The following is a 56,908-nucleotide window of genomic DNA, read 5'->3' as shown; positions in this document are numbered from 1 at the left end:
ATCGTGTCGCCGGCGAACCCCGGGTTCCACATCGGCGCCATGTCGCTGTCCGGGACGTACGGCCCGGAGAAGTGATCGAAGAACTCCGCGCGGCTGCCGGGGTAGTACAGCGAGCCGTCAGTGTGGAACGAGCGGTCCTGGATGATCAGCGGCAGCTCGTAGTGGTCCGTGCCGTCCTTGTCGCCGGGTTCGGGCGCCGGTCCCGGCAGGACGCCTGCGGGCAGGTCGGTGTCGCCGCCGCGCAGCAGGTAGAAGCCGACGGGGCCGGCGTACACGTTGAGGCGGGTCATGCCGAGGCTGTGGTCGTGGTACCACAGCGTGCCCGGCTCCTGGTCGTTGGTGTAGCGGCAGACCGTGGTGCCCGCCTCCCAGGTGCTGCCCTGCTGCTTGGCCCGATCGCGGTACACGTCGTGCAGCGTGCCCGTGGCGGCGTACCCCTTGGGCAGGTTCTTCGCGGCGGGCAGCGTCCACGCCGACGGGTGGCCGTCGGACTCCTCGCCGGTGTGCGCCCCGTGCACGTGCGTCACGATCGGCACCGGCCCCTTGTACGGCCCCGGCGTCTTGGTGAACGTGGCGCCCATGTCGCGGCCGTCCTTGCCCCCGGCCGGGTTGGCCCAGTGCAGCGTCGGGTCCACCGCGAACAGGTGCGGGCGGAAGTGGCCGTCCTTGTCGTACAGCTCGTTGGCCCAGGTCACCTGGACTGGGCGGTCGACCGTCGCCTCGATGGTGCAGGCCGGGTAGCCGAACGAGGCCGAGTGGCCGATCGCGCCGTACCCCCAGACCGTGGTCTTGGGCATGCCGGGCGGCAGCACCTGTCGGCGCAGCTGGCGCACGGCGATGCGGTACACGTCGGTGTCGCCCTTGCGGCTGACCGCGGGCATCGCCCCCGGGATCGGCAGCCGCACCTTGTACTTGGCGATCTTCGCTGCGTCCAGGCGCACCTTCGCGGCGGCCCAGGCGGTGCGGCCCGGTAGCAGCAGCGCCGCTGCCGTGCCGAGAGTTGCGGTGGTCAGCAGCTGCCGTCGATACATCGATCGTTCCCCTGTTCGGCCGGGTGCCTGGAGGTCCGGGCGTCAGGTTTCGACCAAATGTCGTTATTGCCCGGAACCGTCGGTCACCCTAGCCGCCCCCGCTGACCAGCACAAACAGCCACACCGCCCGACCCCCGACCACCTCTCCCCACCGCCGTGTCGTCGCGCTCCTCGGCGCACGCGAAGTTGCCGGGCAATCGGGCGTATCAGAGGTCAAGATACGCACGATTGCCCGGCAACTTGGCTGATCTTGGGGTGTTCCCCCGACGGGTGGGACGGGTGGGGTGGGGCGTGGGTGGGTCAGCGGGTGAGGACGAGGGCGGCGTTGAAGCCGTGGGTGCCCCGGGCCAGGACCAGGGCGCAGTGTGGGTCGGTCTCGCGGGGAGTGCCGACGACCAGGTCCAGGTCGGGATAGGCCGGTGAGGTGATGTTCGGGGTGGGCGGGATGACGCCGTCGCGCAGGCTCAGCAGCGCGGTGGCGACGTCGAGGCTGCCCGCGCCCGCCGCCAGCCGCCCGGTGGCCGCCTTCGGCGCGGTCACCGGCACCCCGTGCGGGCCGAACACCTCGGCCAGCGCCGCGACCTCGGCCCGGTCCCGCTCGGGCACCCCGGCGGCGTCGGCGAAGACCACGTCCACGTCGGCGGGGGCGCGGCCCGCGTCGGCCAGCGCGAGCCGGATCGTCCGGGCCAGCCCCGGGCGGCGGCCGCTGCCCGGCGGCGGGTCGAACGTCGCGGCGTACCCGCTGACCTCGCCGTAGATCTGGTGTGCCCCTCTGGCGGCCGCCGCGCGGGCGTCCTCGACGATGAGGATGGCGCCGCCCTCGCCGGGCACCCAGCCCGCGGCGTCGCGGTCGAACGGCAGGTACGCCCGCGCCGGGTCGTCGCGGTCGCTGAGGTGCCCCTCGGCGAGCTGGCCGATCCAGCCCCACGGGCACAGCGAGCCGTCGACGCCGCCGGTGACCGCGAGCGCGGTGCCGCCGCGCAGGTGGCGCCGGGCCTGCCCGACCGCGTCGAGACCGCCCGCCGAGTCGGTGACCAGCACGCCGCTGGGCCCGCGCCCGCCGTGCCGGATGGAGATCTGGCCGGTGTTGACGGCGTAGAACCAGGCGAACGACTGGTACGCCGAGACGTGGTCGCTGCCCTTGGCCCACAGCTTCTCCAGCTCGTTCTGGCCGAACGCGAACCCTCCGGCGGAGCTGGCGGTGACCACGCTCATGCCGAACTCGGGCAGCGCGGCCGGGTCGACGCCCGCGTCGGCGAGCGCCTGCTCGGCGGCGGCCAGCGACAGGCGGGTGACGTGGTCGGTCTGCGGCAGCAGCCGTTCGGGCAGGTGGGAGGCGGGGTCGAAGTCGCGGATCTCGCCGGCCAGGCGCGCGGCGTAGCGGCTCGGGTCGAAGCGCTCGATCCGGCCGATGCCGTTGCGCCCGGCGAGGGCCGCCTGCCAGAAGTCGTGCGTGTTGAGGCCGGTCGGGGCCATCACGCCGATGCCGGTGACGACCGCGCGGGCCGAGCCGGTTTCGCGGTGCTGGGGGTGGACGGAGGTCTGGGTGCTCATCGGGTCGCCTCCGGGCGGGCCAGGACCATCGCGCTCTGGAAGCCGCCGAAGCCGCTGCCCACCGACAGCACCGCGTCCAGGTGGCGGTCGCGGGCCTCGTTCGGCACGTAGTCCAGGTCGCATTCGGGGTCGGGTTCGTGCAGGTTGGCGGTGGGCGGGACGACGTTGGAGGAGATGGCCAGCGCGCAGGCGGCGACCTCGATCGCGCCGATCGCACCGAGCGAGTGCCCGATCATCGACTTGATCGAGCTCATCGGGGTGGCGTACGCGTGGTCGCGCAGGGCCAGCTTCACCGCGGCGGTCTCGTGGCGGTCGTTCTGCTTGGTGCCCGAGCCGTGCGCGTTGACGTACCCGATGCGGGTGGGGTCGAGTCTGGCCAGGCCGAGCGCGTGCGTGATGGCCTCGGCCATCTCGCGGCCGTCGGGGCGCAGGCCGGTCATGTGGAACGCGTTGCAGCGCGAGGCGAACCCGACGATCTCGGCGTAGACCTCGGCGCCGCGGCGGCGGGCGTGCTCGAACTCCTCCAGCACGAACATGGCCGCGCCCTCGCCGAGCACGAACCCGTTGCGGCTGTTGTCGAACGGGCGCGAGGCGTGCGCCGGGTCGTCGTTGCGCGGGGTCGTCGCCTTGATGGCGTCGAAGCAGGCCACGGTGATGGGGGAGATGGGCGCGTCGGTGGCGCCGCCGACCACGATGTCGGCGCTGCCCTCGCGGATCAGCTCGACCGCGTGCGCGACCGCGTCCAGCCCGGAGGTGCAGCCGGTGGAGACCACCGCGGCCGGGCCCTCGGCCCCGACCGACCAGGCCACCTCGGCGGCGAACGAGCCGGGGACGTAGTAGTCGTACAGGTGGGGCGAGGTGTGCGTGTTGTCGACCAGCCAGTGCCTGCCGTGGTCGGAGGCGATGACGTACTCGCGCTCCAGGCTGGTGGTGGCGCCGACGGCGCTGCCCACGACGGTGCCCAGCCGGGTCGGGTCGAGCTCGGCCGGTTCGATCCCGGCGTCGGCGACCGCCTCGGCCGCGGCGACCACGGCGAACTGGGCCGCGCGGTCCATCCGCAGCACCTGCGCCGCGGTCAGGCCGTGCGCGGCCGGGTCGAAGTCGCACTCGGCCGCGACCTGCGAGCGGAACGGCGACGGGTCGAAGAAGGAGATGGTGCGGGTGGCGGTCCGGCCGCTGGTCAGCAGCTCCCAGAACGCCTTGGTGCCGATCCCGCCGGGGGCGACCACGCCCATCCCGGTGATCACGACTCGTCGGTGCATACGGGCCTCCTGTGTCGGCTTTGATCGAGTGGCGTCCAGCCCCGGCTGGCGACCGCTGGAGAACGGCTTCAGCGCGCGCCCGCGCCGGCCAGGACCCCGGCCTCGGCGTACGCGGGCGAGGTGTCCAGGGCGGGGTCGGCGGTGAGGATGGCGTGCTGGATGGACTGCATCCGGCGCGACGGCTCCAGGCCGAGGTCGTCGAGCAGCACCCCGCGCAGCTGATGGAACGCGGCCAGGGCGTCGGTGCGCCGCCCGGCCCGGTACAGCGCGATCATGTACTGGGCCTGGAGGTCCTCGTGCAGCGGATGCCGGGCGGCGAGGCTGCTCAGCTCGCCCAGGATCTCGTGGTGGCGGTCCAGGGCCAGGTCGGCGTCGATGCGCTGTTTCCAGATCGAGAGCCGGTGCTCCTCCAGCCGCCGCACCTCGACCCGCAGCACCGCGCCCACCCGGACGTCGACCAGTGCGGCACCGCGCCACACGTCGAGGGCCTGGCCGAACAGGTGCGCGGCGCGGGCGTGGTCGCCGCACGCGGTGGCGAGCCGGCCGTCGGCGGCCAGGCGCTCGTACGCGTGCAGGTCCAGCTCGTCGCCGCAGGCGCCGGGCCGGTCGCGCACGCACAGCCGGTAGCCGTCGGACGCGGTGACCAGCAGGTCCCGGGCCACGGCGGCCGAGTCCAGCGCGAACGCGCGGGCCAGCATCCGCCGGATCTGCAGGATGTAGGTCTGGAGCGTGGTCTGCGCGCTGGCGGGCGGTTCGTCGTCCCACAGCTCGGTGGCGAGCACGTCGGTGGGCACGACCCGGTCGGCGTGCATCAGCAGCAGGGCCAGCGCCTTGCGGGGCTTGGGTGCGGTGAGCTCGCCGGTGGCGACGGCCGACCGTACGGTCAGCGGTCCGAGTACCCGAAACAGCATGTGTAACCCCCGGAGGACACTGGCGAGCCGGTCGGTGCGGTGGGAAGACCCACCTCCCCCACTATTGGCGTTTCATGAGCTCTTGGTCGGATTTCCACATAATTGGCCGTTTGGGTTTTTCTGCGACCCATGTGGCCTGACCTGGGCATTCAAGTCGGACTCGACCGGGCCTCAAGCCGCGGACTGCGACGGTTTCTCACAGACCGGTCCGCCGCGCCACCGTGCGGCCCACCAGATCCGAAGGAGCACCCATGTCCAAGAGCACCAACCGCACCGAGACCCGCACCGCGACGCTGAAGGCACCCGCCGCGGTGGCCTTCGAGATCGTCACCGACCTGCGGCACTGGCCGCAGTTCTTCCCCGACGGCGTCTACGCCGAGGAGGACGGCGACATCGTGCGCTGGTGGGCGCTGGAGGGCGACGGGGTGCGCCACTGGTCCAGCCGCCGCACCCTGGACCGCAGCGGCCTGACCGTGACCTACGACCAGGTCGACTGCGCCGCCCCGCTGACCGCGTCGAGCATCCAGTGGCGCTTCCGCCCGGCGGCCGACGGCACCTGCGAGGCGGAGCTGACCCTGCGCGCCGACAGCCAGAACAGCAACGCCGGCCGCGAGGCCGTGGCCGCGCACCTGGCCGCCGCCGACGAGCTGATCGCCCGGGTCGGCCAGATCGCCGAGAACTGGGACCAGCTCAAGGAGCTGGTGGTCCACTTCGAGGACCCGCTGTTCATCGCGGGCAGCACCGACGCGGTGTACGGCTTCCTGTACGACGCCGACAAGTGGCCCGAGCGGGTGCCGCACGTGACCGCGCTGACCATGACCGAGGACCAGCCCGGCGTGCAGTTCTTCGACATGGACACGGTGACCCCGGAGGGCCGCGCGCACACCACCCGCTCGGTGCGGATCTGCCTGCCGCACAAGATCATCTACAAGCAGATCGGGCTGCCCAAGCTGCTCGACGCGCACACCGGGCACTGGCACTTCCAGACCACGCCCGAAGGCGTCACCGTCACCGCCCGGCACACCGCCACCATCAGGCCGGACGCGCTGAACCTGCTCGGCGCGGACACCACCGTCGCCGACGCGCGCCGCTACCTGCGCCGCGTGCTCAGCACCAACTCGCTCCAGACGCTGCGCCACGCCCAGGCGTTCGCCGAGGAGCCGGCGCATGCCTGAGTCCACGGTGGCCGGTGCGCCGCCCGACCCGGCCCTGTTGCGCGGGGTCCTGCCCGGGGCGGTGCTGACCGATCCGGACGACGATCCGGCGCGGCGGCTCGCGGCGGTGCTGGAGCGCGGCGGGGGAACCCTGGACGGGATGCTGCGCCACGCCGCCCGGACCGCGCCGGGCCGGGCGGCGATCAAGTCGGGCCTGCGCACGGTGTCGTTCGCCGCGCTCGACGCGGCCGCGGACAACTTCGCCGCGGCGCTGCTGGAGCTGCTGCCGCAGCGGCCGCACGGCGCCACCGCGCTCGGCGGGGCGTCCATGGTCGGGGTGGCCGCCGCGCTGGACCCGGCGTTCGCGGTCGCCTACTACGGCACCGTCCGGGCCGGACACGTCTGCGCGGTGGTCAACCCGCTCCAGGGCGCCGACGAGCTGCACTGGGTGCTGGAGTCGGCCGACGTACGGGTCCTGGTCGCGGTCGCGGACATGGCCGACCGGCTGCGCGCCATCCGGCTCGACCTGCCCAACCTGCGCCACGTGGTCTACCTGGACCGGCCCGGCGAGGGCGGCCTGTTCACGCTGGCGGGCATGGCCCGGCGGCACCGGCCGGCACCCGCGCCCGAGCACCGGTCTGATCCGGACGCGGTGGCGGTCGCGCAGTTCACCAGCGGCACCACCGGGCGGCCCAAGGCGGTGCTGCTCAGCCACCGCAACGCCGTCTACAACGCGGCGCAGGTAGCGCTCGCGCACGGGCTCGGGGCGACCACGGTCGGCCTGAACCACCTGCCCACGTACCACCCGATGCACCTGAACTCGGCCGTGTGCGCCGGGTCGACCCAGGTGCTGTGCCCGGCCGGGGACCCGGCCGAGGCGGTGGCGCTGGCCCGCACCACCGGGGCCACCCACTTCTACAGCCTGCCGGTGCGGCTGGCCCGGATGGCCGGCGACCCGCGCCTGCCGGGCTGGCAGCTGCCGACGACGCGGGCCGTGCTGTCGGGCGGATCGGCACTGTCGCCGTCCGCGGCGGCGCGGCTGTCGACCGCGCTGGGCGTGCCCGTGATCCAGGGGTACGGCCTGGCCGAGACCTCGCCGCTGACCCACTGCGACCGCATCGACGCGCCGCAGCCGGGCTCGGTGGGCCGACCGGTCCCGGGCACGGAATGCCGGGTGGTCGACCTGGACACCCGGCAGCCGCTGCCGCCCGGCCAGCCGGGCGAGGTGCAGGTGTCGGGGCCGCAGGTGATGGCCGGCTACCTGGCCGCCGACGGCTCGGTGCACCGGCCCGTCGACGCCGGCGGCTGGTTCGACACCGGCGACGTGGGCTACGTCGACACCGAGGGGACGCTGTTCCTGGTCGACCGGCTCAAGGACGTCTTCAAGTGCGACAACTGGCTGGTGTCGCCGGTCGAGGTCGAGCGCACCGTCGCCCGGCATCCGGCCGTCGTGGACTGCATGGTCGTCGACCTGCCCCACGCCGAGCGCGGCGCGGTCGCGTACGCGCTGGTCGTCACCGACGACGAGGACGTCACCGGCGACGAGGTCATGGCCTTCGTCAACGGGCAGCTGCCCGACTACCAGCACCTGCACGGCATCGAACTGGTCCGGGAGATCCCGCGCTCGGCCACCGGCAAGGTGCGCCGCCGCGACATCCGCACCCAGCTGCATGGGCGGCTGCTCGCCGCCCCCACCCACCAGAACACCGTCTGAAGAGGAGAAACACCATGGTCACCTTCATCAACCGGCTCACCGTCCGCGGCGACGTCGCACAGTTCGAGCACGTCATGCGCAACCTGAACAACTACATGTCGGCGCAGCCGGGGTTCCTGGGCCGCCAGTGCTACCGCTCGCGGCGCGAACCCAACGTGTTCGTCGAGACGGTCCAGTGGGCCGACGCCGCCGACCACGCCAAAGCCGTGGCCACCGACGGGTTCCGGGGGCACGTGCGCGAGCTGGCCGCCGTGGCCGTCCCGGAACACGACCTGTACGACGCCGTCGTGGAGCCCGTCAACGCCTGATCTCGCCGAAGGAGGTTCTGCCATGTCCACCATGTCCGAGTTCACCATCGAGGACGTCCGGCGCGTCCTGCGCGACGTCGCCGGGGCGTCCAGCGTCGACCTCGACGGCGACATCAGCCAGACCAGCTTCGCCGACCTGGGCTACGACTCGCTGGCCCTGCTGGAGACCACCGCCCGGCTACAGCGCGACCTGAGTATCAAGCTGCCCGACGACGCGGTGCTCGCCATCCGTACGCCCGCGCAGCTGATCGATCTGGTCGGCACGGCCCGGTCGGTCCGGTCGTGACCGGGGCGCAGCCCGCGGACCCGCCGGTCCCGTGGGTGTCGTGCGGCCGGTGCCAGGGCGTGAGTTACGCCAAGCGCCTGTCGCGCAGCCACGGCGTGTGCCCGCGGTGCGGGCACTGCCAGCCGCTGAGCGCCCCGGACCGGCTGGCCATGCTGGCCGATCCCGGCTCGGTGGACCCGCTGGACCCCGTCACCGTCGCCGAGGATCCGCTGGGTTTCGTCGACCACAAGCCGTATCCGCAGCGTATCGCCGACGCCCGGCACGCCACCGGGCTGCCCGAGGCGGTCGTCTGCTGCCGGATGCGGATCACCGGGGTGCCGGTGGTGGCCGCGGTGATGGACTTCCGGTTCCTCGGCGGCAGCCTGTCCGCCGCGGTCGGCGAGCACATCACCCTGGCCGCCGAGACGGCGCTGGCCGAGCGCCTGCCGCTGCTGCTGGTCACCGCCTCCGGCGGGGTACGCATGCAGGAGGGCGTCATCGGCCTGATGCAGATGGCCAAGACGGCGCAGGCGCTGCACCAGCTCGACGAGGCGGGACTGCCGACGCTGTGCCTGGTCACGGACCCGACCTACGGGGGCGTCGCGGCGTCGTACGCGATGCTCGGCGACGTCCTGGTCGCCGAGCCCGGCGCCCGGCTCGGCTTCGCCGGGCCGCGGGTCATCGCGCAGACCATCGGCCAGCAACTGCCGCCGGGCTTCCAGACTGCCGAGAAGCTGCTCGAACACGGCTTCCTGGATCTGATCTGCCCGCGGCCGGCGCTGCGGCACCGGCTCGGGCGGCTGCTCTCCATCGCCGCCCGGCGCCCGGCCGACTCCCCGCCCGACCCGGTCGCGCCCGTCGTCGTGCGCGAACCGGAACTGCTGCCCGAGCGCCGGGCGTGGGAGGTGGTGCGCCGGGCGCGCGACATCCGGCGGCCGACCACGTCGGACTACCTGTCGCTGATGCTCGACGACTTCGAGGAGCTGCACGGCGACCGGGTCGGCGGCGACTGCCCCGCCATCATCGGCGGCGTCGGGCGGCTCAACGGCAGCCCGGTGCTGGTCATCGGGCACGAGAAGGGGCACACCACCCGGGACCTGGCCGCCCGCAACTACGGCATGGCCCACCCGGCGGGCTACCGCAAGGCCGCCCGGCTGCTGCGGCTGGCCGCCAAGTGGGGGCTGCCGGTGGTGACGCTGGTGGACACGCCCGGGGCGTACCCGGGGGTCGACGCCGAGGAGCGCGGGCAGGCCACCGCGATCGCGGAGAACCTGCGCCTGATGGGTTCGCTGCCGGTGCCGGTGGTCACCGTGATCACCGGCGAGGGGTGCAGCGGCGGTGCGCTGGGCATCGCGGTGGCCGACCGGGTCCTGATGCTCGAAAACGCCGTCTACACCGTGATCAGTCCCGAGGGGTGCGCCGCGATCCTGTGGCGCGACCCGGCCGCCGCGCCCGCGGCCGCCCAGGCGCTGCGCATCGACGCGCGGTCGCTGCTGGAGCTCGGGATCGTCGAGGGCGTCATCTTGGAGCCGCCCGGCGGCGCCGAGGCCGACCACGCCGCCGCGGCGCTCCTGCTGCGCGACGCGGTCCATGCCGAACTGAGCGAGCTGGCCGGATGCCACGGGACCGCACTGGTCGCCGCGCGCCGCGCCCGGTTCCGCCGGTTCGGCCGCCGGCACCAGCACGCCGAAGAGCTGCTGGTCAGCACCGAAGGAGGGGTACGGTGACCGGTCTTCTCGATCCGTCCATGCCCGCGATGACCTGCCCCGGCGACCAGATCGCCGGACTGCCCGAGGTGACCCGTACGGTCGCCGACGACCTCGACGACGTCCGCCGCAGCGCCCAGCAGCTGCTGGCGCAGGTGGACGTGCAGCCCAGCGCGCTGCGCATCCGGGCGGGGGAGGTGGTGGTCGAGATGGAGTGGGCCACCGCCGCACCCGCGGCGGCGCCCGCACCGTTCGTGGTGCCCGCGCCCGCCGTGCATCCCGCGGCGCTGTCCGCGGCGCCGCCCGCCCCGGCGCAGGCCGCACCGTACGAAGCGGTGGAGGCGCCGGCAGCGCCGCCGGCCGGCCAGCGCGACCTGTGCGCCACCACGGTCGGCACGTTCTACCGGTCACCGGAGCCCGGGACGGCGCCGTTCGTGATGGAGGGCGACGTGGTCCTGCGGGGCCAGCAGGTCGCGATCATCGAGGTGATGAAGCTGATGATCCCGGTCGAGGCGGAGTCCGACGGCCGGATCGTGGCGATCCACGCCGCCGACGGCACCTCCGTCGAGTACGGCGACCGGCTGTTCAGCCTCGCCGCCGGACACCAGCGGTAGCGGGGGAGCGCCGTGTTCACCACCGTGCTCATCGCCAACCGGGGCGAGATCGCCCTGCGGATCGCGCGCACCTGCCGGGAGCTGGGGCTGCGGGTCGTGGCCGTCTACTCCACCGAGGACCGGGACTCGGCCGTGGTGCAGGCCGCCGACGACGCGGTCTGCATCGGGCCGGGACCGGCCCGCAGCAGCTATCTCGACATCGCCGCGATCCTGGAGGCGGCCCGGCGCACCGGCGCCGACGCGGTGCACCCGGGCTACGGCTTCCTGTCCGAGGTCGGCGACTTCGCCGAGGCGTGCGAGGCGTACGGCATCACCTTCGTGGGGCCGCCCGGACCTGTCATCGACCGCCTGGGCGACAAGGCCGTCGCCCGCTCGACCATGGCCGCGGCCGGGCTGCCGGTGCTGCCCGGCAGCAGCGGGCCGGTGACCTGCCCGGACGGTGCGGCCCGGCTGGCCGCCGAGATCGGCTACCCGGTGATGGTCAAGGCCGTCGCCGGGGGCGGCGGGCGCGGCATGGTCGCGATCACCGATCCGGAGAAGTTCATCGCGCAGTTGCGCGAGGCCCGGTGCACGGCGCAGAGCCTGTTCGGCGACGACCGGCTCTACCTGGAGCGGTTCCTGCCCGCGGCCCGCCACGTCGAGGTCCAGGTGCTGTGCGACCAGTACGGCAACGCCGTGCACCTGGGGCAGCGCGACTGCTCGGCCCAGCGGCGCCGCCAGAAGATCATCGAGGAGACCCCGGCGCCGCTGCTGCCGGAGGCGACCAGGCAGGCCATGGGCGAGGCGGCGCTGCGCGGCGCACTGGCCGCGGGCTACGTCGGGGCGGGCACGTTCGAGTTCCTGGTCGACCCCGACGGCGGCTACCACTTCATGGAGATCAACTGCCGGATCCAGGTGGAGCACCCGGTCACCGAGCTCACCCACGGTGTGGACATCGTCCGCCAGCAGCTGCTGGTCGCCGCGGGCGAGCGGCTGGAGCTCACCCAGGACACGCTGGTCCCGCGCGGGGCGGCGATCGAGTGCCGGATCAACGCCGAGGACCCGGCCCGGGGCTTCGTGCCCGCGCCGGGGCGCATCGAGAAGCTGCGGCTGCCCGGCGGCCCGTTCGTCCGCGTCGACACCGACGCGTACGCCGGGGGCCGGATCTCGCCCGCCTACGACCCGCTGCTGGCCAAGCTGTGCGTCTGGGCACCCGACCGGCCGCAGGCCCTGGCCCGGATGCGCCGGGCCCTGGCCGAGTTCCAGGCCGAGGGGCCGGGGCTGGCGACCAACCGCGACTTCCTGCTGACCGTGCTGGACCATCCGCGGTTCATCGCGGGCACGCACGACACGTCGCTGGTCGGCGAGCTCACCGCCGAGCCCGTCGCGGTCTGACCCGAGTTCCGAGGAGAGGAGGCGGCGCCATGGCGACCCTGTCGACCGACGTCTGCGTGGTCGGGGCCGGACCGGCCGGGCTGGCCATGGCGCTGCTGCTCGCCCGTTCCGGGGTCGACGTGGTGCTGGCCGAGAAATCGGTCTCGTTCGACCGGTCGTTTCGCGGCGAGCTGCTGCAACCGGGCGGCCAGGCGGTGCTCGACCAGCTCGGGGTGCTGGAGCCGGCCAGCGCCCGGGGCTGCCACGCCCACGACCGGCTGCGGCTGCACCGGCACGGCGCACCGGTGCTGGACGTCGACTACCGGGCGCTGCCGGGCCCGTACGCCCGGCTGCTCGGCATCCCGCAGCCGCACCTGCTGCGGGAGCTGCTGGCCGCCTGCCGGCGGCAGCCGCTGTTCCGCTACCTCGACGGGCACCGGGTCACCGACCTGCTGCGGACCCCGCAGGGGGTGCGCGGCGCGGTGTTCACTGGGCCCGGCGGCCTGGTCACGGTCAACTCCCGCTGCGTGGTCGGCGCCGACGGGCGCTACTCCAAGACCCGGCAGCTCGCGGGCATCCGCTACGACCGCCGCGAGGCGGCCGACTTCGACCTGCTGTGGTTCCGGCTGCCCGCGCCCGGCGGCGCCCCGACGGCGCTGACCGTACGCGGCGGGGGCGGGCGGATGCTGCTCAGCCATGGCGCCCACCCGGACGCGGTGCAGCTGGGCTGGGCGCTGCCGCACGGCGGCTACCCCGCGTTCGCGGAGCGGCCGTTCGAGCGGTTCCGCGAGGAGCTGTACCGGGCGGCACCGGAGTACGCCGACGGGGTCCGTACCCACATCCGGGGCCTGGCCGACCTCAGCCTGCTCGACGTCTTCACCGGCACCGCGCGGCGCTGGGCCCGCGACGGCCTGCTGCTGCTCGGCGACGCCGCGCACACGCACGGCCCGCTGGCGGCGCAGGGCATCAACCTGGCGCTGCAGGACGCGGCGCTGGCCCACCCGGTGCTGGTCGAGCAGTTGCGCGAGCCCGGCACCGACGTGGTCCGCGCCGAGGCGCTGCGGTCCTACACCGAGCCGCGGCTGGCCGACGCCCGCCGGGTGATCCGGCTCCAGCAGCAGCACGCGCGCGGCGTGCTGGGCCGGGGCGTCGCCCCGTCGGCCCGGCTGGCCGCGACCGCCCTGATCGGGCGCACACCGCTGCGCCACCGCCTGGCGCGCCTGGTCTGCTTCGGCAACCCGCGCGCCCAGGTACGCACCGACCTGTTCACCACCACCTGAGGAGCACACATGCACATGATCGACCTGTCCTCACCCGTGGACGCCGCGGCCTGGGAACCCGAGCCGGTGATCCACGAGATCATCACCCCGGCCCAGGGCGCGGTGCACATGGCCGAGGAGATGAAGCTGCACTTCGGCGTCGACTTCGACCCGTCGGCGCTGCCCGGCGGCGAGCTGCTGTCCATCGACACGCTGCGGCTGACCACGCACACCGGCACCCACATCGACGCCCCGTCGCACTACGGCAGCACGGCGGCCTACGGCCCGCCGCGCCACATCGACCAGATGCCGCTGGACTGGTTCCACCGCCCGGGGGTACGCCTGGACCTGACCGCCGCCGACGGCGACACCGTCGACGCCGACTACCTGGACAAGGAGCTGGCGCGCATCGGCTACCGCCCCGAGCCGCTGGACATCGTGCTGCTGCACACCGGAGCGTCGGCCTGGGCCGGGACCCCGCGCTACTTCACCGACTTCAAGGGCCTGGACGCCTCGGCCACCAACTTCCTGCTCGACCTGGGCATCCGGGTCATCGGGACGGACGCGTTCAGCCTGGACGCGCCGTTCGGCAAGATGCTCGCCAAGTTCAAGGAGACCGGCGACCGGGGCGTGCTGTGGCCGGCCCACTTCACCGGCCGCGACCGCGAGTACTGCCAGATCGAGCGGCTGGCCAACCTGGACGCCCTGCCCGAGCCGTACGGCTTCACGGTCTCCTGCTTCCCCATCAAGATCAAAGGCGCCGGGGCCGGCTGGGCCCGCGCCGTCGCCCTGCTCTGAGCCGCCCAGCTCACTGTCGCCCAGCTCACTGTCGCCCTGCTCCCTGTCGCCCTGCTCTGAAAGGACCGCACATGGCACTGACCGCCTTCAACCAGACCCTCGACACCGCCCCGCTGTACGTCGCCGTCCAGCAGTTCTACGCCCGCCACATGCAGCTGCTCGACGAGGGCGACCCGGACCAGTGGGCCGCCACGTTCACCGAGGACGGCAGCTTCCACGCACCCGGCCTGCCCGAACCCGTACGCGGCCGGGCCGTGCTGGCCCAGGCGGTGCGCGACACCCGGGCCAAGCTCGCCGAGCAGGGCGAACTCCGGCGCCACTGGCACGGCATGGTCAAGGTCGCGCCCGCCGCCGACGGCTCCCTGGACGTACGCTGCTACGCCATCGTGATCCAGGTCGCCGCCGACGGCACCCCGCGCCTGCACCGCCACTGCGTCTGCCAGGACAACCTGGTCCCGTCGGTCGACAGCCCCGACGGCTGGCAGGTCCGCTCCCGCCAGGTCACCCTCGACCCCCTCGCCACCGCCTGACCCGCTTCTGCCTTGAGGCCAAGTTGCCGGGCAATCGGGCGTATCGGGACCGCTCATACGCCCGACTGCCCGGCAACTTGCGAGGAGGGGTGTTGTCCCGGGGGCGCGGGCGGGTGGAGTTAGGTAGATTGAATCTACGTAGATTCAATCTACCTAAGGTGGCGGTGATGGCGGAGGCGTTCGTCGGGCGTACGGCGGAGCTCGGCTACCTGGGCAAGCGGCTCGACCGGATCCGGTCGAACGGGGCCGGGGTGGCGGTGGCGCTGCGCGGGCGGCGGCAGGTGGGCAAGTCCCGGCTGGTCCAGGAGTTCTGCGACCGGGCCGGGGTGCCGTACCTGTTCCACACCGCGGTGAAGGGGTCGTCCCAGATCGAGGCGCTGGCGGCGTTCAGCGCCGAGCTGCGCGAATCGGGGCTGCCCCGCGACCGCGAGCTGATCCCTGCCGCCGGGGCCGCCAACTGGCCCGACGCGTTCCGCCTGCTGGCGGGCGCGCTGCCCGGCACGCCCTCGGTCGTGGTCCTCGACGAGGTGCCGTGGCTGGCCGAGCAGGACGACCAGTTCGACGGCGCGCTCCAGGCCGCGTGGGACCGGCTGCTGCGCGACCGGCCGGTGCTGCTCCTGCTGCTCGGCAGCGACCTGCACATGATGGAGCGGCTCACCGCGTACGACCGGCCGTTCTACGGGCGGGCCGACAACATGGTGCTCGGGCCGCTGAACCCGGGCGACGTCGCGGGCGCGCTCGGCCTGAGCGGCGGCGACGCCATCGACGCCCACCTCGTCTGCGGCGGCCTGCCCGGCATCCTGCGGGCCTGGCCGCACGGCACCCCGCCGCAGGCCTTCGTGGAGGCCGAGTGCGAGGACCCGGCCTCGCCGCTGTTCAGCATCCCGGAGTCGGCGCTGATGGCCGAGTTCCCCGCCCCCGACCAGGCCAAGCGGGTGCTGGAGGCGGTCGGCAGCGGCGACCGCACCCAGGCGAACATCGCGGCCAGCGCGGGCGGCCGCCAGGGCCCGCTGCCCTCAGGCGTGGTGTCGCCGCTGCTGCGCCGGCTCGCGGAGGAGAAGCGGGTGCTGGCGGTCGACGAGCCGCTGTCCACCCAGCCCGGCAAGCCGAACCTGTACCGGATCGCCGACAGCAACCTGCGCCTCTACCTGGCCGCGCTGCGGGCGGCGCAGGAGCAGGCCCGGCGCGGGCGGCCCCAGGCCGCGTACACGGTGGTCAAGCGCCGGTGGGCGTCGTGGCGCGGCCGGGCCGTGGAACCGCTGGTCCGCCAGGCGCTGGAGCTGGCGGCGCTCGGCGGCGAGCTGCCCTGGCCGGGTGCCGAGGCGGTGGGCGGCTGGTGGAACCGGCAGTTCGATCCCGAGGTGGACCTCGTCGGCGCCGACCGGGCGCCGGTCGCCCAGCGGATCTGGTTCGCGGGCTCGGTCAAGTGGCTGAACACGCCGTTCGACGGCCACGACCTGGCGGAACTGGTGCGCGGCGCGGCGCGGATCCCCGGGTTCGAACCCGGCGTGTCCGGGCTGGCGGCGGTGTCGCTGTCGGGGGTCGCGCCCGACGCCGCGAGCCGGCTCGGGCTGGTGTGGGGCCCGGAGCAGGTGCTGGCGGCGTGGCGCTGACGCGCCATATCCGAGCGATCCGGCCGGGGGCGCCTGGCAGGATGGCCCGGTGACGTTTGAGGTACGGGCGCTGACGGCGCAGGACCAGAAGCAGGCGTGGGACCTGGGCAGTCTCGCCTTCGGATACCACGATCAGCCGATGCGGGAGGGCTGGGTCTCCGACAGCCCGGGGCGGTTCACGCTCGCCGCGTTCGACGAGTCCGGGCGGATGGTCGCCAAGGCCGTCGACCGGACCCAGGAGCAGTGGTTCGCCGGGCGGCTGGTGCCGACCTGCGGTGTCGCCGGGGTGGTGACCGCGCCGGAGCTGCGCGGGCGCGGCCTCGGGCGGCTGGTGCTGACCCGGCTGCTGGAGCACGCCCGGCAGCGCGGCGCCGTGATCAGCACCCTGTTCGACACCACGCCGCTGCCGTACCGGGCGCTGGGCTGGGAGGAGGTCGGCTCGCTGGACTACCACGCGTTCCCGACCCGGGTCCTGGCCGCGGTCCGCCCCGATCCGGCGATCACGCTGCGCCCGGCCGTCGAAGCCGACGTGCCCGCGATCCACGAGGTCTACCGGCGGGTCGCCCGGACCGGCACCGGCATGCTGGAGCGCTCCGGGCCGCTGTTCGCGGGCACCCCGGCCGACTTCCTGGGCGACTACAACGGCGTGACCGTCGCGGTGGGCGCCTCCGGCGCCGTCGAGGGGTACGCCAGCTGGGACCGCGGCGCCGGGTACGACGCGGGCGGCAAGATCACCGTCGACGACCTGATCGGACTGACCCCGGGCGCGACCGCCACGCTGGTGGCGATGCTCGGCGGCTGGGCCAGCGTCGCCCCGACCACGGTCATCCGGCTCGGCGCCGCCGACCCCGTCCGCAGCCTGCTGGCCAGGGTGGACGGCAAGGTGGAGTCGTCGCAGCCGTGGATGCTGCGCGTCGTCGACGCGCCCGGGGCGGTCGCGGCCCGGGGCTGGTCCCGCCACGTCGGCGGGCAGGTCGACCTGGACCTCGCCGACGCCGAGTGCCCGTGGCACGCGGGCGCGCACCGGCTGGTGCTGGACGGCGGGCAGGCCCGGCTGGAACCGGGCGGCGCGGGCACGGTCCGGCTGACCCCGCGCGGCCTGGCCGCCTGGTACGCCGGCGCCGCCACCCCCGACCAGCTACGCCGCAGCGGCCACCTCACCGGCGGCACCCCCGACACCGACGCCTTCCTCCAGTCGGCCACCGCCGGCCCCACCCCCACCCTCCACGACTACTTCTGACCCCGGAGGTTCGTGCAGTTTTGGGGAAAGTGCGCGAATGGCGGCCAAGATTCCAGCGTTTCCCCCGAAACTGCACGAACGGGCCTGCATCAAAGGCGAAGGGCGCCACCCCGCACGGGGTGGCGCCCTTCGTTCGGTGCGGTGTTACAGGGTCAGCGACCAGGTGTCGATCCGGCCGGTGTCCGCCGTGGCCGCGTCCTGCACGCGCAGGGTCCAGGTGCCGTTGGCGGCCTCCGAGGACAGGTTCACGGTGAACGTCTGGATGATGTTGTCGGCGCTGCCGCCCGCCCGGTTGGACAGGGTGTAGACAGAGCCGTCCGGCGCGACGAGGGAGACGACCAGGTCACCCTTGTACGTGTGGTAGATCGTCACCGGGACCGAGCTGGTGGCCGACGCGTTGCGGTTGCAGCCCGAGATGACGATGGTGCTGGTCACCGTGGTGTTGTCCGGGATGGCGACATCGTTGCCGTTGGTGCCGGTGCAGCCCGGGGCCCCGTTGACGGTGAGCGAGTACGTGGTGGTCCGGGTCGAGCTGGCGCCCGTGCCTGTGACCGTCACCGCGTACGTGCCCGCCGGGGTGGCGGCGGTGGTGGAGATGGTCAGCGTGGAGGTGCCGCCGGCCGAGGTGATCGACGCCGGGCTGAAGCCGGCGGTGGCACCGCTGGGCAGGCCGGACGCGGACAGCGTCACGGTCTGGGCCGAGCCGTTGGTCAGCGTCGCGGTGATGGTGCTGGTGACCGCGCTGCCCGGGTTGACCGAGCCCGACGCCGGGGAGGCGGCGAGCGAGAAGTCGTTGCCGACCGGGCAGGCCGTGTCGGTGCTGGCCACGTTCACCGCGGTCCACGCCGCCTGGACGGCCTTGTACTCGGCCGAGCAGGAGCCGTAGAGGAAGGTGGCCGCCGCCAGGGTGTGCAGGCGGGCGTTGTTGGCCGGGGTGCTGGTGTTGACGTACGCGGTGCTGGAGGTGAAGTTCACGTCCAGCGCGCGGTACCAGATCTTCTCCGCCTTGGCGCGGCCGATGCCGACCACGGCCGGGGCCGAGCCGCAGACCGGGCTGGTGCCGTACGACGTGGCGCCGGTGCCCTCGGCCAGGTTGAAGAAGAAGTGGTTGGCCACACCCGAGCTGTAGTGCACGTCGACGTTCTTGGTGCTGGTGGACCAGCAGCTGTGCGACGAGCCGTCCAGCGACGGGTTGTACATGTAGCGCAGCGGCGTGCCGTTGCCGTTGATGTCGATCTTCTCGCCGACCTGGTAGTCACCCGGGTCCGACGGCGCGTTGGCGTAGAACTCGACCATGTTGCCGAAGATGTCCGAGGTGGCCTCGTTCAGACCGCCGGACTCCGCCGAGTAGGTCAGGCCCGCCAGGGCCTCGGTGACGCCGTGGCTCATCTCGTGGCCCGCGACGTCCAGCGACACCAGGGGCTTGGCGTTGCCCGAGCCGTCGCCGTAGGTCATCTGCGCGCCGTCCCAGAACGCGTTGACGTACGCGCTGCCGTAGTGCACCCGGCTGGGCACGCCCGTGCCGTTGCCGAAGATGCCGTTACGGCCGTGCACGTTCAGGTAGTAGTCGAACGTCTTGGCGGCGCCGAAGTGCGCGTCCACACCCGCCGACTGGCGGTTGGAGTTGCTGCCGGTGCCCCAGGCGTTGTCGGCGTCGGTGAAGGTGGTGCAGGTCGACGTCCCGTTGTTCATGTCACAGGTACGGCCGCTGCCGCGCACCGGGTCGATCATCGAGTACGTCGAGCCCGACAGCGTGGTGTCGATCGACACCGCGCCGGTGTAGATGCCGTTGCCGGTGCCCGCGACCGTCTCGATCTCGTCGAACTTGCCGATGTGCGCGCCGGTGACCGCGTCCGTGACGACGTGCAGCTTCGACGGGGTCTGGCCGTCGGCGGCCCAGCCGTTGACGACGCTCTCCCAGGCCAGGCGACCGCTGCCGGACGTCGCGTCCACGAACAGCTCCGTGGAGCCGGTGGTGGTGATGGTGCCGGCGAAGTAGGTCGTGGCCGTGGCCATGGCCGTGCCCGCGCTGATCTTCGGGGTGATGCTCAGCGTGAGCGGCGAGGCCAGGCCGTTGGAGGCGCCGGTGAAGGCGCCGCCGGGGGCCGAGTGGACGACGAAGTCGCCACCGGAGACCCGAAGGCCCTGGTAGGTGCGGTTGTACCTGGTGTGCGCGGCGCCGTTGGCGTCCTTGACGACGCGCTTGACGGTGTAGCCGTCAGCCGCCGAAGCGCTGATCGACGCGGCGGTCGCACCGACGGAGCTGGCTTTGCCGGCAGCTCCGCTCGGTGCGGCAGCGCCGCTGGACGCTGCTGTTGCCACGAACGCGGCCGCGGTGACGGCCACGCTCGCGACGGCGAGGAATTTCCTCACGAGTCCTCCCCGACTCTCCAAAGGGTCATGCGGCGGTAGCCACAAGTTCTCTCTGGATACACGAAAGTCGGAGTCAAGGAAAGACTTACATATTGAGATACGTGTGTGACAGACTGAGTGACTCCGCTGGTGAAACGGGTCTCAGTGTGCCTTATACAGCGGATTCAGGGGTCCACCCGTGCAATCGCGCAGCCAGATCGGCGGGCACCGTCCACAGTGCTCGCGGCAGCACCGCGTTGCTGCCGGAGAACACCAGCCGCAGCCGGGGCTCGTCCCCGGCGAGCTCCAGCGCCACCTTGGGCTTGCGCTGCTGGCCCAGGCCACCGAGTCCGAACAGGATCACCGGCTCCTTCACGGGCAGGCCGAGCGCGGCCCGGCCGTCGCGCCACACCCGGTAGGCGTGGCCCAGCCGCCACGGCGCCGACTCGCCCAGACCCTGGTAGAGCCCGTGCACCCAGGTGTCGGTGAGCTCGGCCCGGAAGGCGCGGCTGGGGCGGCCCGCGAGCAGGCTCGCCAGCTGGTCGTCGACCCGCACCCCGGACAGGGCCAGCGCCTGCGGCACCTCGCCCCGGCGCAGCGCCTCGAATGCGGGCGCGGCCAGCCCGGCCTCGGCCACCTGCCAGCGGTCGGTCGCGGGCGTGCCCGCGTGGCGGGCGTGCCACAGCCACGGGGTGGCGTCCCAGCGGTACCGCTGGTTGGCGCCGATCAGGTCGGCCACGGACAGGATCAGGCAGTCGTCGGCGGTGCGCACCGTCAGCCAGCTGCCGCGCAGGTGCGGACGCACGTTGCCGTACGGCGCGAGCGCGACCACCGCGTTGCGCTGGAAGCGCCCCGACTGCTCGCGCGGGAAGTGCCAGCACAGCGCCGCCGGGTCCAGCACGGCCACGTCCGCGGCGGCGTGCGCGGGCAGGACGCCGTCGACGGTCACCCGGGGCGCGGCCGCGGCCGCCTCGCGGTGCTCGAAGCAGCGGCGCTGGCGCCGCAGTTCCCGGGCGGCGTCGGGCACCGGCGTCCGGGTGGTGAACAGGCCGGTGCGCCGGGCCCACAGGATCAGCTCGTCGGCGGCCGCCTGCGCGGTCCCGTGCAGCCGGTACAGCACCAGCGGGCGGGTGCTGTGGCCGCCGGAGCCGTCGTCGTCCTCGTGCACCTGCACCTCGTAGACCAGCTCGCCCGCCGAGTCCAGGTCGTATCCGGACTCGGGGCTGCGGGTCCAGCTGTGCCCGCCCCACTGGTGCTCGGCCGGGATGCGGTGCGCCCGCACCACGGTGACCACCGCCGACCAGCAGCCCTCATCGGCCTGCGAGAGCAGCGCGCGCACCGTCGCGCCGCGCTGTCCGGTGAACTCGCCGACAGACACGGAGACGCCCGCCTCGGCACACAGCCGCGCCACCGGCGCGAGCAGTTCCGAGCGGCGGGCCGCGTGGACGTCTTCAAGGTTGGGCATGGCCGGGATTCTCCCTCAGTGCTGCGACACCGGCGGGCTTCTTCCGGTTCTCGATCGGGTGGGTGAACGCCCAGGGCGCCGGCGTTCCCGTCACGACTCCGCGCGCGGCGACAGGTCGGCTCCGCGTCCAGAAAGAGCCCTCTGACAAGGTACTTCCTGTCGTCGGCGCGCGCCATCGCATCGAGGTATAGGTGGCGGTCTACGGACGGCCGCCGCGGCGCCGTCCGGATCGGCGCGACCTGCGCAATCAGGTATCCGTCGCGCCGGGCCACCACTCTGCGTCATCCTGCCGACACAGAATTGGCATATCCGGTCGGCGGTAACTCGGATGACCTTGGGCCGGGCGCGGGCCTATCCTCGGCGAGCCGAGAGGACATGCCGGAAAGGTCGCCCGCGATGGACGAAGTCATCCTCACCGCGGCGCAGGCGCGCGCTCTGGACCACGTACGCGTGCGCGCCCGTGCCGGCCGCGGGGACGCCCTGGCCGCACTCGACCGGCTGCTCACCGGGACCGGGCACGGCCCGGCCGAGGTGATCGCCGCCGCGCTCGGCCGCGCCCGGATCACGCTGAACTTCCACCCCGACCGCCTCGCCGCCGACGGCCGCAGCGTCGCCCGTGCCCTGGCCGAGGACGGGATCTACCGCAGCCAGTTCGAGACCGGCATCTCCAACGGCGCCCGCACCGCGTACCCGGGCGGCGGCCGCGACGTGTGGGAGGAGTCGCTGTTCGGCGGGGCGTACCACAGCCCCGAGGTCACCGGCGCCGACCGGCCCCGCTACGGCGGCCTGGACCTGCTGGCCCACCCCGACGGCGCCTGCCCCCGCTTCGGCTCCTGCTACCTGCGGCTGCGCCCGCACACGCTGGCCCGCGCCACGTTCTGCGTGGGGGACAGCCATCTCGGGCCCGAGCACCTGGGCACCGCCGACGCCGCCGAGGCGGTCCTCGCCGCGCTGCTGCGCACCGCCGCCGACACCGGGACCGCGCTCGGGGTGGCCGGGCTGACCGTCGCCGACCTGGTGGCGCGCCTGCACGAGCCGCGCCCGGCCGCACCGCACGGCGCGGCGGCCCGCTCACTGGACGACTACCTGGAGGTCCAGGTGCACGGGCCGGTGCTGCTGGCCCGCGACGTCGAGGCGGTCGTGGCCGATCCGTCCTTCCGGGACACCCCCAGCGGCAAGCACCTGGCCGAGCTCGCCGACCGGCACGGCGTGGAACTGCACTGGCACGGCGGCTTCCGGCTGCCGGTCGACGGCGTCGACGCCGACTTCCGCGGCCCGGCGATCCCGGTGCTGGCGCGCCGGGTGCACCGGGAGTTCGCCGGGCCCGGGGCGCCGGTCGACGCCGCGCTGGTCGGGCTGGCCGCCGCCTCGGCGACGACCGAGCCGGGCCGCTGGGCCGACCACGGCACCCAGGACGAGACGCTCCAGCACCTCAAGCAGCTGTGGCACGTCCTGGTCCGCTTCGGCACCCCGGCGGCCGCCTGAGCGGCCCGCTCAGCCCTCGGCCTCCTCGGCGGCGCGGGCCAGCCAGAACGGCACGTCGTCGGCGTGGTACGGGTGCTCGGCCGGCTCGATCGCGGTCACGAATCCGGCGTACACGGCGGCGTTGCGCAGCGCGACGACCGGCCGCAGCAGTGCCACCGCCCGCGCCGGGTCGCTGCCCGGCACCGCCGCGCGCCACCGGCGCACCCACGCCTCGACCAGCGGCGCGGCCTCGTCCGCCGGGAGCCGCTCGGTCAGCCGCAGGATGTCGAAGGCCGGGTGGCCCAGCACGCAGTCGCCCCAGTCCAGGATCACCCGGTGCGTCGCGTCGCCGCGCGCGTTGCCCGGGTGCAGGTCGCCGTGGACCAGCGTGTCCGGCAGCCCGCACGCGGCCACCTCGGCCAGCCGGGCGTCCAGCCCGCGGGCCAGCGCGCGCACCCGGTCGTCGGCGTGCTCGGGGTGCGCGGCGACGACCCCGGCGCACAGGCGGGCCAGCGCCGCGCCGCGCCGGTCCGGGACCCCGAGCGCGCGCAGGGTGTCCAGTTCGGTCGCGGCGGTGAGCTGGATGCCGTGCAGGTCGGCGGCGATCGCGTCGCGCACGTCGGCGCCCGCGCCGTAGAGGTCGTCGCCGGGCAGGTGTGCCAGCAGCATCCGGCCGTGCTCCCCGGCGATCAGCGGGGGTACGAGCGAGGCGTGCGGCCCGGCACCCAGGTGCCGCAGCACGGCCGGTTCGTGGGCGAAGAAGCGCGGCACCTGCTTGAGCCACACCGGCCCGGCGGGCGTGTCCAGCCGCCAGATCGCCGACAGGTTCCAGGTGCGCTGCTGGGCCGCGTGTGTGAACGCGGGCCGCCCCGCCCCGGCCAGCGCGGCGGCCGCCCAGCGCAGCGTCGCGGCCGGGCCGCCCGGCTCGGCGTACGGGGCGCGGTGGGGGTGCGGGGAGAGGTCCAGTTCGGGCCCCGGTCCGAGGTCGGCGGGGGGCGCGACGGCCTGGGCCAGGTAGGTGACCGCGCCGCCGGGCGGGGCCGAGCGCTCGTGCGACAGCAGCCGCAGCACGGTGACGTCGAGGCCGAACCGCTCCCGGGCGGCGGCGACCACGTCGGAGCTCTCCTGCCAGTACGGCAGCGCCACCTCGAACGGCGGCAGCGTCCCGCGTACGGCGCCGTCGGCGTCGACCAGGACCAGCGTGACAGTACGGGACACGTCCGCCGAGGCTAGCCCCTGCGCTACCCCCCGCCCACCGGATTTCGGGCCGGTGCCGGACCCGGGGCGGGGTCGCCGCGGGCGTACTCGGCCAGCAGGGCGAGCTCGCGGTCGTGGCGCGGGAACAGGAACCAGACCAGGGCGATGCCGCCGAGGATGGCGACGATCGCGGCGGCGTAGGCGCGCTGGTCGCCGTGCAGGAACGCCGCGCGGGCCGCGGCCGTGATCTGGTCGGCGTACGCGGGGTAGCGGGCGGCGGTGTCGGCGGCCGCGGCGAACGACTTCTGCAGCTCGGCCTCGGTGGCCCGGCCGACCCTGGCCGCCTCGGGCGAGGCGGCCACCTGCCGCGCGAACGAGGCGGCGTAGCCCGCCGTGAGCAGCGCGCCCAGCACCGACTGGATGACCGACCCGCCCAGGTCGCGTTGCAGGTCGGCGGTGCCGGAGGCCATCCCGGCGCGCGTGACCGGGACCGAGTTGGTCAGCGAGCGCGAGGCGGGGGTCCCGGCGAAGCCGACCCCGGCACCGAGCAGGGCGTACGCGAGCCCGACCCGCCAGTATCCGGCGTGCTCGTGCCACAGCAGCAGCATCACGGTGAACGAGAGCAGGCAGCAGGAGTAGCCGACCAGCAGCGTGAACCGGGCGCCGTACCGCTCGGTGAACCTGGCCGAGGCCGGTGCGCACAGCGCCATCAGCACGGGGGAGGGCAGCACCGCCGCGCCCGACTGGAGCGAGGTGTAACCGAGCACGTTCTGCATGAACTGCTGGCCGATGAACAGCGCGCCCATCAGCGAGCCGAACACGACCATCCCGGCCAGGGCGGCGACCCAGAAGACGCGCCGGGAGGCGATGGCGAGGTCGTACAGCGGGAACCGGGCGCGGCGCTGGCGCAGCACGAACGCGATCCCGGCCGCGGCGGCGACGACGGCCAGCGACAGCACGGCGGTGCCCTGGCGCGGCATGGGCGCGAAGTTCACCGCCAGCACCAGGCCCGCGATCGTGAACACGGACAGCACGCCGCCGAGGTGGTCGACCGGCTCGCCGCCCTCGTGCACGTGCGCCGGGACGTACCGCAGCGCCATGGCCAGCGCGACCACCAGCATCGGCAGGGTGAGCAGGAAGACCGCGCCCCACCAGAACAGCTGGAGCGTCGCACCCGCCGCCAGCGGGCCCAGCGCCGAGATCGCACCGCCGATGCTCGACCACAGCGCGATCGCCCTGGTCCGGGCCGGGCCGGTCCAAAGGGCGGCGATCAGCGACAGCGTCGTCGGATACGCCATCCCGGCCGACAGGCCGCCCAGCACCCGGGCGCCGAACAGCACCGTGTCGGTCGGGGCGTACGCCGCGAGCAGGCACGCGGGCACCGACAGGCACATGCCCGCGACCAGCATCCGCTTGCGCCCCCGGCTGTCGCCGACCGCACCCAGGTACAGCACCGAGGCCGCCAGGCCCAGCGAGTAGCCGACCGCGATCAGGTTCAGCACGGACTGCGAGGAGTCGAACGCGCGGCCGATCTCCGGCAGCGCCACGTTGGCCACCGACAGGTTCAGATTGGCCACCCCGGCGACGAGGACGAGCGCCACCAGCACCAGTCCGGGCCGCGCGGGCGAGGTGCCGGCCGTGCTGGTATCCGCCATCGTGGACCTCCGCCGCCGGACCGTCCCCTCGAACCTAAGCCGACGCCCCCGACCTCGGCAGGCGAACAGCGCGGGTTGCTAAGGTCAGCCCGACAACGGACCCCTCGACAGCCATGAGGCCGTATGACCATCAACGAGCACATCAGCCGGTTCGCCGGGCTGCCGGTGACGGCGTTCGACCCGCACCTGGACGTCCCGGCCGACCCGGCCGCGTACGCGTGGCGCGTCGACACCGACTACGACGGCGGGGCGGAGCTGTTCAAGCTGCGCTTCGACGGGCTGGTGAACGCCGACTGGGCGCACCGGGTCACCGCCCTCGTGATCGGTGAGTGGGGCGAGGCGTACGACCACACCGCCCCGATCGACGCCCTGGTCGCCGCGGCCGACCGGCTGCCCGCGCTGCGGGCCCTGTTCGTCGGGGAGATGACCTTCGACGAGCAGGAGATCTCCTGGATCCAGCAGGGCGACGTGACGCCGCTGCTGCGGGCGTACCCCCGGCTGGAGATCCTGTCCGTGCGCGGCGCCGAGGGCCTGCGCCTGGAGCCGCTGCGCCACGACCGGCTGCGCGAGCTGACCATCGAGTCCGGCGGCCTGCCCGCCCACGTCGTACGCGCGGTCGGCGAGTGCGAGCTGCCCGCGCTCCAGCACCTGGAGCTGTGGCTGGGCACCGACAACTACGGTGGCGACGCCACGGCCGACGACCTGGCCCCGATCCTGTCCGGCACCCGGCTGCCCGCGCTGACCTCGCTGGCCCTGCGCGACGCCGAGCTGGCCGACCAGTTCGCCGCGGCGGTGGCCGGGGCGCCGGTGGTGGCCCGGCTGGAGCGGCTGGACCTGTCGCTCGGCGTGCTCACCGACGTCGGCGGCGCCGCGCTGCTCGCGGGCCAGCCGCTGACCCACCTCAAGCAGCTCGACCTGCACCACCACTTCCTCAGCGAGACCATGATGGACCGGCTGTCGGCCGAGCTCGAGGCCGCGGGCGTCGAGCTGGACCTCGGCGACGCCGGCGACCCGGATGACGACGACCGCTTCATCTCCGTATCGGAGTGAGCCGCGCCTGGCGGTGGTCGGCAACCCCGGCAACCGCCGGGTCGCGCTCTTCCTCGACGCGGTACGGGCGGCCGGGCTGCCCGCACCGCACGTGGTGCCCTGGCACGCGGTGGCGGCCGGGGCGCCCTTCGGCTTCCCGGCCGGCTCGCTGGTGCGGGTGGACTCGCCCGGCGAGGACGCCGAAGTCGACCGCCTGCTGCGCGGTGCGGCCGAGCCCGCCCGCCACGGCGAGATCATCGGCCTGCGCGCCTGGTACGGCGGCTTCGGCCGCGCCCTGACCCGGGTGGCCGACGCCGCCGCCCGCGACGGCGCCGTGCTGTTGCACGATCCCGCCGAGATCGGGGTCCTGTTCGACAAGGCCCGCTGCCACGCCCGTCTCTCGGCCGCGGGCGTCCCCGTCCCGCCCGCCCTGCCCGTCCCGGAACTCGACGCGGCCGCAGCCGCCGCAGCCGCCGCAGCCGACTCGGGCGGCCCGGATAGCGCGGGCGATGCCGGTGGCGCGGGCAGCGGGACGTCGTCGCGCGCCGACGGGGCGTGGGCCGGGCTGCGGGCGGCGATGCGCGAGGCGGGCTGGCACCGGGTGTTCGTGAAGACGCGGCACGGCTCGTCGTCGTCCGGCGTGCTCGCGGTACAGGTCGCCGGTGCCCGCTGCCAGGCGGTGACCTCGGTCGAGCTGGCCGCCGACGGGCTGTTCAACTCGCTGCGGGTGCGCACCTACCGCGACGAGCGCGACGTCGCCGCGATCGTGGCGCGGCTCGCGCCCGAGGGCCTGCACGTGGAGCGCTGGTTCCCCAAGGCCGGGTTCGGCGGCCGCACCATCGACCTGCGGGTGCTGGTCATCGGCGGCCGCCCCGCGCACACCGTGGTCCGGGCCAGCCGCCACCCGATGACGAACCTGCACCTCGGCGGCGTACGCGGGGATCTGGCCGCGGTGCGCGCCGCCGCCGGGCCGCACTGGGACGCGGCCATGGACAGCTGCGCCCGCGCCGCCGCCTGCTTCCCGGGCAGCCCGCACGTCGGCGTCGACCTGATGTTCGGCCCCGGCTGGCGCCGCCACGCGATCGCCGAGGTCAACGCCTTCGGCGACCTGCTGCCGAACCTGCTGCACGACGGCCGCGACACCTACACCGCCCAGCTCGCCGCACTGCCCGGCTCCGGGGCACCATCACGCCGCACGGCCCACACCACATATGGTGTGGCCACATCACGGGTGGTGTGACGGCGGCACAGGTGGTGTGACGGCAGCGCGGACAGGCTGCGCGACCCGGGCGACGGTCGCGCCGGAGCGGAAGGTGACCGGTGACCGGGACCGAGCTCGACCATCCGCTCGACCACGCGGCGGCCCCGGATCACGCGGCGGCGGTGGACCCCGCGGCGGGCACGGCGGCCGCGGCGGGCACAGCGGTGGACATGAACGCGCTGCTGGGCGGGCATGACATCCTGTTCGTCACGCTGGACACGCTGCGCTACGACGTCGCGGCGGAGGCGGTCGAGCAGGGGCGCACGCCGCAGCTGGCCCGGGTGCTGCCGGGCGGGCGGTGGGAGCGGCGGCACACCCCGGCGAGCTTCACGTACGCGGCGCACCAGGCGTTCTTCGCGGGTTTCCTGCCCACGCCGACCGTTCCGGGGCGGCACGAGCGGCTGTTCGCGGCGGCGTTCCCCGGCAGCGAGACGTCGACCGGTCGGACCTGGGTGTTCGAGGAGCCCGACGTGGTGACCGCGCTGCGCGGTGCCGGATACCACACGCTCTGCCTGGGCGGGGTCGGCTTCTTCAACCGCGCCTCGGCGCTGGGCAGCGTGCTGCCGGACCTGTTCGACGAGGACCACTGGCGGCGCGAGTTCGGCGTCACCCACCCCGACCCGCTGCGCGCCCAGCTCGACCAGCTCCGGGCCAGCGCCGCCGCGCTGCCCGCCGACCGGCCGCTGTTCACGTTCCTCAACGTGGCGGCGCTGCACCAACCCAACCGGCACCACCTGCCCGGCGCGACGCAGGACAGCCGGGACAGCCACGCCGCCGCGCTGGCCTACGTGGACACCCGCATGCCGGAACTGTTCGCCCTGGTCACCGGGCGGGGGCGGCCCTGTTTCGCGATCGTCTGCGCCGACCACGGCACCGCGTACGGCGAGGACGGCCACACCGGGCACCGGCTCGGGCACGAGGTGGTGTGGACGGTGCCGTACGCGCAGTTCACGCTGCGACCAGGGGAGTGGTGACGATGCTCGGCGGCTCGCCCTACCAGGGCTACCTGTACGCGTACCCGCACAAGACGGCGTACCGCCCGCTGCGGCCGCGCCCGGCGCTGCGCGAGGTCTGGGCCGGTGAGCCCGTCGACGCCCTCTTCCTCTACCTGCACGTGCCGTTCTGCGAGATGCGGTGCGGGTTCTGCAACCTGTTCACCCGGGCCAACCCGCCCGCCGAGCAGGTCGGGGCGTTCCTGCGCCAGCTGCGCCACCAGGCCGCGGCGACCGCCGACGCGCTGGACGGGGCCGGGTTCGCCCGCGCCGCGATCGGCGGCGGCACGCCCACGTACCTGACCGCCGACGAGCTGGAGGAGCTGCTGGCGATCCCGGCCGGGCTGGGCGTGGACCTGCCGCGCGCCGCGTTGTCGGTGGAGACCTCGCCCGCGACCGCGACCGCCGACCGGATCGCGGTGCTGGCCGGGCACGGGGTGCACCGGGTCAGCATGGGCGTGCAGAGCTTCCTCGACCCCGAGGCGCACGCGGCGGGCCGCCCGCAGCGCCGCGCCGAGGTCGACGCGGCCCTGGACGTGCTGTTCGCCGCCCCGATCCCGGTGCGCAACCTGGACCTCATCTACGGCATCCCCGGCCAGACCGCCGCCACCTGGCAGTACTCCCTCGACGAGACGCTGCGCCGCCGCCCCGAGGAGGTCTACCTCTACCCGCTGTACGTCCGCCCGCTCACCGGCCTGGCCCGCCGCCACGAGACCGCCGCCGACCCGGCCTGGGACAAGCAGCGCCTCGACCTGTACCGGCAGGGCCGCGACGTGCTGCGGGCGGCCGGATACCGGCAGCTGTCCATGCGGCAGTTCCGGCGGGCCGACGTGCCCGACCCGGACGGCCCCGACTACTGCTGCCAGGACGACGGCATGGTCGGCCTGGGCTGCGGCGCCCGGTCGTACACGCGCGAGCTGCACTACTCGTTCGACTACGCGGTCGGGGTCGGCGGGGTGCGCGCGATCATCGACGACTACCTGCGGCGCCCGCCGGGCGACTTCGCCTTCGCCGAGCACGGGTTCGCCCTGGACGCCGTCGAGCAGCGGCGCCGCTGGCTGCTCAAGTCGCTGCTGCGGGCCGACGGGCTGGACCTGTCGGCGTACGCGAAACGGTTCGGCACCGCCGCGGGCGACGACTTCCCGGCCCTGCCCGAGCTGGAGGCGCGCGGCTGGCTGACCGCCGGGCCGGGGCTGCTGCGGCTGACCGACGACGGGCTGGCCCACTCCGACGCGATCGGGCCGTGGCTGGTGTCCGGGCCGGTGCGCGAGCTGATGGCGGGGCACGCGCCGCGATGAACCTGTCCATCCTGTATCGCGGCCCGCTGGCCTCCTGCGACTACGACTGCCCGTACTGCCCGTTCGCGAAGCGGCGCGACAGCCGGGAGCAGCTGCGCGCCGACCGGGCCGCGCTGGACCGCTTCGTCGACTGGGTGCGCGCCAACCAGGCCGGTGACACGATCTCGGTCCTGTTCACACCGTGGGGCGAGGGGCTGGTGCGGTCCTGGTACCGCCGCGCGCTGGTCGAGCTGTCGCACCTGCCGCACGTGGACCGGGTCGCGATCCAGACCAACCTGTCCGGGCGGCTGGACTGGCTGCTCGACGCCGACCGCGAACACGTCGCGCTGTGGGCGACCTACCACCCCGGCCAGGTGACCCGGGACCGCTTCCTGGCCAAGGCGGCGTGGCTGGCCGCCCACGGCGTCCGGCACTCGGTCGGCATGGTCGGCCTGCCCGAGCACCTCGCCGAGGCGCACGCCGTACGGGCCCTGCTGCCGGAGTCGACCTACCTGTGGATCAACGCCGCCGAGGGGCACTCCTACGACGCCGGTGCGGAGGCCGCGTGGACGGCGATCGACCCGCTGTTCGGGTACAGCGTCCGCCCGCACGCCTCGCTCGGGCACGAGTGCCGCGCGGGCGAGACGGCGCTGTCCGTGCTCGGCGACGGCACGGTGCGCCGCTGCCACTTCCTGCCCGAGCCGCTGGGCAACCTGTACGACGGCTCGTACCGCGCCGCGCTGGGGCCGCGCGGATGCACGAAGGCCGAGTGCGACTGCCACATCGGCTACGTGCACCTCAAACGGCTGGACCTCTACTCCGTCTTCGCGGGCGGCGTGCTCGAACGCATACCGGCCGGCCCCGGGCCGACCTGGGGCGCCCCGGCGGCGGCTATGTCTGCACCAGCGGCTGATACTCCTCCTCGGTGACCCCGAACGTCCACGCCACCCCGCCCCGGGCGGTGCGCGTGGTCGGCGGCACCCGCAGGAAGTACGTCCGGAAGCTGCCGTCCGGCTCGGCCGTCGAGTTCACCACCTCGACCATCACCAGCGGCTCGTCGCCGGGCAGCTCCACCCGCCACAGGATGCCCGTCTCGTCGCGGTGCAGCTCGCGGGCCTTGGACTCGCGCAGGTAGCGGTCGTAGCCGAAGAACTCCAGCATGACCCGGCGCACCTCGGCGTTGTCCTCGGCGCGGATGCGCTCGATGGTCAGCCGGGGCAGCTCGGCCGCGACGTCCGGCGGGATCGGCATGCCGCGCCAGGCGTACAGCGCGAAGCCGTCCGGGTAGGACAGGGCCGGGCCGGAGCCGTGGTGCAGGCGGCCCAGGTTGTCGCGGTGCAGCGCGGTCGGGCGCTCGGTGAGGATCGCGACCTGCTCGTACGCCCACCACCAGCCCGCGCTCGCGGCGACCGCCGCCAGTCCGGACAGCTCGCCGTCCACGGCCGCGCCGGTGAACGCGGGCAGCCAGGCCGCGTCGTGCTGGCCGTGCACCACGTCCAGCAGCGCCGCCCGCGCCGCCTGCCCGAGCGGGCCGGTGTCGGCGGCGAACTGCGCGTCCAGCCGGGTCCGCAGCGGGGTGGCCAGCTGCTCGTTGAGCTGCTGCCACGGCCGCCGGGCGCTGGCCGCCCAGTGCCGGGCGAAGCCGACCCCGCCCAGCCGGGCCGACAGCGCGGCGCGGGCCCGCGCCCACGGCGCCGTGCGCACCTGCGGCCGCACCGAGCGGCCGAGCTGCTGCGTGCCGGGCGCGCAGCCCTGCGTGAGCAGCCGCGTGCGCACCAGCTCCGCCCCGGCGGGCAGCGTCCCGGCGGCGCCGGTGGTCAGCAGCGCGACCGCGACCGCCCCGGCTTCGGGCGAGCCCAGCCACACGATGCGCGCCGGTGCGGGCAGCCCCGCGGCCGCGTACGCCTGGCGCACGCCCGCCTCGGCGGCGGCCCGCTCGGCCGGTTCGGTGCACAGGCCCGAGCCGAGCCACGCCTCGGCCCGCTGGGCCAGGTCCATGTCCTCCAGCAGCATGTCCGCGCCTCTCAGTCCGCGACCGGGCGGATCGCGCCGGGGAGGTACTCCCGCTGGCGGATCACCTTGTAGCTGCCGACCGGCAGCCCGATCGCGCCGTGCTCCTCGTGGCCGAGGCGGCCGTAGCCCTCGACGATCACGTACAGCGTGCCGGGGTCGTCGGGCGGGCACAGCAGGCTCACCCGGTCGCCGGTGAGCACGTGCGCGTGGCCGGTGGCCTCGCCGTACGCCAGCACCATCCGGTTGCCGCGGTCGCGCGGCGCGTCGACCAGCCCGACCGGCAGCGCCTCCCGCGCCATCGGCTGCACCAGCACATCTCCCTGTCGGTACATCGCTTCCGCCCTCATCGCTCCACCATGGACGCGCCCGACGCTATCCCCACCCTCCGACAGCGGCGTCAAGAAGGGCACCTTCTACCTCGCAATGCGATAAGAAGGTGCCCTTCCTTACGTCCTTCGGGGTTAGGCGAAGGCGGGCTCGGCGGGGGCGGCCGCCTCGGCCGGGGCGTGGCCCTGGCGGGCCCGCTTGGGCAGCGCGAACGCCAGGCCGAACGCGGCCACGGTCAGCGCGGCGGCGATCAGCGTGACCCGCTGCGCGGCGGTGAGGAACCCCGCCCCGCCGGAGGCGGCGCCGACGGTCGAGAAGAACACGGTGCCCAGCGCGGCCACGCCCAGCGACGAGCCGAGCTGCTGGATCGACTCCAGGATGCCCGCGGCCGAACCGACCTCATGGTCGGCGATCTCGCCCATGACGACGTCGAACAGCGGCACGAAGATCATGCCCATGCCCGCGCCGTACACCAGCAGCGGCACGCCGAGGTGCCAGCCGCCGATGCCCATGCCCTGGCTCGCGAACGCGGCGTACAGCAGCACCAGGCCCACGGTCATCACGGCCAGGCCGAGGTGCAGGATGCGGCGGCCGAGCTTCGCCATCGCCCCGGCGCTGAAGCCCGAGCCGAGGAACGCGCCGATCGCCCACGCCGCCATGGAAAGGCTCGCCCCGATCGGGCTCTTGCCCTGGCCGAGCTGGAGGAACAGGCCGACCGCGAGCGAGAAGCCGACGATGGCGCCGAAGAAGACCAGCACGAACAGCGCACCCGAGGTGTATGACCGCTTCGCGAACACGCTCAGCTCCACCAGCGGCGTGCCCCCGGACGCCTTGCGGCGCAGCTGCTGCACGGCGAACAGGCCCAGCACCGCCACCGACGCGGTCAGCATCGCCCAGGTCCACGCGGGCCAGCCCGCCTCGCGGCCCTGCATCAGCGGGTACACCAGCAGGAACATGCCCGCCCCGGCCAGCAGCGCCCCGGTCGGGTCCAGCCGCCGCACCGCCACCGCGACGCGCCCGGCGGGCAGCGTACGCAGGCCCGCCAGCAGGGCGAACGCGCCCAGCGGCAGGTTGATGCCGAACACCATGCGCCAGCCGGTGCCGAGGATGTCGGCGTCGACCAGCGCCCCGGCCACGATCGGCCCAAGGATGGTGGACAGCCCGATCGCGGGCCCGAACGCGCCGAACGCCTTGCCCAGGTCGGCCGGGCCGAACAGGTCGCGGATCAGGCCGAAGCCCTGCGGGATCATCACCGCCCCGAACAGGCCCTGCACCACCCGGGCCGCGATCAGCGCACCCGGCGACCAGGCCGCCGCGCACAGCAGCGACGCGGCCACGAAGCCGGCCACGCCGAGCAGCAGCATCCGCCGCCGCCCGAACATGTCGCCCAGCCGCCCGCCGACCAGCAGCCCGACGGCCAGGGCCAGGGTGTACCCGGCGGCGATCCACTGCAGGTCGGCGTAGTCGCCGTGCAGGTCGGCCAGGATCGACGGGGCGGCCACGTTCACCACCGTCGCGTCGAGCAGGTTCATGAGGGTGGCGGCCAGGATCGCGAGCAGGCCGAGCCAGCGGCGGCCGTTGCTGATGTTCGTCATGCGGTGAACCCTGCCAGCATATTAGGAACGGTTCGTTCCTGATGAAGTGGCAGGATGAAAACATGTTGGAGACCTCAGCCCGCCTGCTGCGACTGCTGTCGCTGCTGCAGACCCCGCGCGAGTGGAGCGGCCCCGAGCTGGCCGGCCGCCTCGACGTCAGCACCCGCACCATCCGCAACGACGTGGAGCGGCTGCGCACCCTCGGCTACCCCGTGCACGCCACCCGCGGCGCGGTCGGCGGCTACCGGCTCGGCGCCGGGGCGAACCTGCCGCCGCTGCTGCTCGACGACGAGGAGGCGGTCGCGGTCGCGGTGGGGCTGCGTACGGCGGCGGGCGGGTCGATCGCGGGGATCGAGGAGACGTCGCTGCGGGCACTGGCCAAGGTGGAGCAGGTGCTGCCGGTGCGGCTGCGGCGGCGGGTCAACGCGCTCCAGTCGTACACGGTGGCGGTGCCCTCGGCCCGGCGCGGCCCGCAGGTCGACGCCTCCGTGCTGACCACCCTGGCCGCCGCCTGCCGCGACGCCGAGCGCGTCCGGTTCGACTACCGTGCCCACGACGGCACCGCCACCCGCCGCGACGTCGAGCCGTACCGCCTGGTCAACTGGGGTCGCAAGTGGTACCTGGTCGGCTACGACACCGCTCGCGGGGACTGGCGCACGTTCCGGGTCGACCGGATCGAGCCGCGCACCCCCGGCGGCCCGCGCTTCGCCCCGCGCCCGCTGCCCGCCGAAGACCTCGCCGCGTACGTCTCCCGCGGCGTGTCCACCGCCGCCTGGCACTACCGGGCCCGGCTGATCGTGCACGCGCCCGCCGACGTGATCGCGCAGCGGCTGCCCGCCTCCGCCGGGTCGATCGAGGTCGCCGACGAGCACACCTGCGCGGTCACCGTCGGCGCCGACAACGCCGAGACCATGGCGCTGTGGCTCGGCCTGCTCGACGCCGACTTCACCGTGGTGGACGCCCCGGAGCTGTCGGCCGCGCTGCGGTCGCTGGCGGAGCGGCTGCACCGCGCCGCCGGATAGCCGTTGCTTCCGGGCCGCCCCGGCGCAAGGATCGGGTGGAGATGTCCTTCATCCTTCACGAGAGCACGCGGCTGGGATACGCCGCGGACAGCCTGGCGGGACTCACCGTCGGTGACGCGCTGGGAGCGCAGTACTTCACGGTCGGCCCCAAGGTCGACGATCTACTGGCGGGGATCGTTCCGCCTCCGGTCTGGGAGTGGACCGACGACAGCGAGATGGCCTGCTCGGTGCTGTGGATGCTGCGCCGGGCCGGCCGGATCGACCCCGATGAGCTGGTGGAATCCTTCGCCCAGCGCTGCGAGCCGAACCGGGGCTACGGTGTCGGCGCGTTCGTGCTGCTGCACAACGTCCGCCAGGGCGTGCCCTGGCAGCGGGCCGCGGCCGAACTCTTCGACGGGCAGGGTTCCTGCGGCAACGGGGCCGCGATGCGGGTGGCGCCGCTGGGGGCGTACTTCGCCGCCGACCCGAGCCGGGCCGCAGCGCAGGCGGTGCTATCGGCGCAGGTCACGCACGCGCACCCGGAGGGGGTGGCAGGCGCCGTCGGGGTCGCGGTCGCGGCGAGCCTCGCGGTCGCGGGCCGCCTGTCGGGGGTACGCCCGAAGCCCGGCCCCTTCCTCGACGCCGTCCTGGAGTACCTGCCGCGCGGAAAGGTGCGTCAGTACACGGCGGCGGCGCGGCGGATGCTGCACGTCCCGGTCGCCGAGGCCGCGTACGTGCTGGGCAACGGTTCGGGCGTCACCGCGCAGGACACGGTCCCGTTCACGCTGTGGGTCGCGGCGCGATGGCTCGACGACTACCCGGCCGCGATCCGGGCCTGCGTCAGGGCGGGCGGCGACATCGACACGACGGCCGCGATCGCGGGCGGCATCGTCGCGGCGTACACGGGCCGCGACGGCATCCCCGCCGACTGGCTGGCCGCCCGCGAACCCCTGCCCGCCTGGCTCGACGAGTAGCGCGGCGGTGATCCGAAATCGTGGACGCGGGGTGTCGCTCTGGCAGCACCTGGCGTCCACGATCCGCAATCTTGCTGCTTTCTTGTGGTGTCGACCACTTGGGATGCGACGGCGGGCCGGGCGGGGTAGTTTTCTTTTCGTGACATTCAGCGCGCTCGCGGGTCCACTTCGGTGGGTCGCGCGCCTGTCGCTGCGTCTGCTCGCGGCACTGGTGCTGATGTCGCTGCTGTCCAGCCCGGCGGCCGCCTGCCCGACGCTGTCCACCGAGGACATGCGGGTGGTTCCCGCGACGTCCGGTTCGGCCGCCGCAGTCGAGTTCGCCCCGGCCGGACCGGCCGCCACCGTCGACCGCGCCGCCCCGGCCCCCTGCGACGCCGCCCCGGTGGTGCGGCTGCTGCTCGGGCCCGGTGAGCCCGTCGCACTGACCTTCGGGCCGCACACCTGCCCGCAGCCGATCGGCGACCCCTTCGCCGACGGCCGCACCTCCCGCGCCCCGCCCGCCGCGCACTGAGCCGGCGGCCCCTCGCGCCGCACCCGTCCTCCACCGCGCTGACGCGCACCCCCAACACCGTGCTGCCCGCCGCCTGACGCCGCCGCGTCGCGGCCGTATGCGCGCACCCCTCGCCCACACCGCTCACCCCGAGGTGTCGAACCATGGACGTCGTCTTCGCCAACCTGCTGCTCGGCCTGTCCCACGCCGCCCTGATCTGGCTCGGGCTGGCCGTCGCCGCCGCCCTGGCCGCGATCGCGCTGGCCGCCTACCACCGCGTCACCGTCGACCGCGACGACGACGTGCCCACCTCCCGCGCGACCGCGCACCGCGACGCGTTCGCCCCGCACCGCACCGCCTACGGCGTGGCCACCGGTCGCGACGGCGACGCCCGCGGCAGTGCCGCCTTCGTCCGGCGCGGGGTCACGGCCGTGCGCGACAGCGCCGTGCCCGCCGTGGCGCGGCCGCTGCGCCGCCTCGGCGAGCTGCTGCGCGCGGCGTTCACCGGGGCGGTGGCGGTGGAGCCGGAGCCGGTCCCCGCCGGTCCGTCCACCGGACAGCTCCTCGCGGCGCACACCCGTACGCTCCAGCAGCGGGCGAAGGAGGCGGGGCTGGCGGCCGACCGGGCCGCCGCGGTCGCCGGTCGCCGCCGCGACGAGTGGCTGGCCGCCCAGGACGCCGCCGAGCGCGCCTGGCACGAGTTCGACGCCGCCGACACCGACGCGCGCCGGGTGCTGGCCGCCAGGGCCATCCCGCTGCCGCGCACCCCGCAGACCCCCGCCGAGTACGCGTTCCGCGAGCGCTTCCTGCACCGCAACGCCATGTCGGCCTCCGCGCACAACCGCCTGTCGGCGCTGGAGCTCAGCGACGCGCTGGCGCACCGGGCCGGTTGGGACCCGCGCCGCCACCCGATCGAGCAGGAGGCGGAGCTGTGCCGGGCGGCCCGGCAGAGCCTGCGCGACGAGTACGGCCGCGCCGCCGCGCGGGAGAAGACGGCGTGGCTGGCCAGCGAGGCCGCGGCCGCCGCGGCGGACAGCCTGCGCCGGGCCGCCGACGCGGCGGGCAACCGGGCCCGGTGGGCACAGCGCCGCACCGCGCCCGCCACCGCCGCGCCCGCCCTGGACCAGACGATGGTGCTGCCGGTGATTCAGGCGGCGGCCAACCGGTCGCGCTGACGGTCGAGGTGGGCCGCGTCGGCCTCGTACAGGTCGGCGTGGCCCTCGGCCAGGTGCCGGGTGAACGCCGGGTGCCCCAGCGCCGCCTGCGCCCGGATGTGCCCGGCCAGCGCCCGCACCCGGCGCGCGGCGGTCTCCGGCAGGCGCCCCCGCTGGCCGGCGTCGAGTCCGTACGCGTCGGCCAGCAGCCGCAGCCGCCGGACCTGCTCGCCGATCGGCGCGGTGAAATCGGGGTTCTCCGGAGCGCTCAGCGGCACGAACCGGTACGCCGTGTACGCCAGGTCCCACAGCCGCGGCCCCGGATGCGCGGTGTCGAAGTCGATCGCCGCGACCAGTTCCCCGTCCCGGAACACGCAGTTGTACGGCGCCAGGTCGCCGTGGCAGACGACCTCGGCGGGCTCCCGCGGCGGCAGCTGCCAGACCGCGCCGGGCGGCGGCGTGAACCCGGCGCTCGCGTCGTGCAGGCGGCGCAGCAGTTCCCCGACCGCGACCAGGGTCCGGTCGGCGCGCACGTAGCCGGGCAGCGGGTAGTCCGGCACCTCGCCCGCGACGAAGTCCAGCACCTCCCGCCCGGCGGCGTCGGTGCCGCGTACCGCCGGGGCCTGGGTGAATCCGGCCGCCCGCAGGTGCCGTAGCAGCGCGTGGACCGCCGGGGTCCACGGCCCGGCCGGCCGGTGCACGGCGTCCCCGATCCGCTCGACGACGTTGACCCCGCCCGCGAACCGCTTCCCACCCGCATCCACGCCGCGAACGTACCCGCACACCCTTCCCGCGTGCCGCCCACCCACGCGACGCCCACGCGATGCCCGCCCACGCGATGCCCGCCCGCCGCCCGCCCGCCGCCCGCGCGATGCCCGCGCGATGCGCGACGGTGACGATCATGCAATTTCGGGGAAACTGCACGTAAAGGGCCCAAGATTCCAGCACTTTCCCCGAAAGTGCAGCCTCGCGCGGCCGCTCGGCGGCGAGCGGGGGCGCGAGGGGGGCGAGCGGGGGTGGGAGTGGGAGGCGACACAGGGTCAGCGGGGTAATGGGACGCTGGGGACGGCGGGGCACACATCCCCGGGGACGATTCGGGTGCCGGGGGCGGCAGGTCGGCAACCGGGCGACGCGGTAACCCATTAGATATACGCTGCGTAGTCGAAGGGCCTACAGAAAGTAAAAAAATCTTGGGTTTGCCCTGGACGATGGCCAGGTCGGCGACGTAGCGTGATCGGCAGGCACGAAGCTCGAGGAAAGCCCGGAGCTCGAACAACGTTTCGAGGGTCCCGAAGGGCGAGGCCCGGCTGGAAGCTCTTCCGGCTGGTGGCGCCGAGCCGAGTGCCCGGGGGATGGGTGGCACGCCGTTGGGGGACGGCACCACCCGAACAGATGGTGGCCGGTGGCGGCGCTAACGGGGGTGAGCGCCGCCACCGAGCCACCTTTTTCGTGCGTAGGCAAGGGCACCTTCCGATCGCTTTCCGTACCGGAATGGCCCCTTTTCCGCTCTTATGCGTCGCTCGCCGAACGGGCCGCGTCGAGGCTGGTACGGGTGAGCAGGGCCGTCAGGGCGATGCCGTGCCCGGCCAGGGCCGCCGCGCCGCCCTCCTCGCGGTCGATGACGCATACCGCCTGCTCGATCACCGCGCCCAGCTCGCGCAGCTGACCCGTGGAGATGACGATCTGGCCGCCGGAGGTGACCACGTCCTCGACCACGGTCACCCGGCGCCCCGCGACGTCGGCGCCCTCGGTCAGCCGCGCGGTGCCGTACGGCTTGGCGGCCTTGCGGACGAACGCGCACGGCAGCCCGGTGTGCCGCCCGAGCGCGGTGACCACGGCGATCCCGCCCATCTCCAGCCCGGCCAGCACCTGCGTGCCCGCGGGCACCAGCGTGGCCAGCTCGGCGGCCAGGGCGTCGAGCAGCACCGGATCGGCCTCGAACTGGTACTTGTCGAAGTACTCGGTCGCGGTGCGCCCCGACCGCAGCAGGAACTCGCCCTGCAGGCGGCAGCGCCGGTCGACGGCGGCGGCCAGCTCGTCAGTATTCATGGTGATCATCATGCCAGCCGCCCCGGGCGGCGCCGCCGGCCGTGCAGGGCTTCAGCGGGCGCCGCCGGCCGTGCGGGGACTCCCGCAGGCGCCGTCAGCCGTGCAGGAACTCCAGCAGCAGCGGGTTCAGCGCGGCCGGGTCCTCCAGGCTGGGCAGGTGGCCGGCCCAGTCCAGCGCGAGGTGCCGGGCTCCCGGGATGTGCGTAGCCAGATGCTCGGCGGTCTGGGTGAAGAAGTCCACGTCGTGGGCGCCGGAGACGACCAGGGTGCGCGCCGTCACCGCGCCGAGGTCGTGGTCCTGATCGGACCGGCCGTGGTCGGCCCCGCCGAGCTGCACCTCGAAGTTGTGCAGCTGCATCGCGGTGACGAGCTCGCGGGTGGCCGCGTCGGCGCGCGGGCCGACGAACAGGGCCAGGTTCAGCGCCGTCGCCCCGGCCAGGTCACCGGCCTCGACCAGCTTCTCCTCCTGCTCGGAGAAGGCCTCGATGGCCGCGGTCGGCTCCTGGCCGCGCCGCGCCGCGCACAGCAGGGCCAGCGTGGTGACCCGGTCCGGCCAGCGGGCGGCGACCTCCTGCGACACCCGGCCGCCGTACGACGCCCCGACCAGCGCGAACCGTTCGATGCCGAGCGAGTCGAGCAGGGCGATCACGTCCTCGGCGTTGTTGTACGGCCCGGTCGGGTACGCCGAGTCGCCGAAGCCGCGGAAGTCGGGCGCCAGCACCCGGTATCCGGCCGCCAGCAGCGGTTCGCGCTGCGGCTGCCACATCCGCCGGTCGCACACCGAGGAGTGCAGCAGTACGACGGTCTCGGCCCCGTCGGGCCCTTCAAGATCATATGCAAGAGGCATGCGGCCGACCCTACCGGCGCGCACCAGCCCCGGCGCCGTCATTTCGCGCCCGGGGGCGCGCGATGATCGTCGTCTGCGGTCGGAAACCGGCCCCACGCAACGGTTTCCGACCGCAGACGACGATCACCCCCACCCCACCGGCGAGTCGGAGGTCACGGGAACCAGGGTCGCCCCGGGGACGGGTGCGCGGCCGCGTACGGTCGGGGCGCCGAGGACGGACAGGACCATCGTCTGGTCCGGTTCGGGGGCGGGCGCGATGACCGCGACCACCTCCCGGTGGTGCCGCCCGACCCGCGGCCGCAGCCGCATCCCCTGCCGGGGCAGGTCCTCGACCCAGCCGACCAGCCAGCACACCGTGCCGATGAGCAGGCACGACAGGAACAGCTTCAGCGCGATCGCGAGCGGCTCGTTGTTCAGGCTCCACACGTGCGACTTCTCCAGCAGCAGGATCGCGGTCATCACCGCGAGCTGGTGCCACAGGAACATGGTCAGCGACCGCCCGCTGATCCACTCGATCAGCCGCCGGAACCGGGTGCGGGCCGCCAGCCAGGTCAGCTTCGGGTCCCAGTGCAGCATCGGCACGATGAACGCCGCGCACCACAGCAGCTGCCCGACCGGGCTGGCCTGTAGCAGCCCCCGCTCGGGCGGGAACGCCTGCAACCAGGCCAGGGCCGTGCCGACCAGGAGCCCGGCCAGCCCGAGCACGATGCCGCGCCGTACCCGCTGGAGCCGACCGGTGGCGTGCCAGTAGCCGAGCACCCAGCACGGCGCGTAGATGCCCAGCGTCTGCATGACGTCGCCCAGCCACGAGCTGAACCCGATGTGCGGGGCCACCAGCAGCAGCGCCGCCGGGGCGAGCGTGGTGAGCACGGGGCGGCGGCGGTAGCAGTACCACAGCAGCGGCGCGAGCAGGGTCAGCCACAGGTAGGTGCGGATGTACCAGAGCACGCCGGTGATGGGCACGGCCCAGTCGTTGCCCGGCGGGTCCGACAGCGGGAAGACCCACGCGAGCACGGCGGTCTCGTTGAAGGGCCGCGCGTCGCGGCCGTCCCACCCCATCACCCACATCAGGGGTACGAGCACGAGCCCGGCCGCCCACACCGCGGGCATGACCCGGCGCCACCGGCTCCAGATCGCGATCTCCGGCCGGTCCTTCGCCTTGATCATCGACCGGGCCATCAGTGATCCGGCCAGGGCGAACATCACGCCCATCGACGGCAGCGCGAATCCGAGCCAGGCGAACCCGGTGGCGTGGAAGGCCACCACCCGCACCATCGCCAGCGCCCGCAGCAGGTCGAGGTAGAACAGCCGCCCGCTGCTGACCACGACCGGCTCCAGTTCGGGCCGCGACCCCTGCTTGGCCTCGTTGCGGGTCTGCCACGACTTGTGGCGCAGGTTCATCAGCCCGGCCAGCACCGCAGGACCGACCACCACCAGCTGGAACACGTACAGCGCGGGGGTCAGGAACAGCCAGGTGGTGAACCGCTCGCCCAGCGGCACGCCTTTGCGGTCGAACAGGTAGATGGTGGTCTGCGCGTACAGGAAGACGACCCACAGCCCGACGCCGACCCACGGCACCCGCCACTGCGCGAACGGGAACACCATCAGCGCGCCCAGGATGAAGATCGGGGCCAGGCACATCAGCACGAAGTCGAACGTGCGCAGCCAGAACGACCAGCCGCTCAGGTACCGGATGTCCAGCGCGGTCACCCGGTAGTAGTCGCGCGCCCAGCGGATGCGCTGCCGGAACAGGTCCGGGGCGTTGTCGGGCACGGCGGTGTGCACGATCGCGTCGGCGACCGCGGCGGTGGTGCCGCGCCGCTGCGCGAAGTGGGTCAGGTGCCGGTCGTCGGCGACGCCGCGGCGCAGGTACTCGGTGAGGTTGTCCATGACGACCTCGGACCGCCACACCGCCAGCGCGCCGGAGGCGGTGAAGATGTCGCCGGTGGCCGACAGCCCGTCCCGGATCACCAGGCAGCTGTGCAGGTAGTGCAGGTCGGTGACCTTGGTGATCAGGTTCTCGGCCCGGTTCATCGCGTACACCACGCCGGTGACGCCCTGGATCTTCGGGTCGGCGAAGCGGCGCAGGCAGCGCTCCACGGCGTGCCGGTCCACCACCGAGTCGCTGTCGACGGTGACCACGAAGTCGAAGTTCTCCAGCTCGGCCGCCAGCGCGGTGGCCTGGGCGTGGTGCTTGCCGCCGTTCTCGCGCTTGTGCCAGATCACCCGGGCGTGCTGGAACGGCGGCAGCTCCGAGGCCGACCCGTCGTCCACGACGTGGATCACGTCGGGCACCACCGTCCCGTTGAGCAGGCTGCGGACGGTGTCGTGCAGCATCTCCGGGTCCTCGTTGTACGCCGGCACCACCGCGATGATCCGTCCCTGCGGCAGCGGCAGGTTCCGGTGGCGCCGCAGCAGGCCCGCGACCAGGATGCCCAGCGAGTACAGCAGCACCACCAGCGACAGGATCCGCTCGGCGGTGTCGACCCCGACCAGCTTCACGTAGGCGACGGTCACGGCGGCGCAGGCACCCGCCGCCGCGAACCGCGCCCACTGGCTACCAGCGCGCACCGGGGCCCCGTCCATCCGGCCGGACGCGGGCCCGGCCCACGGCCCGGTGCCGCGCGGGCGGCCGCGCCGTGATCACCGCCCGCTCGCGCTGGCTGTACATGCGCAGCAGCACCACGCCGACCAGCACCGCGCTCAGCGCGGCCGAGATCACTTTGAGTACGACACCGGGCGCGAGCAGCATGCTCACGCCCGTCACCGGCAGGATGTGCTGGCTAGAGCCGAACGCCATCGAGAGGCTCCCCTGTGCGGACGCGCCGGGGGAAGCGGCGCGTCGATGTTGGTCCGTAGTGGACCTGCGGAATCTATCGGCGACAACGATGCGAAAAGGCCCTGCGACAGGGTGTGGCGAGACGATCCATGCGTCGGGATTAGGTCACTCATAGGCGCGTGAACAACGTGAGGTACCGGTACCGGGTTGGCCGAACGGCTGAGTGTCGAACTTGCGGCGAACCGGCCATCGACCTCTGTTGACGTACGGTGTCGGGTTGCGGTCAGTGGCATGTGGATGGTGGTCGCGACTCATCCGGAATCCATTGCCCGACTGGACTAACCCCATCGGGCGGAACTTCTGGCGAATGCGATTTCGGGCGGCTTTTCGCACGTCCTGCCGGTGCCGTCCGCTGATAGCCATCGTGACGTCCACCGCCCCGCCGCACCGACAGGAACGCGATGACCGCCACCGTGTACGAAGCCCCGCCCGCGCCCGATCCGGCGCCCGCGCCGACACGCCCGCGGCGGCCGGACCGGCAGCCCGCCTTCCGCCCCGACGTCGAGGGGCTGCGGGCGCTCGCCGTCACCATCGTGGTGCTGTTCCACGCCGGGGTCGGCGTGCTGTCCGGCGGCTACGTCGGCGTCGACGTCTTCTTCGTCATCTCCGGGTTCCTCATCACCGGCCACCTGCTCAAGGAGGTGCGCCAGACCGGCACCATCTCGATCACCGGCTTCTACGCCCGCCGGGCGCTGCGGCTGCTGCCCGCGGCCACCTTCACCGCCGCGGTCACGGTCATGGCGGCGTGGCTGTGGCTGCCGCCGGTGCGGTTCGCCCAGATCGCCGGCGACGCCCTGGCCACCACCTTCTACGGCATGAACTACCGGCTCGCCGTCCAGGGCACCGACTACCTGGGCGCGGCGCAGACCCCGTCGCCGCTACAGCACTTCTGGAGCCTCGCCGTCGAGGAGCAGTTCTACGTGGTGTGGCCGCTGCTGGTCATCGCCGCGGTGCTGCTGACCCGGCGGCGCCCGCACCTGCGCGGGCGGGTCGTGCTCGCCGTCTTCGGCCTCATCGCGGTGGTGTCGTTCGGGTTGTCGGTGTGGCAGACGGGCGTGTCGGCGCCGTGGGCGTACTTCGGGATGCAGACCCGGGCCTGGGAACTGGCCGCGGGCGGGCTGGTCGCGGCGACGGCGCACCGGTGGGAGCGGCTGCCGGTGCGGCTGGCCGTGGTGCTGCGCTGGCTCGGCCTGGCCGGGATCGTCACCGCCGCGCTCGCGTTCACCGAGGCCACGGCCTTCCCCGGGTACGCCGCGGCGCTGCCGGTGCTGGCGACCGTGCTGGTGCTCGGCGCGGGCTGTGCGCACCCGTGGTCGGCGGTGCTCAGCCTGGCCCCGGTGCAGCTCACCGGGCGGCTGTCGTACGGCTGGTACCTGTGGCACTGGCCCGTGCTGATCATCGCGCCGTACGTCCTCGGCGAGCTGCCCACCGGCAAGCTGGTCGTGCTCGCCGGGCTGTCGTACCTGCTGGCCGCCGCGACCCTGCGCCGGGTCGAGGACCCGGTGCGTTCGGCGCCCCGGCTGCGCCGCCGCCCCTGGCACGGCATCGCGCTCGGGGTCGGGCTGTCGTCGGTGCTGGCCGCGGCCGCCGTGGCGGCGCCGGTGCTGGTGCCGCCGTCCACCACGGGCACCGGCACCGCGCTGGACATGTCCGCCGCGCTGCGCGACGCCACCGGCGCCGAGCGCGAGCTGATCAACGCGGTCGCCGCCGCCGCGGACACCACCACCGTGCCCGCCAACCTGACCCCGGCCGTGGAGCATGCCGAGGTCGACGTGCCGCAGCTCTACCGCGACGGCTGCGACCCGGCGTTCACCGAGTCCGACGTGCGCAAGCCCTGCATGTACGGCGACACCTCCGGGGCGGTCACCATGGTGCTGTTCGGCGACTCGCACGCCGGGCACTGGTTCCCGCCGCTGGAGCAGATCGCGAAGGACCGGGGCTGGCGGCTGGCCGTGGTCACCAAGTCGGCCTGCTCGGCCGCGTCGACGCTGATCTACATGCCGAACCTGAAGCGCGACTACACCGAGTGCGTGCAGTGGCGCGACGCGGCGGTGGAGTACATCCGCTCGCTGCACCCGGCGCTGGTGGTGATGTCGTCCAACGGCAACGGCGACGCCGTGGACGTCGGCGCCGACCAGGCCGCGGGCTGGGCCGGGGCCTGGCGCAAGACGTTCGCCCGGCTCGCCCAGCCCGGCACCCGGCAGGTGCTGATCAGCGACACGGCCTGGCCCGCCGGAGACGCCCCCGAGTGCGTGTCGGCCCATCTGACCAGCGTCGACTTCTGCCACCGGCCGACCCAGGCCGCAGTGGGCGACGGCAAGCGCCGCGCGATGGTCGCCGAGGCCGCCCGCCTCGACGGCGTCACCGTGATCGACCCGCTGCCGTGGCTGTGCACCCAGGTGCGCTGCCCCGTCATCGTCGGCAACACCCTGGTCTACAAGGACAACAGCCACCTAACCGCCACCTACGCCCGCCTCCTAACCCCCGTCCTAGCCCCCCACCTCCCCCTCCCTACCCCCTGACCCGCCGCCGCCCCACCGGGCGCTCGCACCAGGGCAAGATCGCCGGTTGCGGTCGGAAGGCGGTCTTCAGAGCCACGCCGTGACCCGAAACGCCGATCTTCACGCGTTTCGGAGGCGGCCCGGAGGGCGGTGGCGGGTGCGGGTGGGGAGCGGGGTGGGGATAATGCCTGGATGCAGCTGACCAAGACGTTCACCGACGAGCAGTACGCGCGGGCCCTGGAGTCGTGGGCCTGGCTCGACCTGGCCGGGCGCAAGCCGGTCTTCACGTCGCTGTTCGGCGACGTCTTCCTGGCCGGCACCGACGGGGTCAGCTACCTCGACGTGATCGAGGGCCGCCTGCTCACCGCCGTATGGCCGACCGGCGCCGACCTGGAGGCGTCGCTGAACACCGAGGAGGGCGAGGACCGCTACCTGCTCGGCGGCCTGGCCCTGGGCGCCCAGGCCCGCGGCCTCACGCTCGGCCCCGACCAGGTCTTCACGTTCATGCCCCCGCCGGTGCTGGGCGGCAAGGTGGGCCTGGAGACCATCGAGGTGGCCGACTTCGTCATGGCCGTGGACATCGCGGGCCAGATCCACGACCAGGTCCGGGCCATGCCCCCAGGCGCGTCGATCAACATCAAGATCGCCTGACCGCGGCTCCTCACCCCGAGCAACCGCGAGGACATCTCCCGCGCTTCGCCACCGCCCCACCCGTTTCTCATAGACGTTGGCCTATGACATCGATTGGGCGTAGATCCTTCTCGACGTCATAGGCCAACGTCTATCAAGAACGGGTGGGGTGCGGCCGGGGCGGCGGGTCAGGTGATCAGGTGTGGGGTGAGGTCGGGGTCGGCGAGGGTCGGCAGGGTGGCCGGGGTGATCCTGGTCGACAGCGTCTTCGCCCAGGTCGCGAGCTCCGCGGCGGCGATGCCGTACGGCGCCCGGTCGCGGTATCCCGCGATCCGGTCGGCCGCCCGGTCGAGCAGCCGGGCGGCCCCGGCGGCGTTGCCGCGCCGGGCGTGGGTTAGCCCGACCGCCAGCTGCGCCAGCCCCCGCCACAGCTCCCGCTCCGGCTCCGGCGCCGCCTTCCACGCCGCCTCCAGCACCTCGTGCGCGTGGAACGCGTGCCCCGCGTCGAGCAGCCGCTGCGCCTGCGCCAGCGACTCGGCGGGGGACAGGTGCAGGTCGTCAGGTGTGGTCGCCATGCCCTGCGCCCCGCGCGGCAGCGGTCGTCCCAGCTCGTCGCGGGGTCGGGCGTTGCGGGGACGTCCAGCGTCGTCGCGGTCGCGTCGTTCGGCCATACCCCCATCTTGGCGCCCGCGCCCCCACCCCTCGAAGTTGCCCGGCAATCGGGCGTATCTTGGCCGTTCTTTCCCCCGATTGCCCGGCAACTTGGCTGATCTTGGGTGGGCGGGTCAGGGCTGGGCGGGGCGGAGGGCGTGGCGGGAGGCGAGGTCGGAGAGGACCGCGTTGAGGGCGTCGACCTGCTCGTGGGTATGCGCCGAGGTCAGCTGGAGCCGGAAGCCGACCTGGCCGCGGGGCACCAGCGGGTACGCGGCGAGCGTGACGTAGACGCCGCGCCGCCACAGCAGGTCGGCGACCTCGGCCAGGTCGTACCCGTCGGCCAGGGGCAGTTCGAGCACCGGCGTGCCGTGCCGGTTGGGCGTGTGCACGCCCAGGTCGCGCAGGTGGTCGAGCACCCGCCTGGTCAGCTCGTAGAGGTGGGCGCGCAGCGTCTCGCCGCGCTTGGCGTTGACGTCGAACCCGGCCAGCACCCCGCCCAGCGACGCGGTCGGCGACGGCCCGGAGTAGAGGTACGGCGGCGCGGCGAGCTTCAGGTGCTCCTTCACCGCCGTCGGCGCCGCCACGAACGCCAGCAGCGCCGAGTACGCCTTGGAGAACCCGCCGATCAGCACCAGGTTGTCGTAGGTCTCCCCGCAGTGGCGCACCACCGCGTTGCCGCGCGAGCCGTACGGGCTGCTCTCGTCGCCGCCGCGCTCGCCGATGACGCCGAAGCCGTGGGCGTCGTCGACGTACATGAGGGCGTCGTGCTCGCGGCAGATCGCGGCCAGGGCGGGCAGGTCGGGCACGTTGCCGGTCATGCTGTTGACGCCGTCGAGGCAGACGACGCGGGGCCGGTCCGGGTCGGCCGAGCGCAGCAGCCGCACCAGCTCGTCGGGGTCGCTCATGTGCCAGCGGTAGAGCCGGGCGCCCAGGCCCCGGGCGTACGCGCCGCCGTCGTAGATCGTCTTGTGCGCGTTGGCCTCGACGAAGACGGTGCCGCCGTCGACCAGCGCGGGCAGCACCGACATGTGGATGTGCGTGATCGTCGGCAGGACCAGCGTGTCCGGGGCGCCGAGCAGCTCGGTCAGCCGCTCCTCGATCTGCGGGTAGAGGGACGGGTTGCCCAGCAGCCGGGACCAGCCGGGGTGGGTGCCCCAGCGGCGCATGGCGGCGGCCGACGCCTCGATGATCTCCTCGTCGAGGTCGAAGCCGAGGTAGTTGCAGGAGGCGTAGTCGACCAGCCAGTGGTCGCCGATGCGGATGCGGCGGCCGTCGACCTCCTCGATCACCGCGTCGTACATGCGGGTGCCGGCGCGCAGCCGGTCGAGCTGGTCGGTCGAGGGCACGCGGTGGGCGTCAGGGATGTGGACTCCGGATGATGCGGGACTCACGCGCGTCTCCCTACTGCTCGTCCGTCAGGCCGGCACGTGCTGGGCGGTCATGAACTTCAGGGCGTCCTCGCTGGTCAGCGGCCGGGCGAACAGGAAGCCCTGGCCGTACCGGCAGCCGATGCGCGACAGCAGGTCACGCTCGACGGTGCGCTCGATGCCCTCGGCGATCACCTGGAGGCCGAGCGTGTGCGCCAGCCGCACGATGCCGTCGACCAGCGCCGCCTGCTGCGCCGAGGACGCGATGGTGCTGGTGAACAGGCGGTCGATCTTGACCACGTCCAGCGGTACGTGGCGCAGGTAGCTCAGTGAGGAGTAACCGGTGCCGAAGTCGTCGATGGCCACCCGGACCCCGGTGGTGCGCAGCTCGGTCAGGTCCTCCCAGACCTGGTCGTCGTCGCGCAGCAGCAGGCTCTCGGTGATCTCCAGCATGAGCTGGTGCGGCGGCAGCCCCGCGTCGGTGAGCGCGTCGTGCACGCTCGCCACGAACCCCGGCGCGCGGAACTGCCGGGCCGAGACGTTGATGCTGACGTACGGCGAGTCGGCCCCCGCCTCGCGCCGCCACCGGGCCGCCTCGCAGATCGCCTTGCGCAGCACCTGGTCACCGATGGACACGATCTGGCCCGACTCCTCGGCCACCTCGATGAACTCGCCGGGCAGCAGCCGCCCCCGGGTCGGGTGGTACCAGCGCACCAGCGCCTCATACCCGGAGGTGATGCCGGTGCGCAGCTCCACGATCGGCTGGAACTCCAGCGTGAAGGACTGGTCGGCGATGGCCTGGTCGAGCTCGGTGCGCAGCTCCAGCCGCTCCACGATCGCGGTGTGCAGTTCCGGCAGGTAGCGGCGCCACTGGCCCTTGCCCTCGCCCTTGGCGACGTACAGCGCCATGTCGGCCTGGCGCAGCAGGTCCTGCGCGTTGCCCGCGTCGGCGCTGGTGGAGATGCCGATGCTGGCCATGCCCGAGACCATCCGGTTGTCGATGGTGAACGGCTCGCTCAGCGCCGCCACGATCCGCCCCGCCACCTCGTCGATGGTCGCGGCGTCGTGCGCGCCCTCGATCAGGGCCGCGAACTCGTCGCCGCCCAGCCGTGCGGCGATGTCGTCGGCGCGCAGCACCTCGCCCAGCCGCTCGCCGACCGCCCGCAGCAGCTGGTCGCCGTGCTCGTGGCCGAGGGTGTCGTTGACCACCTTGAAGTCGTCCAGGTCGATGAAGAGCACGCCGACCACGGTGCCGTCGTGCTCGGCGCGGGCGATGGCCTGCGAGATCCGCTCGGAGAAGCGGACCCGGTTGGCCAGCCCGGTCAGCGAGTCGTGGTACGCCAGGTGGGTCAGCTCCGCCTCCAGCCGCCGCTGGTCCGTGACGTCGCGCAGGGTCACCACCAGGCCGCCGACCGTCGGCTCGTCGCGCAGGTCGCGGCAGGAGACCTCGACGCGCACCGAGGTGCCGTCGGGGCGGCGCACCGTCCAGTCGGCGGTGTCGACCGCCTCGTCCTCGGCCGCGGCGAGGGCGAGCAGGTCGGTCACGAGGGTGTGGTGCGGGCTGTCGACCAGTTCGCCCAGGTTCTTGCCGTCGAGGTCGGCGATGCCCAGCACGGTGGGCGCGGACGGGCTGGCGTACCGGATGCGCCCGCTGTCCGGTTCCACGATCAGGATCACGTCCGCGGTGTTGTGCACCAGGGTGCGGAAGTACTGCTCGCTGTTGTGCCGGGTGATCTCGATGTTGAGCACGATGCGCTCGATGGCCAGCGCGGCCTGCGAGGCGACCACCTCCATCGGCAGCTGGAGGTAGCTCAGCGACATCTCGTCGCTGGCGAGCAGCAGCACGCCGATGTTCGGGTCGCCCATGGGCCGGTCGTCCAGGGCCAGCGGGCACAGCAGCGTGATCTCGTAGTCGCCCAGCTGCGACGCGAGCTCCGGCGGCAGCGAGCGGGTGAAGCGCATCCGCGAGCCGGTGGCCGGGGTCGGCGGGAACAGCTCCGGCTCGCTGCCGTCGTTCATGACCATGACCGCGCGGTACGACGTGCCGGACGGCAGCAGCCGCTCCGCGGTGCGCTTGAGCACCCAGGTGACCCCGTCGACGGTGGTGGCCGACATCAGCGCGGCGTTGCTGGACCGGATGCCCGCGGTGCGGATGGTGTTGCCGCGGTAGCTGTTGATCACCCCGAACAGCCGGATCATCGCCAGCAGGAACGTGGCCACCACGAACGCCACGATCACCATCGGGTACTTCAGCCGTCCCTGGCCCACCCCGTAGATCAGGACGATCAGCGGGACCAGGACGAAACCGGTCAGCAGCACCTGGTGGAAGGTGGTCATCTCGCGCGGGCGGACGACGCGGGGCGTGGTCAGGTCGGCCATCGACGGGTGCAGCCCGGCGGCGCCCCAGCAGGCGTAGAAGACGATCCAGCCCAGGTCCACCGGGCCGCCGACGCGCCAGAGGCCGTGCAGCTGGACCAGGCCGTAGAAGACGTCGGCGGTGAGCAGGCCGATCGAGCCCGCAGTGAGCAGGGCGACGGCCGGGCTGAACGGCACCACGGCGATCAGCCGGCCCACCGTGGCCAGCAGCAGGATGTCGCCCAGCGGGTAGGCCACCGACACCAGGCGCTGGCTCATGGTCAGTTGCTCGTTGAGGATCTGCGGGCTGATCAGGAAGATCCACGAGAGCAGGCCGAGCCCGGCCGTGACGATCATGGCGTCGAGCGGCACGGTGCGGTCGCGGCTGGCCGCCCCCGCCTTGGACAGGCCCAGCATGCCGATCGTGACCAGCGGATACATGGCCAGGTAGAGCATGTCCGACAGCGAGGGGAAGGGGTTGACCTCCCCGTACAGGTCGGTGAGCACGTTGTAGAGGGTGTCGCCCACGCACAGCAGGGCCATGCCGAGCATCAGCCACAGCCAGGGCGCCCAGCGGCGCGGCCGGTAGCGGACGATGCCGTAGACGATCGCCCCGACCCCGCTGAACCCGATCAGGCTCCAGATCAGGATGTGCTGGTCCGGGAACCGGTAGAAGGCAGCGGCCAGGAGCGCCATCCAGGCGCCGTACCAGGCCATCACCTTGCGGGCGGACACGCTCCTCCTTCCGGCGCGGCCAGGCCGGGTCCTGCCAGGCCCGAATTCACCGATTATGACACGTTTTCATATACGTTATCGCGATCCGAAGGGATACGCCGGTGATATGCGAGGTTGTCGACGCGATTTGTCGGGTTCAACCCGATCGTCCAGCCTCGAAATGACCCTGTGTAATCGCCGTCTGGCATGAAGTGATCATGCCTGAGACCTGCTTCACAAGGGGTACCCATCCGACATGTCGGACCTGCACTCTTGGTTGCAGCACTTCGTACGTGAACGCACTTCGTACGTGACACCCAACGAAGGGATCTCCACCCGTGGTCAACGTCGACCTGATCCGCAAGCACATGCCCGCCGTCAAGCGCGCGAGCGTTCGCGCCGTTCTTGCCGCGACCGGCATGGCCGTGCTGACCGGCTTCGCCGCTCCGGCGACCGCAGCGCCGCAGGCCAACGACGCCAAGCCCGTCGTGAAGTCCGAGCAGACCCAGACTCACAAGAAGGCCAAGAACGTCAAGGTGCCGACCGCCGCCGACCTGATGCCGCTGGGCGTCGACGCGGAGCAGACCGCGTTCGCGCCGACCGCCGAGCAGAAGGCCAACGCCGAGGCGATCATCAAGGTCGGCCAGGACATGAAGCTTCCGCCCCGCGCGTGGGTGATCGCCCTGGCGACCGCCGCGCAGGAGTCGACCCTGAACAACCTGGGTAACCTGGGCGACCAGAACGACCACGACTCGCTGGGCCTGTTCCAGCAGCGTCCGTCGGCCGGCTGGGGCACCCCGGACCAGCTGACCACCCCGGAGTACGCCGCCCGTGCCTTCTACCAGGGCCTGGTCAACGTGCCCGGCTGGCAGGACATGGCGCTGACCGACGCCGCGCAGGCCGTCCAGGTCTCGGCGTTCCCGTTCCACTACGCCAAGTGGGAGAAGCTGGCCGCCAACCTGGTGCTGGCCAAGTACGGCAAGGGCCCGCTGGCCGGCTGACGACCTGCCCATCCCTGAAACACCCCAATACACCCCTCGCGAGAGCCCCCGGGAAACCGGGGGCTCTCGCGTGTCGTTTTCCAACCTCGCCGGACGCCGCCGCCGTGAAGGAGGGACGTGAGTAGCGTTCGGCCGACGGAAGGGCGGCGATGGTGGACGACGACGGATTCCGCGACTTCGTGCACGCGAGGATGAAACGGCTGTCACGGTTGGCTTACCTGCTGACCGGCGACTATCACGGCGCGGAGGACCTGCTGCAGACCGCGCTGGTCAAGCTGGCCGCGAAGTGGCCCGCGGTGGCGCGGGCGGGCGAGCCCGACGCGTACCTGCGCAGGATCCTCTACAACGAGCACGTGTCCCTCTGGCGGCGCAGCCGCCACCTGCGCAACGAGTACTCCGCCGAGCGCCTGCCCGAGCGGGCGTCCGGCACCGACGTGGCCGCCAGCACAGTGCGCCGGGTGCTGCTGGAGCAGGCGCTGGCGAAGTTGAGCCGCAAGCAGCGCGCGGTGATCGTGCTGCGCTTCTTCGAGGACCTGTCCGAGGCCGACGCCGCCGCCGCGATGGGCGTGTCGGTCGGCACGGTCAAGAGCCAGACGTCGTACGCCCTGGGCAAGCTGCGCGAGCTCGCCCCCGAACTGCACGTGCTGATCCGCGAGCCGCAGGAGGTGCGGGCATGAGCGACCTGAGGGAACTGCTCGACGACATCGCCGACCGCGCCCCGGCCCTGGACCTGGCCGAGCGGGCCCTGCACCTGGGCAGGCGCCGCCGCCACCGGCGCCGTGCCGGGGGCGTGGCGGCCGCCGTGCTCGCGGTCGCGCTGGTCGCGGGGGTCAGCCTGTGGCCCCGCGGCACCCACCAGGCCGTCGAGCCGCTGGCCCCGTCCCCGTCGGCGGCCCCGGCCGCACCCCCGGCCCTGCCCGCGTCCTGCACCGTGGCCCGCCTGCCGCTGCCCGCGGGGCTGCGCGGCGGCGCGGCGGGCACCGTCGACCCGACCGGCCGCTACGTGATCGGGTCGGCGATCCTCAGCGTCACGCAGACGGCACTGCTCTACTGGGACGGCGACAGCGTCCGGCGCGTCCCGCTGGCCGGCCAGTCGCAGCGGTTCGTCGACGTCAACGCCGCCGGCACGGCCGTCGCCACGACGGTGCTGAACGAGCGTGAGGAGACGGCCTGGCTCTACCGCGACGGCAGGATGACCAGGCTTAAGGGGTCCGACGTGTCGCCGGTCGGCATCAACGGCAGCGGCGTGGTCGTGGGTAACGCGCTCGTCGAGGGGAAGGGGCTCGACTTCCCGAAATCGCAGCCCGTACGGTGGCTGACCCCGGACGCCGACCCCGAGCCCCTGCCGCAGCCGCCCGGCCACTGGCCGACCGGCGCGGGCGTGATCGGGATCGACGACGACGGCACCGTGCTCATGCAGGTCGGCGGCAATACCGACAGCCACTCGTTCGCGCTGCGCCCCGACGGATCATGGCAGGAGCTGAAGCCGTCACTGACCATCGACGGCCGCCACGGTATCGGCGCGTACGGATCCGACATCCGCAACGGCTGGGTCGTCGGCGAGATGTTCTTCGACGGCCCGCTGCCGTCGCGGGGCGGACCGAAACTGGCGTTCGTCGTCTGGAACCTGCGCACCGGGGAGGTCCACGACCTGCCGTCCGGGCTCTGGCATGACGTGGTGAACGCCCGGGGCTGGACGACCAGAGGCGTCGGCGGCCCGGCGCTCGCGTCAGCCGGGAGCCTGCTGCCCCTGCCGGTCCCGCCGGAGACGAGGATGCCCGACTTCTATCCCGAGGCCTCCGGCCTCAGCGACGACGGCCGGGTGCTGGTCGGCGGCCTCCAGCTGCGCATCAACGAAGACGGCATCCCCCTGCGCTGGCGCTGCTCCTGAGGCGGCGCTGCTGAGGGAAGGGCACCTTCGTCGGCTCGCGTCGGCGAGACGAGCAGTAGCTCAGCTCGCATCGCGCAGCAGAAGGTGCCCTTCTCGACCCCCGCGTGCGGGGCGCGTACCCATCCGATACGGGCGATTGTACCGATGCGCCGGGAGTGCCCGACCGCAAAGACTGGCGGCTGTCAATGCGGACCGGAGCCGCCCGGCGGTTCCATCGTGGATGGAGGCATCCCCGTGCAGTCAACGCAACCAGGTACGCGCCGCTCCCTCGGCGTACGGGCCCTGCTCGCGCTCACCTTCGCGCTGGTGGCGGGCGTCGCCGCCGCGGCACCGGCGCAGGCCGCCGACAACCCGTACGAGCGCGGCCCCGCCCCCACCAACGCCAGCATCGAGGCCGCCCAGGGCCCGTTCGCCACCTCCTCGGTCAGCGTCTCCCGGCTGTCGGTCACCGGCTTCGGCGGCGGCGTGATCTACTACCCGACCACCACCGGCGCGGGCACCTTCGGCGCGATCGCGCTGTGTCCTGGCTACACCGCGAGCTGGTCCAGCATCAGCTGGCTCGGCCCGCGCCTGGCCTCGCAGGGCTTCGTCGTCATCGGCATCGAGACCAACTCCGTGTACGACCAGCCCGACAGCCGCGGCCGCCAGCTGCTGGCCGCGCTGGACTACCTGGTCGGCTCCAGCGCGGTCCGGTCCCGGGTGGACTCGTCGCGGCTGGCGGTCGGCGGCCACTCGATGGGCGGCGGCGGCACCCTGGAGGCGGCCCGGTCCCGGCCGTCGCTCCAGGCCGCGGTGCCCCTGGCGCCGTGGAACCTGACCAAGTCGTGGTCGACGCTGAGCGTGCCCACGATGATCATCGGCGGGGAGAGCGACACGGTCGCACCGGTGTCGTCGCACTCGATCCCGTTCTACAACAGCATCCCGAGCTCGACGGAGAAGGCGTATCTGGAGCTCAGCGGCGCCAGCCACTTCTTCCCGCAGGTGTCGAACACGACCGTCGCGAAGTACATGATCTCCTGGTACAAGCGCTTCGTGGACAACGACACCCGCTACGACCAGTTCCTCTGCCCGGCCCCGAGCGGCTCGTCGATCGAGGAGTTCCGCGTCACCTGCCCACTGGTGGGCTGACCTCCTCGGCCGTTCCACCCGCCCCGCCACTCTCGGGCGGCCAGCCCCGCACGCCCCGTTTTCCACAGACGTTGGCCTATCTCATCGAGTAAACGGAGATCGTTCTCGATGAGATAGGCCAACGTTTATGAAAAACGGGGTGGGAGCGGGGGCGGGTGGGACGGTCGGGGTCAGCGGGCGTGGGCGGGGGTACGGGCGCTGCGCCCGTCGATCAGGTCCTCCGCCCGCCCGGCCGCCCCGTCGCCCGCATCGGCGTGGTAGTCCTCCGGCCGCGTCAGATCCGCCCCCGCCGGCACCCGCAGCCCCCGCAGCACCACCGTCGCACCCACCACCACCAGCAGGTTCACCGCCAATGCGAGCACCCCCACATACACCGCCCCGCCCCACCCGAGCCCCAGCTCCGACAGCGGCAGGTTCGACCCGCCGAAGTGCGCCCTGACCACCGCCCCGTCCGCCCCCCGCTGCGGCACCCGCCACAGCAGCAGCACCCCGGCCGCCAGCCCCGACAGCAGCCCGCCGATCAGCGCGAACCGGTGGAACCAGGCGGTCCACAGCCCGAGGACCACCGCCGGCACCGTCTGGAGCACGATCACCCCGCCGACGAGCTGCAACTCCACCGAGAACCGGGGGTCGAGCAGCACGATGAAGGCCAGCGCGCCGACCTTGGCCAGCAGTGACACCCACCGGCTGACCAGGGCCTCCTCGGCCGAGCTCGCACGCGGACGCAGGTATTCCCGGTAGACGCCCCGGGTGAACAGGTTCGCCGCGGCGATGGACATGACCGCGGCCGGGATGAGCGCGGCGACGGCGATGGCGGCGTACGCGATCCCGGCGCACCAGGCCGGGAACGCCTCGTGGAACAGCTGCGGCACGACGGTGTTGAGGTCGCCGCCGACCGGCCGCACGCCCTGGCCGATGGCGAAGAAGCCGAGCAGCGCCAGCAGGCCCAGGGCCAGGCAGTAGACGGGCAGGGCGGCGGTGTTGCGCTGCACGGTGGCCCGGTCGCGGGCGGCCAGGATGCCGGTGAGCGCGTGCGGGTACGCGAAGATCGCCAGCGCCGACCCGAGGACCAGCGTGAGGTAGCCCGGCGCCCCGCCCTGGGGCAGCAGCAGCCCGGTGGCGGGGGACAGGTCGCCGTCCAGCCGCGTCGCCGCGCCCCGGAACGTCGCCGTCCAGCCGCCGGACATGGCGATGAGCAGGGCCACCGACAGCAGCAGCCACAGCAGCAGCGCGTCCTTGGCGATGGACAGCAGCGCCGGGGCGCGCAGCCCGGCCCGGAAGGTGCACGCCGAGGCGACGCCGACGGCCAGCAGCAGCGGCCACTCGCCGGTCACGCCGAGCGTCTTCAGCATCGCCTGCAACGCGATGAGCTGC

At 73.5% G+C, this 56,908-nt stretch carries 48 protein-coding genes (2 of these 48 cut by a window edge); 28 read left to right on the top strand and 20 right to left on the bottom strand.

The window, feature by feature from the left end; all coding sequences use genetic code 11:
* The 4 genes from Cs7R123_RS12655 to Cs7R123_RS12640 all read right to left on the bottom strand — a co-directional run.
* Positions 1-1,031: the 5' portion of a multicopper oxidase family protein gene (locus Cs7R123_RS12655; RefSeq protein WP_212826297.1), read on the bottom strand. The gene continues 901 nt to the left of window position 1, outside the view; the window shows 1,031 of its 1,932 coding nt (coding positions 1-1,031); its start codon is at positions 1,029-1,031; the stop codon falls past the left edge of the window.
* 300 nt (positions 1,032-1,331) lie between these two features.
* Positions 1,332-2,585, bottom strand: coding sequence for a ketosynthase chain-length factor (locus tag Cs7R123_RS12650; RefSeq protein ID WP_212826295.1), 1,254 nt, complete (start codon positions 2,583-2,585; stop codon positions 1,332-1,334).
* Complete coding sequence (locus tag Cs7R123_RS12645; protein WP_212826293.1) at positions 2,582-3,847, bottom strand: beta-ketoacyl synthase; 1,266 nt, start codon at positions 3,845-3,847, stop codon at positions 2,582-2,584. The genes Cs7R123_RS12650 and Cs7R123_RS12645 overlap by 4 nt, the downstream gene beginning before the upstream one ends.
* Before the next feature lie 68 nt (positions 3,848-3,915).
* Entirely contained in the window at positions 3,916-4,758 is an 843-nt protein-coding gene (locus tag Cs7R123_RS12640; RefSeq protein WP_212826291.1) for an AfsR/SARP family transcriptional regulator, read from the bottom strand.
* A 251-nt stretch (positions 4,759-5,009) separates the two neighbouring features.
* Here Cs7R123_RS12640 and Cs7R123_RS12635 point away from each other — a divergent pair, with 251 nt between their 5' ends.
* The 12 genes from Cs7R123_RS12635 (at position 5,010) to eis (ending at position 17,312) form a co-directional block, all read left to right on the top strand.
* Entirely contained in the window at positions 5,010-5,933 is a 924-nt protein-coding gene (locus Cs7R123_RS12635) for an SRPBCC family protein (RefSeq protein WP_212826290.1), read from the top strand.
* Complete coding sequence (locus tag Cs7R123_RS12630) at positions 5,926-7,626, top strand: class I adenylate-forming enzyme family protein (protein ID WP_212826288.1); 1,701 nt, start codon at positions 5,926-5,928, stop codon at positions 7,624-7,626. The genes Cs7R123_RS12635 and Cs7R123_RS12630 overlap by 8 nt, the downstream gene beginning before the upstream one ends.
* A 14-nt stretch (positions 7,627-7,640) precedes the next feature.
* Positions 7,641-7,934 (top strand): antibiotic biosynthesis monooxygenase, encoded by a 294-nt coding sequence (locus tag Cs7R123_RS12625; protein ID WP_212826286.1) that lies wholly within the window; start codon positions 7,641-7,643, stop codon positions 7,932-7,934.
* A gap of 22 nt (positions 7,935-7,956) precedes the next feature.
* Positions 7,957-8,220 carry an acyl carrier protein gene (locus tag Cs7R123_RS12620; protein ID WP_244871784.1) on the top strand — a complete coding sequence of 88 codons (264 nt, stop codon included), beginning with the start codon at positions 7,957-7,959 and terminating at the stop codon, positions 8,218-8,220.
* The gene (locus tag Cs7R123_RS12615; RefSeq protein WP_374706939.1) at positions 8,217-9,926 is read left to right on the top strand and encodes an acetyl-CoA carboxylase carboxyltransferase subunit alpha; all 1,710 of its coding nucleotides are present in this window, start codon (positions 8,217-8,219) and stop codon (positions 9,924-9,926) included. The genes Cs7R123_RS12620 and Cs7R123_RS12615 overlap by 4 nt, the downstream gene beginning before the upstream one ends.
* Positions 9,923-10,519, top strand: coding sequence for a biotin/lipoyl-containing protein (locus tag Cs7R123_RS12610; RefSeq protein WP_212826284.1), 597 nt, complete (start codon positions 9,923-9,925; stop codon positions 10,517-10,519). The genes Cs7R123_RS12615 and Cs7R123_RS12610 overlap by 4 nt, the downstream gene beginning before the upstream one ends.
* 12 nt (positions 10,520-10,531) lie before the next feature.
* Complete coding sequence (locus Cs7R123_RS12605; protein ID WP_212826282.1) at positions 10,532-11,893, top strand: acetyl/propionyl/methylcrotonyl-CoA carboxylase subunit alpha; 1,362 nt, start codon at positions 10,532-10,534, stop codon at positions 11,891-11,893.
* Between the two features lie 29 nt (positions 11,894-11,922).
* Positions 11,923-13,152, top strand: coding sequence for an FAD-dependent monooxygenase (locus Cs7R123_RS12600; RefSeq protein WP_212826280.1), 1,230 nt, complete (start codon positions 11,923-11,925; stop codon positions 13,150-13,152).
* Between the two features lie 9 nt (positions 13,153-13,161).
* The gene (locus Cs7R123_RS12595; protein ID WP_212826278.1) at positions 13,162-13,929 is read left to right on the top strand and encodes a cyclase family protein; all 768 of its coding nucleotides are present in this window, start codon (positions 13,162-13,164) and stop codon (positions 13,927-13,929) included.
* A 71-nt stretch (positions 13,930-14,000) separates the two neighbouring features.
* Positions 14,001-14,459, top strand: a complete 459-nt coding sequence (locus Cs7R123_RS12590) for a nuclear transport factor 2 family protein (RefSeq protein ID WP_212826276.1) — start codon at positions 14,001-14,003, stop codon at positions 14,457-14,459.
* Between the two features lie 167 nt (positions 14,460-14,626).
* Positions 14,627-16,072: an ATP-binding protein gene (locus Cs7R123_RS12585; protein WP_212826274.1), complete on the top strand. Its 1,446-nt coding sequence runs from the start codon at positions 14,627-14,629 to the stop codon at positions 16,070-16,072.
* 49 nt (positions 16,073-16,121) lie between these two features.
* A complete protein-coding gene (gene eis / locus Cs7R123_RS12580; protein ID WP_212826272.1) occupies positions 16,122-17,312 on the top strand; it encodes an enhanced intracellular survival protein Eis in 1,191 nt (396 codons plus the stop codon).
* A gap of 144 nt (positions 17,313-17,456) precedes the next feature.
* On the opposite strand, the gene Cs7R123_RS12575 is transcribed toward eis, so the two are convergent.
* Entirely contained in the window at positions 17,457-19,685 is a 2,229-nt protein-coding gene (locus Cs7R123_RS12575) for a M4 family metallopeptidase (protein WP_212826270.1), read from the bottom strand.
* Positions 19,686-19,836: 151 nt separating this feature from the next.
* Positions 19,837-21,129: a hypothetical protein gene (locus tag Cs7R123_RS12570; RefSeq protein ID WP_212826268.1), complete on the bottom strand. Its 1,293-nt coding sequence runs from the start codon at positions 21,127-21,129 to the stop codon at positions 19,837-19,839.
* A 396-nt stretch (positions 21,130-21,525) separates the two neighbouring features.
* Between Cs7R123_RS12570 and Cs7R123_RS12565 the strand changes: the two genes are divergently transcribed.
* A complete protein-coding gene (locus tag Cs7R123_RS12565; RefSeq protein WP_212826266.1) occupies positions 21,526-22,614 on the top strand; it encodes a DUF3626 domain-containing protein in 1,089 nt (362 codons plus the stop codon).
* 9 nt (positions 22,615-22,623) lie between these two features.
* Here Cs7R123_RS12565 and Cs7R123_RS12560 read toward each other — a convergent pair whose 3' ends face one another.
* Together Cs7R123_RS12560 and Cs7R123_RS12555 are read right to left on the bottom strand one after the other, a co-directional pair.
* Positions 22,624-23,811 carry an aminoglycoside phosphotransferase family protein gene (locus tag Cs7R123_RS12560; protein ID WP_212826264.1) on the bottom strand — a complete coding sequence of 396 codons (1,188 nt, stop codon included), beginning with the start codon at positions 23,809-23,811 and terminating at the stop codon, positions 22,624-22,626.
* A gap of 23 nt (positions 23,812-23,834) precedes the next feature.
* Positions 23,835-25,445 (bottom strand): MFS transporter, encoded by a 1,611-nt coding sequence (locus Cs7R123_RS12555; protein ID WP_212826262.1) that lies wholly within the window; start codon positions 25,443-25,445, stop codon positions 23,835-23,837.
* A gap of 123 nt (positions 25,446-25,568) precedes the next feature.
* Between Cs7R123_RS12555 and Cs7R123_RS12550 the strand changes: the two genes are divergently transcribed.
* The 5 genes from Cs7R123_RS12550 to Cs7R123_RS12530 all read left to right on the top strand — a co-directional run bounded on the left by Cs7R123_RS12550 (position 25,569) and on the right by Cs7R123_RS12530 (position 30,933).
* Positions 25,569-26,495 (top strand): STM4015 family protein, encoded by a 927-nt coding sequence (locus tag Cs7R123_RS12550; protein ID WP_212826260.1) that lies wholly within the window; start codon positions 25,569-25,571, stop codon positions 26,493-26,495.
* Positions 26,461-27,714, top strand: coding sequence for an STM4014 family protein (locus Cs7R123_RS12545; RefSeq protein ID WP_212826258.1), 1,254 nt, complete (start codon positions 26,461-26,463; stop codon positions 27,712-27,714). The genes Cs7R123_RS12550 and Cs7R123_RS12545 overlap by 35 nt, the downstream gene beginning before the upstream one ends.
* A gap of 80 nt (positions 27,715-27,794) precedes the next feature.
* Complete coding sequence (locus Cs7R123_RS12540; RefSeq protein ID WP_244871783.1) at positions 27,795-28,709, top strand: STM4013/SEN3800 family hydrolase; 915 nt, start codon at positions 27,795-27,797, stop codon at positions 28,707-28,709.
* 2 nt (positions 28,710-28,711) lie between these two features.
* Positions 28,712-30,025: an STM4012 family radical SAM protein gene (locus Cs7R123_RS12535; RefSeq protein WP_212829118.1), complete on the top strand. Its 1,314-nt coding sequence runs from the start codon at positions 28,712-28,714 to the stop codon at positions 30,023-30,025.
* The gene (locus Cs7R123_RS12530; protein WP_212826256.1) at positions 30,022-30,933 is read left to right on the top strand and encodes an STM4011 family radical SAM protein; all 912 of its coding nucleotides are present in this window, start codon (positions 30,022-30,024) and stop codon (positions 30,931-30,933) included. The genes Cs7R123_RS12535 and Cs7R123_RS12530 overlap by 4 nt, the downstream gene beginning before the upstream one ends.
* On the opposite strand, the gene Cs7R123_RS12525 is transcribed toward Cs7R123_RS12530, so the two are convergent.
* The 3 genes from Cs7R123_RS12525 to Cs7R123_RS12515 all read right to left on the bottom strand — a co-directional run bounded on the left by Cs7R123_RS12525 (position 30,896) and on the right by Cs7R123_RS12515 (position 33,939).
* Entirely contained in the window at positions 30,896-32,017 is a 1,122-nt protein-coding gene (locus Cs7R123_RS12525; protein WP_212826254.1) for a DUF6745 domain-containing protein, read from the bottom strand. The two genes, Cs7R123_RS12530 and Cs7R123_RS12525, sit on opposite strands and share 38 nt — an antisense overlap.
* A gap of 11 nt (positions 32,018-32,028) precedes the next feature.
* On the bottom strand, positions 32,029-32,349 hold the full coding sequence (locus tag Cs7R123_RS12520; protein WP_212826252.1) for a hypothetical protein: 321 nt from the start codon (positions 32,347-32,349) through the stop codon (positions 32,029-32,031).
* 129 nt (positions 32,350-32,478) lie between these two features.
* Positions 32,479-33,939, bottom strand: coding sequence for an MFS transporter (locus Cs7R123_RS12515; RefSeq protein WP_212826250.1), 1,461 nt, complete (start codon positions 33,937-33,939; stop codon positions 32,479-32,481).
* A 62-nt stretch (positions 33,940-34,001) separates the two neighbouring features.
* On the opposite strand from Cs7R123_RS12515, the gene Cs7R123_RS12510 reads away from it, so the two are divergent.
* From Cs7R123_RS12510 to Cs7R123_RS12495, 4 genes are all read left to right on the top strand, one after another.
* Entirely contained in the window at positions 34,002-34,961 is a 960-nt protein-coding gene (locus tag Cs7R123_RS12510) for a YafY family protein (RefSeq protein WP_212826248.1), read from the top strand.
* A gap of 41 nt (positions 34,962-35,002) precedes the next feature.
* Entirely contained in the window at positions 35,003-35,914 is a 912-nt protein-coding gene (locus Cs7R123_RS12505) for an ADP-ribosylglycohydrolase family protein (protein ID WP_212826246.1), read from the top strand.
* A gap of 139 nt (positions 35,915-36,053) precedes the next feature.
* The gene (locus Cs7R123_RS12500; RefSeq protein WP_212826244.1) at positions 36,054-36,425 is read left to right on the top strand and encodes a hypothetical protein; all 372 of its coding nucleotides are present in this window, start codon (positions 36,054-36,056) and stop codon (positions 36,423-36,425) included.
* Positions 36,426-36,568: 143 nt separating this feature from the next.
* A complete protein-coding gene (locus tag Cs7R123_RS12495) occupies positions 36,569-37,579 on the top strand; it encodes a hypothetical protein (RefSeq protein WP_212826242.1) in 1,011 nt (336 codons plus the stop codon).
* Here the strand turns inward: Cs7R123_RS12495 and Cs7R123_RS12490 are convergent.
* From Cs7R123_RS12490 to Cs7R123_RS12470, 5 genes are all read right to left on the bottom strand, one after another.
* Positions 37,552-38,322, bottom strand: a complete 771-nt coding sequence (locus Cs7R123_RS12490) for a phosphotransferase enzyme family protein (protein ID WP_212826240.1) — start codon at positions 38,320-38,322, stop codon at positions 37,552-37,554. The two genes, Cs7R123_RS12495 and Cs7R123_RS12490, sit on opposite strands and share 28 nt — an antisense overlap.
* Positions 38,323-39,067: 745 nt before the next feature.
* Positions 39,068-39,607, bottom strand: coding sequence for an orotate phosphoribosyltransferase (locus Cs7R123_RS12485; protein WP_212826238.1), 540 nt, complete (start codon positions 39,605-39,607; stop codon positions 39,068-39,070).
* 94 nt (positions 39,608-39,701) lie between these two features.
* Positions 39,702-40,454, bottom strand: a complete 753-nt coding sequence (locus Cs7R123_RS12480; protein ID WP_212826236.1) for an alpha/beta fold hydrolase — start codon at positions 40,452-40,454, stop codon at positions 39,702-39,704.
* 123 nt (positions 40,455-40,577) lie between these two features.
* Entirely contained in the window at positions 40,578-43,025 is a 2,448-nt protein-coding gene (locus Cs7R123_RS12475) for an acyltransferase family protein (RefSeq protein ID WP_212826234.1), read from the bottom strand.
* A complete protein-coding gene (locus Cs7R123_RS12470; protein ID WP_212826232.1) occupies positions 43,012-43,254 on the bottom strand; it encodes a hypothetical protein in 243 nt (80 codons plus the stop codon). Before Cs7R123_RS12470 ends, Cs7R123_RS12475 begins: the two co-directional genes overlap by 14 nt.
* 440 nt (positions 43,255-43,694) lie before the next feature.
* Here Cs7R123_RS12470 and Cs7R123_RS12465 point away from each other — a divergent pair, with 440 nt between their 5' ends.
* Together Cs7R123_RS12465 and Cs7R123_RS12460 are read left to right on the top strand one after the other, a co-directional pair.
* Positions 43,695-45,815: an acyltransferase family protein gene (locus Cs7R123_RS12465; protein WP_212826230.1), complete on the top strand. Its 2,121-nt coding sequence runs from the start codon at positions 43,695-43,697 to the stop codon at positions 45,813-45,815.
* A gap of 171 nt (positions 45,816-45,986) precedes the next feature.
* Positions 45,987-46,445 carry a T6SS immunity protein Tdi1 domain-containing protein gene (locus tag Cs7R123_RS12460; protein WP_212826228.1) on the top strand — a complete coding sequence of 153 codons (459 nt, stop codon included), beginning with the start codon at positions 45,987-45,989 and terminating at the stop codon, positions 46,443-46,445.
* A gap of 167 nt (positions 46,446-46,612) precedes the next feature.
* Here the strand turns inward: Cs7R123_RS12460 and Cs7R123_RS12455 are convergent, their stop codons facing one another.
* The 3 genes from Cs7R123_RS12455 to Cs7R123_RS12445 all read right to left on the bottom strand — a co-directional run bounded on the left by Cs7R123_RS12455 (position 46,613) and on the right by Cs7R123_RS12445 (position 51,535).
* A complete protein-coding gene (locus tag Cs7R123_RS12455) occupies positions 46,613-47,095 on the bottom strand; it encodes a DUF309 domain-containing protein (RefSeq protein WP_212826226.1) in 483 nt (160 codons plus the stop codon).
* 114 nt (positions 47,096-47,209) lie between these two features.
* A complete protein-coding gene (locus tag Cs7R123_RS12450) occupies positions 47,210-48,469 on the bottom strand; it encodes a pyridoxal phosphate-dependent aminotransferase family protein (protein WP_244871782.1) in 1,260 nt (419 codons plus the stop codon).
* A 24-nt stretch (positions 48,470-48,493) separates the two neighbouring features.
* Positions 48,494-51,535 carry a bifunctional diguanylate cyclase/phosphodiesterase gene (locus Cs7R123_RS12445; protein WP_212826224.1) on the bottom strand — a complete coding sequence of 1,014 codons (3,042 nt, stop codon included), beginning with the start codon at positions 51,533-51,535 and terminating at the stop codon, positions 48,494-48,496.
* Positions 51,536-51,882: 347 nt separating this feature from the next.
* Here Cs7R123_RS12445 and Cs7R123_RS12440 point away from each other — a divergent pair, with 347 nt between their 5' ends.
* The 4 genes from Cs7R123_RS12440 to Cs7R123_RS12425 all read left to right on the top strand — a co-directional run bounded on the left by Cs7R123_RS12440 (position 51,883) and on the right by Cs7R123_RS12425 (position 55,534).
* Positions 51,883-52,515 (top strand): hypothetical protein, encoded by a 633-nt coding sequence (locus Cs7R123_RS12440; protein ID WP_212829116.1) that lies wholly within the window; start codon positions 51,883-51,885, stop codon positions 52,513-52,515.
* Positions 52,516-52,664: 149 nt separating this feature from the next.
* Positions 52,665-53,192, top strand: a complete 528-nt coding sequence (locus Cs7R123_RS12435; RefSeq protein ID WP_212826222.1) for a SigE family RNA polymerase sigma factor — start codon at positions 52,665-52,667, stop codon at positions 53,190-53,192.
* The gene (locus Cs7R123_RS12430; protein WP_212826220.1) at positions 53,189-54,406 is read left to right on the top strand and encodes a hypothetical protein; all 1,218 of its coding nucleotides are present in this window, start codon (positions 53,189-53,191) and stop codon (positions 54,404-54,406) included. The genes Cs7R123_RS12435 and Cs7R123_RS12430 overlap by 4 nt, the downstream gene beginning before the upstream one ends.
* Before the next feature lie 234 nt (positions 54,407-54,640).
* Entirely contained in the window at positions 54,641-55,534 is an 894-nt protein-coding gene (locus Cs7R123_RS12425; protein WP_244871781.1) for an alpha/beta hydrolase, read from the top strand.
* 170 nt (positions 55,535-55,704) lie between these two features.
* On the opposite strand, the gene Cs7R123_RS12420 is transcribed toward Cs7R123_RS12425, so the two are convergent.
* A protein-coding gene (locus Cs7R123_RS12420) for a sodium:solute symporter (protein ID WP_212826218.1) crosses the window boundary here: on the bottom strand, positions 55,705-56,908 show its 3' portion. It continues 431 nt past the right edge of the window; only the last 1,204 of its 1,635 coding nucleotides appear in the window; its start codon lies beyond the right edge, outside the window; it ends in the stop codon at positions 55,705-55,707.

It is taken from the genome of Catellatospora sp. TT07R-123 (genome assembly GCF_018327705.1).
Lineage (GTDB): Bacteria > Actinomycetota > Actinomycetes > Mycobacteriales > Micromonosporaceae > Catellatospora.
This window is presented reverse-complemented; position numbering and strand designations above follow the sequence as displayed.

Bases quoted from the DNA above. Each gene is read 5' to 3' on its own strand.
- Cs7R123_RS12650 (WP_212826295.1), bottom strand. From the start codon at position 2,585: ATGAGCACCCAGACCTCCGTCCACCCCCAGCACCGCGAAACCGGCTCG.
- Cs7R123_RS12645 (WP_212826293.1), bottom strand. From the start codon at position 3,847: ATGCACCGACGAGTCGTGATCACCGGGATGGGCGTGGTCGCCCCCGGC.
- Cs7R123_RS12640 (WP_212826291.1), bottom strand. From the start codon at position 4,758: ATGCTGTTTCGGGTACTCGGACCGCTGACCGTACGGTCGGCCGTCGCC.
- Cs7R123_RS12635 (WP_212826290.1), top strand. From the start codon at position 5,010: ATGTCCAAGAGCACCAACCGCACCGAGACCCGCACCGCGACGCTGAAG.
- Cs7R123_RS12630 (WP_212826288.1), top strand. From the start codon at position 5,926: ATGCCTGAGTCCACGGTGGCCGGTGCGCCGCCCGACCCGGCCCTGTTG.
- Cs7R123_RS12625 (WP_212826286.1), top strand. From the start codon at position 7,641: ATGGTCACCTTCATCAACCGGCTCACCGTCCGCGGCGACGTCGCACAG.
- Cs7R123_RS12620 (WP_244871784.1), top strand. From the start codon at position 7,957: ATGTCCACCATGTCCGAGTTCACCATCGAGGACGTCCGGCGCGTCCTG.
- Cs7R123_RS12600 (WP_212826280.1), top strand. From the start codon at position 11,923: ATGGCGACCCTGTCGACCGACGTCTGCGTGGTCGGGGCCGGACCGGCC.
- Cs7R123_RS12595 (WP_212826278.1), top strand. From the start codon at position 13,162: ATGCACATGATCGACCTGTCCTCACCCGTGGACGCCGCGGCCTGGGAA.
- Cs7R123_RS12590 (WP_212826276.1), top strand. From the start codon at position 14,001: ATGGCACTGACCGCCTTCAACCAGACCCTCGACACCGCCCCGCTGTAC.
- Cs7R123_RS12585 (WP_212826274.1), top strand. From the start codon at position 14,627: ATGGCGGAGGCGTTCGTCGGGCGTACGGCGGAGCTCGGCTACCTGGGC.
- Cs7R123_RS12570 (WP_212826268.1), bottom strand. From the start codon at position 21,129: ATGCCCAACCTTGAAGACGTCCACGCGGCCCGCCGCTCGGAACTGCTC.
- Cs7R123_RS12565 (WP_212826266.1), top strand. From the start codon at position 21,526: ATGGACGAAGTCATCCTCACCGCGGCGCAGGCGCGCGCTCTGGACCAC.
- Cs7R123_RS12555 (WP_212826262.1), bottom strand. From the start codon at position 25,445: ATGGCGGATACCAGCACGGCCGGCACCTCGCCCGCGCGGCCCGGACTG.
- Cs7R123_RS12550 (WP_212826260.1), top strand. From the start codon at position 25,569: ATGACCATCAACGAGCACATCAGCCGGTTCGCCGGGCTGCCGGTGACG.
- Cs7R123_RS12545 (WP_212826258.1), top strand. From the start codon at position 26,461: ATGACGACGACCGCTTCATCTCCGTATCGGAGTGAGCCGCGCCTGGCG.
- Cs7R123_RS12535 (WP_212829118.1), top strand. From the start codon at position 28,712: ATGCTCGGCGGCTCGCCCTACCAGGGCTACCTGTACGCGTACCCGCAC.
- Cs7R123_RS12530 (WP_212826256.1), top strand. From the start codon at position 30,022: ATGAACCTGTCCATCCTGTATCGCGGCCCGCTGGCCTCCTGCGACTAC.
- Cs7R123_RS12525 (WP_212826254.1), bottom strand. From the start codon at position 32,017: ATGCTGCTGGAGGACATGGACCTGGCCCAGCGGGCCGAGGCGTGGCTC.
- Cs7R123_RS12520 (WP_212826252.1), bottom strand. From the start codon at position 32,349: ATGTACCGACAGGGAGATGTGCTGGTGCAGCCGATGGCGCGGGAGGCG.
- Cs7R123_RS12515 (WP_212826250.1), bottom strand. From the start codon at position 33,939: ATGACGAACATCAGCAACGGCCGCCGCTGGCTCGGCCTGCTCGCGATC.
- Cs7R123_RS12510 (WP_212826248.1), top strand. From the start codon at position 34,002: ATGTTGGAGACCTCAGCCCGCCTGCTGCGACTGCTGTCGCTGCTGCAG.
- Cs7R123_RS12505 (WP_212826246.1), top strand. From the start codon at position 35,003: ATGTCCTTCATCCTTCACGAGAGCACGCGGCTGGGATACGCCGCGGAC.
- Cs7R123_RS12495 (WP_212826242.1), top strand. From the start codon at position 36,569: ATGGACGTCGTCTTCGCCAACCTGCTGCTCGGCCTGTCCCACGCCGCC.
- Cs7R123_RS12485 (WP_212826238.1), bottom strand. From the start codon at position 39,607: ATGAATACTGACGAGCTGGCCGCCGCCGTCGACCGGCGCTGCCGCCTG.
- Cs7R123_RS12480 (WP_212826236.1), bottom strand. From the start codon at position 40,454: ATGCCTCTTGCATATGATCTTGAAGGGCCCGACGGGGCCGAGACCGTC.
- Cs7R123_RS12470 (WP_212826232.1), bottom strand. From the start codon at position 43,254: ATGGCGTTCGGCTCTAGCCAGCACATCCTGCCGGTGACGGGCGTGAGC.
- Cs7R123_RS12465 (WP_212826230.1), top strand. From the start codon at position 43,695: ATGACCGCCACCGTGTACGAAGCCCCGCCCGCGCCCGATCCGGCGCCC.
- Cs7R123_RS12460 (WP_212826228.1), top strand. From the start codon at position 45,987: ATGCAGCTGACCAAGACGTTCACCGACGAGCAGTACGCGCGGGCCCTG.
- Cs7R123_RS12455 (WP_212826226.1), bottom strand. From the start codon at position 47,095: ATGGCCGAACGACGCGACCGCGACGACGCTGGACGTCCCCGCAACGCC.
- Cs7R123_RS12440 (WP_212829116.1), top strand. From the start codon at position 51,883: ATGCCCGCCGTCAAGCGCGCGAGCGTTCGCGCCGTTCTTGCCGCGACC.
- Cs7R123_RS12435 (WP_212826222.1), top strand. From the start codon at position 52,665: ATGGTGGACGACGACGGATTCCGCGACTTCGTGCACGCGAGGATGAAA.
- Cs7R123_RS12430 (WP_212826220.1), top strand. From the start codon at position 53,189: ATGAGCGACCTGAGGGAACTGCTCGACGACATCGCCGACCGCGCCCCG.